Source organism: Streptomyces sp. NPDC048442, assembly GCF_040651475.1.
In the GTDB taxonomy this organism is placed as follows: domain Bacteria; phylum Actinomycetota; class Actinomycetes; order Streptomycetales; family Streptomycetaceae; genus Streptomyces.
Genome location: NZ_JBEZKB010000001.1, coordinates 55,634 through 111,368, shown reverse-complemented (window position 1 = coordinate 111,368; position 55,735 = coordinate 55,634). Strand labels below are relative to the sequence as shown.

The 55,735-nt window shown below is 70.5% G+C and carries 53 protein-coding genes, 1 tRNA gene and 1 pseudogene (2 of these 55 cut by a window edge); 27 read left to right on the top strand and 28 right to left on the bottom strand.

Annotated features, from left to right (window positions below):
* From AB0D18_RS00540 to AB0D18_RS00525, 4 genes are all read right to left on the bottom strand, one after another.
* Window positions 1-1,324 carry the 5' portion of a protein kinase gene (locus AB0D18_RS00540; protein ID WP_362412052.1) on the bottom strand. The gene continues 554 nt to the left of window position 1, outside the view, so the window shows 1,324 of its 1,878 coding nt (coding positions 1-1,324); it begins with the start codon at window positions 1,322-1,324; its stop codon lies beyond the left edge, outside the window.
* A 219-nt stretch (window positions 1,325-1,543) separates the two neighbouring features.
* Window positions 1,544-2,014 (bottom strand): hypothetical protein, encoded by a 471-nt coding sequence (locus AB0D18_RS00535; RefSeq protein WP_362410423.1) that lies wholly within the window; start codon window positions 2,012-2,014, stop codon window positions 1,544-1,546.
* Window positions 2,015-2,075: 61 nt separating this feature from the next.
* Window positions 2,076-3,881, bottom strand: coding sequence for an alpha/beta hydrolase (locus tag AB0D18_RS00530; protein ID WP_362410420.1), 1,806 nt, complete (start codon window positions 3,879-3,881; stop codon window positions 2,076-2,078).
* 365 nt (window positions 3,882-4,246) lie between these two features.
* Entirely contained in the window at window positions 4,247-5,074 is an 828-nt protein-coding gene (locus AB0D18_RS00525; RefSeq protein WP_362410417.1) for a serine hydrolase domain-containing protein, read from the bottom strand.
* Window positions 5,075-5,254: 180 nt separating this feature from the next.
* Here AB0D18_RS00525 and AB0D18_RS00520 point away from each other — a divergent pair, with 180 nt between their 5' ends.
* Entirely contained in the window at window positions 5,255-5,740 is a 486-nt protein-coding gene (locus AB0D18_RS00520; protein ID WP_362410414.1) for a MerR family transcriptional regulator, read from the top strand.
* A gap of 7 nt (window positions 5,741-5,747) precedes the next feature.
* Window positions 5,748-6,767 carry an aldo/keto reductase gene (locus tag AB0D18_RS00515; protein ID WP_362410411.1) on the top strand — a complete coding sequence of 340 codons (1,020 nt, stop codon included), beginning with the start codon at window positions 5,748-5,750 and terminating at the stop codon, window positions 6,765-6,767.
* Window positions 6,768-6,782: 15 nt separating this feature from the next.
* Here the strand turns inward: AB0D18_RS00515 and AB0D18_RS00510 are convergent, their stop codons facing one another.
* The gene (locus AB0D18_RS00510; RefSeq protein WP_362410408.1) at window positions 6,783-7,994 is read right to left on the bottom strand and encodes an acyltransferase; all 1,212 of its coding nucleotides are present in this window, start codon (window positions 7,992-7,994) and stop codon (window positions 6,783-6,785) included.
* Window positions 7,995-8,169: 175 nt separating this feature from the next.
* Complete coding sequence (locus AB0D18_RS00505; RefSeq protein ID WP_362410405.1) at window positions 8,170-9,261, bottom strand: alpha/beta hydrolase; 1,092 nt, start codon at window positions 9,259-9,261, stop codon at window positions 8,170-8,172.
* Window positions 9,262-9,520: 259 nt separating this feature from the next.
* Here AB0D18_RS00505 and AB0D18_RS00500 point away from each other — a divergent pair, with 259 nt between their 5' ends.
* Window positions 9,521-10,543 (top strand): hypothetical protein, encoded by a 1,023-nt coding sequence (locus tag AB0D18_RS00500; protein WP_362410402.1) that lies wholly within the window; start codon window positions 9,521-9,523, stop codon window positions 10,541-10,543.
* Window positions 10,544-10,546: 3 nt separating this feature from the next.
* Here AB0D18_RS00500 and AB0D18_RS00495 read toward each other — a convergent pair whose 3' ends face one another.
* The 5 genes from AB0D18_RS00495 to AB0D18_RS00475 all read right to left on the bottom strand — a co-directional run bounded on the left by AB0D18_RS00495 (window position 10,547) and on the right by AB0D18_RS00475 (window position 15,896).
* Window positions 10,547-11,227, bottom strand: coding sequence for a response regulator transcription factor (locus AB0D18_RS00495; RefSeq protein WP_362410400.1), 681 nt, complete (start codon window positions 11,225-11,227; stop codon window positions 10,547-10,549).
* Window positions 11,224-12,672 (bottom strand): histidine kinase, encoded by a 1,449-nt coding sequence (locus AB0D18_RS00490; protein ID WP_362410397.1) that lies wholly within the window; start codon window positions 12,670-12,672, stop codon window positions 11,224-11,226. Before AB0D18_RS00490 ends, AB0D18_RS00495 begins: the two co-directional genes overlap by 4 nt.
* A 125-nt stretch (window positions 12,673-12,797) precedes the next feature.
* Entirely contained in the window at window positions 12,798-13,718 is a 921-nt protein-coding gene (locus AB0D18_RS00485; RefSeq protein ID WP_362410394.1) for a DUF4429 domain-containing protein, read from the bottom strand.
* A gap of 75 nt (window positions 13,719-13,793) precedes the next feature.
* Entirely contained in the window at window positions 13,794-15,029 is a 1,236-nt protein-coding gene (locus AB0D18_RS00480; protein WP_362410391.1) for an alpha/beta hydrolase, read from the bottom strand.
* Window positions 15,030-15,107: 78 nt separating this feature from the next.
* Complete coding sequence (locus AB0D18_RS00475; protein WP_362410388.1) at window positions 15,108-15,896, bottom strand: TetR family transcriptional regulator; 789 nt, start codon at window positions 15,894-15,896, stop codon at window positions 15,108-15,110.
* A gap of 115 nt (window positions 15,897-16,011) precedes the next feature.
* Between AB0D18_RS00475 and AB0D18_RS00470 the strand changes: the two genes are divergently transcribed.
* Window positions 16,012-17,622: an MFS transporter gene (locus AB0D18_RS00470; protein ID WP_362410385.1), complete on the top strand. Its 1,611-nt coding sequence runs from the start codon at window positions 16,012-16,014 to the stop codon at window positions 17,620-17,622.
* Window positions 17,623-17,845: 223 nt separating this feature from the next.
* Window positions 17,846-18,217, top strand: a complete 372-nt coding sequence (locus AB0D18_RS00465) for a peptidase inhibitor family I36 protein (RefSeq protein ID WP_362412049.1) — start codon at window positions 17,846-17,848, stop codon at window positions 18,215-18,217.
* Here AB0D18_RS00465 and AB0D18_RS00460 read toward each other — a convergent pair.
* Together AB0D18_RS00460 and aceE are read right to left on the bottom strand one after the other, a co-directional pair.
* Window positions 18,198-18,980: a potassium channel family protein gene (locus AB0D18_RS00460; protein ID WP_362410382.1), complete on the bottom strand. Its 783-nt coding sequence runs from the start codon at window positions 18,978-18,980 to the stop codon at window positions 18,198-18,200. The two genes, AB0D18_RS00465 and AB0D18_RS00460, sit on opposite strands and share 20 nt — an antisense overlap.
* Window positions 18,981-19,073: 93 nt before the next feature.
* Window positions 19,074-21,815 (bottom strand): pyruvate dehydrogenase (acetyl-transferring), homodimeric type, encoded by a 2,742-nt coding sequence (gene aceE, locus AB0D18_RS00455; RefSeq protein WP_362410379.1) that lies wholly within the window; start codon window positions 21,813-21,815, stop codon window positions 19,074-19,076.
* A gap of 539 nt (window positions 21,816-22,354) precedes the next feature.
* On the opposite strand from aceE, the gene AB0D18_RS00450 reads away from it, so the two are divergent.
* The 6 genes from AB0D18_RS00450 (at window position 22,355) to AB0D18_RS00425 (ending at window position 26,998) form a co-directional block, all read left to right on the top strand.
* Entirely contained in the window at window positions 22,355-22,795 is a 441-nt protein-coding gene (locus tag AB0D18_RS00450; RefSeq protein ID WP_362410376.1) for a DUF3052 domain-containing protein, read from the top strand.
* Between the two features lie 115 nt (window positions 22,796-22,910).
* Window positions 22,911-23,417: a peroxiredoxin gene (locus AB0D18_RS00445; protein WP_362410373.1), complete on the top strand. Its 507-nt coding sequence runs from the start codon at window positions 22,911-22,913 to the stop codon at window positions 23,415-23,417.
* A 184-nt stretch (window positions 23,418-23,601) separates the two neighbouring features.
* Window positions 23,602-24,177 carry a TerD family protein gene (locus tag AB0D18_RS00440; RefSeq protein ID WP_185026139.1) on the top strand — a complete coding sequence of 192 codons (576 nt, stop codon included), beginning with the start codon at window positions 23,602-23,604 and terminating at the stop codon, window positions 24,175-24,177.
* A 178-nt stretch (window positions 24,178-24,355) separates the two neighbouring features.
* Window positions 24,356-24,931, top strand: a complete 576-nt coding sequence (locus tag AB0D18_RS00435; RefSeq protein WP_362410370.1) for a TerD family protein — start codon at window positions 24,356-24,358, stop codon at window positions 24,929-24,931.
* Window positions 24,932-24,979: 48 nt separating this feature from the next.
* Complete coding sequence (locus tag AB0D18_RS00430) at window positions 24,980-26,125, top strand: DUF475 domain-containing protein (RefSeq protein WP_362410367.1); 1,146 nt, start codon at window positions 24,980-24,982, stop codon at window positions 26,123-26,125.
* A 117-nt stretch (window positions 26,126-26,242) separates the two neighbouring features.
* Window positions 26,243-26,998, top strand: a complete 756-nt coding sequence (locus AB0D18_RS00425) for a Tellurium resistance (protein ID WP_362410364.1) — start codon at window positions 26,243-26,245, stop codon at window positions 26,996-26,998.
* 64 nt (window positions 26,999-27,062) lie between these two features.
* Here AB0D18_RS00425 and AB0D18_RS00420 read toward each other — a convergent pair whose 3' ends face one another.
* Window positions 27,063-27,944 carry a TerD family protein gene (locus AB0D18_RS00420; protein WP_362410362.1) on the bottom strand — a complete coding sequence of 294 codons (882 nt, stop codon included), beginning with the start codon at window positions 27,942-27,944 and terminating at the stop codon, window positions 27,063-27,065.
* Window positions 27,945-28,134: 190 nt separating this feature from the next.
* Between AB0D18_RS00420 and AB0D18_RS00415 the strand changes: the two genes are divergently transcribed.
* The 3 genes from AB0D18_RS00415 to AB0D18_RS00405 all read left to right on the top strand — a co-directional run bounded on the left by AB0D18_RS00415 (window position 28,135) and on the right by AB0D18_RS00405 (window position 33,059).
* Entirely contained in the window at window positions 28,135-29,307 is a 1,173-nt protein-coding gene (locus AB0D18_RS00415) for an HpcH/HpaI aldolase/citrate lyase family protein (protein ID WP_362410360.1), read from the top strand.
* A gap of 363 nt (window positions 29,308-29,670) precedes the next feature.
* Window positions 29,671-32,163: a phosphoribosyltransferase gene (locus AB0D18_RS00410; RefSeq protein WP_362412047.1), complete on the top strand. Its 2,493-nt coding sequence runs from the start codon at window positions 29,671-29,673 to the stop codon at window positions 32,161-32,163.
* A gap of 86 nt (window positions 32,164-32,249) precedes the next feature.
* Entirely contained in the window at window positions 32,250-33,059 is an 810-nt protein-coding gene (locus tag AB0D18_RS00405; RefSeq protein WP_362412044.1) for an HAD family hydrolase, read from the top strand.
* Here the strand turns inward: AB0D18_RS00405 and AB0D18_RS00400 are convergent.
* Entirely contained in the window at window positions 32,974-33,654 is a 681-nt protein-coding gene (locus AB0D18_RS00400; protein WP_362410358.1) for a DedA family protein, read from the bottom strand. The genes AB0D18_RS00405 and AB0D18_RS00400 overlap by 86 nt on opposite strands.
* 131 nt (window positions 33,655-33,785) lie before the next feature.
* Between AB0D18_RS00400 and AB0D18_RS00395 the strand changes: the two genes are divergently transcribed.
* The 3 genes from AB0D18_RS00395 to AB0D18_RS00385 are packed head-to-tail and all read left to right on the top strand — an operon-like array spanning window position 33,786 to window position 36,225.
* Entirely contained in the window at window positions 33,786-34,928 is a 1,143-nt protein-coding gene (locus AB0D18_RS00395; protein ID WP_362410356.1) for a histidine kinase, read from the top strand.
* Complete coding sequence (locus AB0D18_RS00390; protein ID WP_362410353.1) at window positions 34,919-35,569, top strand: response regulator transcription factor; 651 nt, start codon at window positions 34,919-34,921, stop codon at window positions 35,567-35,569. The genes AB0D18_RS00395 and AB0D18_RS00390 overlap by 10 nt, the downstream gene beginning before the upstream one ends.
* Window positions 35,566-36,225, top strand: coding sequence for a class I SAM-dependent methyltransferase (locus tag AB0D18_RS00385; protein ID WP_362410350.1), 660 nt, complete (start codon window positions 35,566-35,568; stop codon window positions 36,223-36,225). The genes AB0D18_RS00390 and AB0D18_RS00385 overlap by 4 nt, the downstream gene beginning before the upstream one ends.
* A 27-nt stretch (window positions 36,226-36,252) precedes the next feature.
* Here AB0D18_RS00385 and AB0D18_RS00380 read toward each other — a convergent pair whose 3' ends face one another.
* The 3 genes from AB0D18_RS00380 to AB0D18_RS00370 form a co-directional block, all read right to left on the bottom strand.
* Complete coding sequence (locus AB0D18_RS00380; protein ID WP_362410347.1) at window positions 36,253-36,471, bottom strand: zinc ribbon domain-containing protein; 219 nt, start codon at window positions 36,469-36,471, stop codon at window positions 36,253-36,255.
* 221 nt (window positions 36,472-36,692) lie between these two features.
* Entirely contained in the window at window positions 36,693-38,195 is a 1,503-nt protein-coding gene (locus AB0D18_RS00375) for a hypothetical protein (protein ID WP_362410344.1), read from the bottom strand.
* Window positions 38,196-38,275: 80 nt separating this feature from the next.
* Window positions 38,276-39,049, bottom strand: a complete 774-nt coding sequence (locus AB0D18_RS00370; protein ID WP_362410341.1) for a DUF4097 family beta strand repeat-containing protein — start codon at window positions 39,047-39,049, stop codon at window positions 38,276-38,278.
* Window positions 39,050-39,296: 247 nt separating this feature from the next.
* On the opposite strand from AB0D18_RS00370, the gene AB0D18_RS00365 reads away from it, so the two are divergent.
* Window positions 39,297-39,371: transfer RNA gene (locus AB0D18_RS00365), tRNA-Val, on the top strand.
* 112 nt (window positions 39,372-39,483) lie between these two features.
* On the opposite strand, the gene AB0D18_RS00360 is transcribed toward AB0D18_RS00365, so the two are convergent.
* A complete protein-coding gene (locus AB0D18_RS00360; protein ID WP_362410338.1) occupies window positions 39,484-39,780 on the bottom strand; it encodes a DUF3303 family protein in 297 nt (98 codons plus the stop codon).
* 242 nt (window positions 39,781-40,022) lie between these two features.
* Between AB0D18_RS00360 and AB0D18_RS00355 the strand changes: the two genes are divergently transcribed.
* A complete protein-coding gene (locus tag AB0D18_RS00355; protein ID WP_362410335.1) occupies window positions 40,023-40,244 on the top strand; it encodes a DUF2277 domain-containing protein in 222 nt (73 codons plus the stop codon).
* Here the strand turns inward: AB0D18_RS00355 and AB0D18_RS00350 are convergent.
* On the bottom strand, window positions 40,166-40,834 hold the full coding sequence (locus AB0D18_RS00350) for a VTT domain-containing protein (protein WP_362410332.1): 669 nt from the start codon (window positions 40,832-40,834) through the stop codon (window positions 40,166-40,168). The two genes, AB0D18_RS00355 and AB0D18_RS00350, sit on opposite strands and share 79 nt — an antisense overlap.
* A 291-nt stretch (window positions 40,835-41,125) precedes the next feature.
* On the opposite strand from AB0D18_RS00350, the gene AB0D18_RS00345 reads away from it, so the two are divergent.
* A complete protein-coding gene (locus AB0D18_RS00345) occupies window positions 41,126-41,770 on the top strand; it encodes a superoxide dismutase family protein (protein ID WP_362410329.1) in 645 nt (214 codons plus the stop codon).
* A 166-nt stretch (window positions 41,771-41,936) separates the two neighbouring features.
* Here the strand turns inward: AB0D18_RS00345 and AB0D18_RS00340 are convergent, their stop codons facing one another.
* The 3 genes from AB0D18_RS00340 to AB0D18_RS00330 all read right to left on the bottom strand — a co-directional run bounded on the left by AB0D18_RS00340 (window position 41,937) and on the right by AB0D18_RS00330 (window position 45,133).
* Window positions 41,937-42,479: a DoxX family protein gene (locus AB0D18_RS00340; protein WP_362410326.1), complete on the bottom strand. Its 543-nt coding sequence runs from the start codon at window positions 42,477-42,479 to the stop codon at window positions 41,937-41,939.
* Between the two features lie 178 nt (window positions 42,480-42,657).
* Window positions 42,658-44,352: an alkaline phosphatase D family protein gene (locus tag AB0D18_RS00335; RefSeq protein ID WP_362410323.1), complete on the bottom strand. Its 1,695-nt coding sequence runs from the start codon at window positions 44,350-44,352 to the stop codon at window positions 42,658-42,660.
* Between the two features lie 112 nt (window positions 44,353-44,464).
* Window positions 44,465-45,133: an HNH endonuclease family protein gene (locus tag AB0D18_RS00330; protein WP_362410320.1), complete on the bottom strand. Its 669-nt coding sequence runs from the start codon at window positions 45,131-45,133 to the stop codon at window positions 44,465-44,467.
* A 341-nt stretch (window positions 45,134-45,474) separates the two neighbouring features.
* Between AB0D18_RS00330 and AB0D18_RS00325 the strand changes: the two are divergent.
* Window positions 45,475-46,099: pseudogene (locus AB0D18_RS00325) on the top strand (ABC transporter permease).
* Between the two features lie 301 nt (window positions 46,100-46,400).
* Window positions 46,401-46,982 (top strand): TMEM165/GDT1 family protein, encoded by a 582-nt coding sequence (locus AB0D18_RS00320; RefSeq protein ID WP_362410317.1) that lies wholly within the window; start codon window positions 46,401-46,403, stop codon window positions 46,980-46,982.
* A gap of 106 nt (window positions 46,983-47,088) precedes the next feature.
* On the opposite strand, the gene AB0D18_RS00315 is transcribed toward AB0D18_RS00320, so the two are convergent.
* Window positions 47,089-47,751, bottom strand: a complete 663-nt coding sequence (locus AB0D18_RS00315) for an HAD-IA family hydrolase (protein WP_362410314.1) — start codon at window positions 47,749-47,751, stop codon at window positions 47,089-47,091.
* A gap of 274 nt (window positions 47,752-48,025) precedes the next feature.
* Complete coding sequence (locus AB0D18_RS00310) at window positions 48,026-48,799, bottom strand: peptidoglycan-binding protein (protein ID WP_362410311.1); 774 nt, start codon at window positions 48,797-48,799, stop codon at window positions 48,026-48,028.
* Window positions 48,800-49,527: 728 nt separating this feature from the next.
* Here AB0D18_RS00310 and AB0D18_RS00305 point away from each other — a divergent pair.
* Window positions 49,528-51,546 carry an MDR family MFS transporter gene (locus AB0D18_RS00305; protein ID WP_362410308.1) on the top strand — a complete coding sequence of 673 codons (2,019 nt, stop codon included), beginning with the start codon at window positions 49,528-49,530 and terminating at the stop codon, window positions 51,544-51,546.
* 66 nt (window positions 51,547-51,612) lie between these two features.
* Here AB0D18_RS00305 and AB0D18_RS00300 read toward each other — a convergent pair whose 3' ends face one another.
* Window positions 51,613-52,098: a GNAT family N-acetyltransferase gene (locus AB0D18_RS00300; RefSeq protein WP_362410305.1), complete on the bottom strand. Its 486-nt coding sequence runs from the start codon at window positions 52,096-52,098 to the stop codon at window positions 51,613-51,615.
* A 113-nt stretch (window positions 52,099-52,211) separates the two neighbouring features.
* On the opposite strand from AB0D18_RS00300, the gene AB0D18_RS00295 reads away from it, so the two are divergent.
* The gene (locus tag AB0D18_RS00295; RefSeq protein WP_362410302.1) at window positions 52,212-52,778 is read left to right on the top strand and encodes a hypothetical protein; all 567 of its coding nucleotides are present in this window, start codon (window positions 52,212-52,214) and stop codon (window positions 52,776-52,778) included.
* A gap of 1 nt (window position 52,779) precedes the next feature.
* Window positions 52,780-53,367, top strand: coding sequence for a hypothetical protein (locus AB0D18_RS00290; RefSeq protein WP_362410299.1), 588 nt, complete (start codon window positions 52,780-52,782; stop codon window positions 53,365-53,367).
* Between the two features lie 50 nt (window positions 53,368-53,417).
* On the opposite strand, the gene AB0D18_RS00285 is transcribed toward AB0D18_RS00290, so the two are convergent.
* Entirely contained in the window at window positions 53,418-53,753 is a 336-nt protein-coding gene (locus AB0D18_RS00285; RefSeq protein WP_362410296.1) for an antibiotic biosynthesis monooxygenase, read from the bottom strand.
* 141 nt (window positions 53,754-53,894) lie between these two features.
* Here AB0D18_RS00285 and AB0D18_RS00280 point away from each other — a divergent pair, with 141 nt between their 5' ends.
* Window positions 53,895-54,989, top strand: coding sequence for a serpin family protein (locus AB0D18_RS00280; RefSeq protein WP_362410293.1), 1,095 nt, complete (start codon window positions 53,895-53,897; stop codon window positions 54,987-54,989).
* A 47-nt stretch (window positions 54,990-55,036) separates the two neighbouring features.
* On the top strand, window positions 55,037-55,297 hold the full coding sequence (locus AB0D18_RS00275; RefSeq protein ID WP_362410290.1) for a DUF2087 domain-containing protein: 261 nt from the start codon (window positions 55,037-55,039) through the stop codon (window positions 55,295-55,297).
* Window positions 55,298-55,426: 129 nt separating this feature from the next.
* Here AB0D18_RS00275 and AB0D18_RS00270 read toward each other — a convergent pair whose 3' ends face one another.
* A protein-coding gene (locus tag AB0D18_RS00270) for a cytochrome P450 (RefSeq protein ID WP_362410287.1) crosses the window boundary here: on the bottom strand, window positions 55,427-55,735 show its end. 939 nt of this gene lie beyond the right edge of the window; the window shows 309 of its 1,248 coding nt (coding positions 940-1,248); its start codon lies off the right edge, out of view; it ends in the stop codon at window positions 55,427-55,429.

Below are 55,735 nucleotides of genomic sequence, written 5' to 3'. Positions count from 1 at the left end.
TGAGCGCGATGGCCCCGCCGCCCATCTTCTTCTTGGGCGGGGGCTGCGGCGCCCAGCCGGGCTGGGGCTGCATCGGGTAGGGCGCGGCGTGCAGGCTGTGCGGCGGGGGCGCGGTGGGGTGCTGGCCGGGGTACGTACCGGGGTAGGTGGGTCCGCCCGGCTGCGGGGCCTGGTTCTGCGCCGGGTACGAGCCGGGGTACGGGGGCGGGGTGTGCGCGGCCGCGGCCGTCGGGTGGTGGGCGAGGCCGGGCGGGGCCGGGGGAGCGGCGGGGGCCGCCGGAGCCGCAGCCGGAGGCGTCGCTTGTGACGCGGCCACAGGGGTACGGAGATCACCGGGGGCGGTCGGCGCGCTCGCCGCGGACGACGGCGACCCGTCGGGGCTCTCGGCCTTCGCCGACATCGACGTCAGCATCTGAGCCGAGGCCCTCGTCCGCATCTCGATGTCCTCTGACATCCGCTCCGGCAGCCAACTCCCGCGCTGACTCAGCGGAGTTGAGGACGCGGCCCGGCACAGCTCGATGATCTCGGCGGGCTCAGGGCGCTGCGCCGGGTCCTTCGCGAGACACCGCGCCAGGAACCCCAATTCCTCCGGCAGCCCGGTCAGATCGGGCTCCTCGTGCACGATCCGGTACAGCACGGCGTGCGAATTGCCCTCCCCGTACGCCGTGTTGCCGAGCGCCGCGTACACACCCACCTGCCCCAGCGCGAAGATGTCCGACGCCGGGCCGACCTCCTTGCCCGCCGCCTGCTCCGGCGACATGAACGCGGGGGTGCCGATCGTGACCCCGGTCCCCGTCAGCGCGGTCGCGTCAGCGGCCCGCGCGATCCCGAAGTCGATGACCCGGGGCCCGTCGGAAGCCAGCAGTACGTTCGCGGGCTTCAGGTCCCGGTGCACGATGCCCGCACTGTGGATGACCTTCAGCGCCTCCGCCATCCCGGCGAGCAGCCGCAGCACCGTCGCCGCCGGGAACTTCCCGTGCTCGGACACGGCCACGGCGAGCGAGGGCCCGGGAACGTACGCCGTAGCCAGCCAGGGCCGGCCGCCCTCGGTGTCGAAGTCGATGACGGGCGCGGTGTACAGCCCCTGCACCCGCTGCGCCGCCTGCACCTCCAGCCGGAACCGCTGGCGGAACCCGGGGTCCTCGCCCAGCTCCGGCCGGATCACCTTGACGGCGATCGGATGGCCGCCGGGCGTGTACGACAGGTACACCTGCCCCATCCCACCGGCCCCGAGCCGTGCCGCGATGCGGTAACTCGCCACCGTGCGGGGGTCGTTGTCCTCCAGCGGGTGGAACTGTCCGCCTGTCGCCGTACCCTCGTGCATCTTCTTTCCCACCCGTTGGACTGTGCGCCGGTTGTCGGGTGGGAGGGTATCCGAATCGTCGGCGGACGACGCCCACGAAGACACCTCGTGAGGTGCGGCCCGGTGACCGGCGCGGCCCGTGCCGTCGCGGACCGGGACCGCGTGGGCGAATCCGTCTGCCACCTCGACGCAGTCGCCGCCCGTGTTTCCGCTGCAACGCTGGGCGGAGGGCCAGGGGTCTCAGGGGGTGGGCGGTGGGGGTGAGTTCGTGGGTTCTGCGCCGTAGCACCGGGAGGCGACGACGACCTGGATCTCCGACCCGTACTCGCCGTCGGGCGGCCTGGTGAACAGGCGCAGGTCTGCGGACACCTGGCCGTCGCCGGAGTCGGCGATGATCTGGGGCGCGTTGGCCTGGCTGCCGTCCCGGCCGTCCTTGACGATTTTCCAGTTGTTTGCCGGTAGCTGCTTGCGCAGCCGGTCCATGGATTCCTTGAGTTGCTCTTCCGGTGCACCCCAGAAGAGCCAAGTGTGTTCCAAACGGAACGCGGGAGCATCGGCCGGATAGTCCGAGCAGGGCAGGCGCATCGGATAGGTCCGTTTCGTCTGGCCTTTCAGGCCGATGAACTTGAAGAGCTCGTTCGACGCGCCGGTGACACGCTTCTCCACGTCGGCTTCCGGGCGTACCGGGGCGGGGGTCTTCTCAGCGCTCACCTTCGAGCATCCTCCCAGAATCAGAGCTGTCGCGAGTGTGGCCGTCGTTGCTTTGAGAGCCCTATTCAACTCTCGTCCTCTCGTACTGCCCCGTGATGACATACGCCTGTTGTTCCAGGGAAAGAGATTTCTCGTCCCAGAACGCACTGTGGTCCTTCGCATCCGAGGTGAGTACGTTCGAGCCGAACGCGGGGTCGGTGGGAATGGTCCAGTTGTCGCCGAGCCCGGCAAACCATCTGCCACCCTCTCGGACGGCAGTGTCGTTGCCCTCCCCGCCCATAGCCCACATGTGGCCTGGTGGGATGCCCAGGTCTCCGGCGCGGTCAGCCTGCATTCCGGGGCTTCCTGCAACCAGTACGTCGTCGACGGGCAGCGGGCCGTCCGGCCAGCCGCCGGACTTGGCGGCGTCGCCGATCACGGTGGTTCCGTAGCTGTGTCCGATGAGCGTGCTGTGACCGGCGTCTCCTGTGGACTCCATGTGTGCGGCCCGATTGCCGTCGAGGAAATCCCTGAGGACGGGGCCGCCATCGGCTGCCCTGTCGTCGAACATGGCTTCCGGAAGAGTGTCGCCCTTCTCGCCCGGAATTGCCGAACGTGGGGCGTCGTAGTCGAACCACGTAATGGTGGAGACGTTGCTGGAGCGGGTCACGCCGTCGCTTTTCACCCAGAGCCTTTCCCCCCGTTCCAGATCACCGGAGATGCCCTCCAGTCTCGTTCCCGTTCCCGGCACGTACACCGCGGTGTGGTCGGCCGTGTCCGGGTTTCCGTTGGCCAGGATGACCCTTCCGTCGCCGCCCTTCCCCTCGGCGTCAAAGCCCAGCAGGTATGCCTCGGGAAGTCCTCTCTCGCCGGTCCGTGAGAAGCGGTCCTGGATCGTGTTCATGCCGTCGATCCGACCCTTGAGGACGTTCCGCTGCTTGTCCCACTCGGTCCACTGGGGAGTCGTCACGAAGGCGCCGGGCACGGTCCGGCCCGTCATCGGGTTGAGGTAGGGGCTGTAGCGGTCGGGCTCCTTGGCCATCCAGGCGTCGAGACGCTGCTGGGTCGCGCCCTGGGCTTGTGCCAGAACCATGCGGTTCGCCTCGTCGCGGGCGTCGGCGGGGAGGCCGTTGAGCGCGCCGATGGCTGCGGGCTGCATGGCGAGGAGGGTGGACTTCTCCTCGGCTGAAAGCTCCTTCCACCATTGGGCGTTGTCATTGGCCGAACCCTCCTTGGGGATCGCGTCGAGGGTCGCGAGGTAGGAGCCGGCGGCGCCGCGTACGCCGTCCGTGTCCGAGGTGACGTCGCGCCAGTCCCGGTCCGAGACGGTCAGGTCGTCGTCGGCCTTCAGCGCGCGGAGCTTCGGGGCCCACTTCTCGTCGGCTGCCGTCGCCTCCTCCAGTGCGGCCACGACCCGGCTGGCGATCGCCTGGGCCGGACCGTAGAGGGGGTTCGGATCGAATCTGGCCGCCTGGTCGAAAATCGCCTGCGCGGACGAGGAGGTGGCGCCGCGCGCGGTACCGCCCTCCACGGTCTTTCCGTCCGTCTTGCCGGGACCCGCGGGGTAGTTGACCGATCCGTCGGGATTGATGGTGAGCTTGTCGGCGCGGGCGTCCGCGACCGCCGCTTCCAGCTTCCGCTTCGCGGACCCGATGTCGTACGCGAAACCCATGAGTGCGGTGTACAGGACACCGCACTCGGTCTGGGTGTAGTGGAAGTCCTTGACCAGTTCGCCGAGTTCACCCCGGGCGGCTTCGAGGGCCTTGCCTTTCAGGTCCCTGTTCATACCCGTGCCGACCACGTTGGTGAGGTGGTCCTTCGCCGCCTGGGCCATCTGTCCCGCTGTCCGGTATCCGTCCGCGGCCTGCTCGAACTCCGTTGGCTTCACTGCCGTGAGCGTGGCGTAGGGAGCCGTACACCTCGCGCTGTGCGGCGGTGAGGCAGCCGGGGTCGGTGGTGAGCCCAGCCTGGCCCTGGCGGAGCTTGGTGAGGGCGGAGCCGATGCTGGCGCGAAGGGAACCGACGCCCTCGCTGGCGGTGAGCCAGGCCTGCTTGCTGGACTTGAGGTCGGCCTGTTGGCCCCCTGACGTCGGACCGTCGGGGCTGCGGCCCGCCGATTCCGATTTGAGTTGTTCCCATTCGTCCCAGGCCATCTGCCCTGCCTCCCGATACAGGTCACACCGGCATGCGCCGCCGATTGGCAATAGCAACGATCTTAGGAGGAGGCATCTCTGGGTTCCTGAGTATGCGTACTCAGACGGAGCGCGCCTCCGTGAGTACCGCGTTGATGTAGGGCGGCCAGGCCTCCGCCGCCCACGGGCCGAAGGCGCGGTCCGTGAGGGCCACGACGGCGAGGCCCGCGTCGGGGTCGACCATTAGGAACGTACCGGACTGGCCGAAGTGGCCGAAGGTGCGTGGGGAGGCCGAACTGCCCGTCCAGTGGGGGGACTTGGAGTCGCGGATCTCGAAGCCGAGGCCCCAGTCGTTGGGGTTCTGGTGGCCGAAGCCGGGGAGGACGCCCTTGGTGCCGGGGTAGTGCACGGTGAGGGTGGCCTCGGCGACCGTACGGGGGTCGAGGAGGCGCGGGGCCTGGAGTTCGGCGGCGAAGCGGGCGAGGTCGTCGACCGTGGAGACGCCGTCCCTGGCGGGGGAGCCGTCCATGGTGGTGGCGGCCATGCCGAGGGGGTCGAGGACCGCCTGGCGGAGGTATTCGCCGAAGGGGATCTCGGTGGCCTTGGCGATGTGGTCGCCGAGCGCGTCGAAACCGGCGTTGGAGTACAGGCGGCGGGTGCCCGGCTCGGAGGTGACGCGGGGCTCGTCGTAGGCGAGGCCGCTGGTGTGGGCGAGCAGGTGGCGGACCGTGGAGCCGGGGGGCCCGGCGGGTTCGTCGAGCTCGATCGCGCCCTCTTCGTACGCCACCAGGGCCGCGTAGGCGCCGAGGGGCTTGGAGACGGAGGCGAGGGGGAAGCGGTGCGCCGTCGCGCCGTGCGAGGCGAGGACGGTGCCGTCCGCCCGTACGACGGCTGTGGCGGCCGTGGGCACCGGCCAGGACTCGATCATCGTCACGCTCTGCATGCCCACGAGCGTAACCGGGCACCCGCCCCCGACACGGGGCGGGCCGGTGGGCCGTCGCGCGGGTGCGTCGTGGCTGCTCGCGCCCACGCGGCGGGGCCGCCTCCGGGTCAGGCGAGTCAGGCCCGGAGGAATTGCTGCCAGGATCCCCTTGCTTCGAGTGCACTCCAAGGTCTTAGCGTGGAGTCCATGACGGTGATCGACAGCAGTCCCGTACGGATACCGGCCGATTCGGACCACCCGCCGCTCTCTTTGCTCACCTGCGGCCCCGGCGGCGGGCATCCCCTGCCCGAGGGCCGTGACCATTACACGATCAGCGAGGTGGCCCAGGTCACCGGGCTCACCGCGCACACCCTGCGCTGGTACGAGCGGATCGGCCTGATGCCGCACGTCGACCGCTCGCACACCGGTCAACGCCGGTTCCGCAACCGCGACCTGGACTGGCTCGCCCTCGTCGGCAAGCTGCGGCTGACCGGGATGCCGGTCGCCGACATGGTGCGGTACGCGGAGCTGGTGCGCGAGGGCGAGCACACCTTCGAGGCCCGGCAGGAGCTGCTGGAGGAGACCCGGCGCGCCGTACGGGCGCGGATCGAGGAGCTCCGGGACACCCTCGCCGTACTCGACTACAAGATCGACGTCTATGCGGATGCCCGCCGGGCGTCGGAGAGGTTCTGAAGACCACATGAGCAACACGGATCGCATTGCCACCACCCGTCTCGGCGCGGACGGCCCCGAGGTCGGCATCCAGGGCCTCGGCTGCATGGGCATGAGCTTCGCGTACGGGCCGACCGACGCCGGCGAGGCGCGGGCCACCCTGGAGCGGGCGCTGGAGCTGGGCGTCACCCTGTACGACACGGCGGACGCCTACGCGGACGGCGAGAACGAGAAGTTCCTCGCACCGTTCGTCGCCGCGCACCGGGACGAGATCACCATCGCCACGAAGTTCGCGCTGGCCATCGACCCGGACGACAACACGAAGCGGTTCATCAGCAACGACCCCGACTACATTCGCACGTGCATCGACGACAGCCTGCGCCGTCTCGGCGTCGACGTCATCGACGTCTACTACATGCACCGGCGCGACCTGAACATCCCGATCGAGGAGACCGTCGGCGTCATGGCCGAGCTGGTCGCGGCGGGCAAGGTCAAGCAGCTCGGGCTGAGCGAGGTGACCGGCAGCGAGCTGCGGGCCGCCCACGCCGTGCACCCGATCGCGGCCGTGCAGTCGGAGTGGTCACTGTTCAGCCGGGACATCGAGGCGGGCGTCGTACCGGCGGTCGCCGAGGTGGGCGCGACCCTCGTCGCGTACTCGCCGCTCGGCCGCGGCTTCCTCACCGGAGCCTTCGCCAGCGCCGAGAAGGACCTCGGCGAGGACGACTTCCGCCGCCACCAGCCCCGCTTCAACGGCGCCAACGCCGAGACGAACGGCGCGCTGCTCGACCCCGTGCGCGAGATCGCCCGCGCCCGCGGCATCACACCGGGCCAGGTCGCACTGGCCTGGGTGCAGCAGCAGGCGCAGGTGCACGGGCTGTCGGTGGTCCCGATCCCGGGGACCCGCAGGCGCACCCGCGTCGAGGAGAACACCTCCGCGACCCGACTGGTCCTCGGCGCCGACGAGCTGGCGCTGCTCGATCCGATCGCCGGGCAGGTCTCGGGCGGGCGGTACGCGGACATGAGGTTCACGTCGGCCGGCCGGGAGTAGGCAGGCTCACGGGGCTCACGCCAGCCCCAGCGCGAAGACGGTGAAGCCCGCCGCGAGCAGTCCCGCGACTGTCCGGCGGGCCTTCGTCGTGTTCAGCCCCTTGCCCGTCGGGTGTTCAAAGACCCGTGCGTGCTTCCCGATCACGACCAGCAGCACCGCGAACAGCGGCAGCCACGCGATCCGCGCCGCGAGCCAGCCCAGCGTGTCGGGGGCGGAGGTCAGGCCGGGGATCGTACCGAGGTACGAGCCGGGGACGGCGGCGGCGAGCATCGCCGTCTGGTGCCAGCACAGGATCGTCATCGCGGAGAGGTTGATGACGACGACGGGCGCCCAGAGCGCCGGGTGCCGCAGGACCCGGGCGATGCGGTCGCGGAGCAGGACCGCCGCACCGCTCTGCGCGGCGGCCAGGGCGAGGACGAGCAGCGACGGCGGGTGCGAGTTGGTGCGGCCCTGACCGGGGACGCCGACCATCGACGCCGGGTAGTGGAAGGCGAGCAGGAGCGCGGCGAAGAGCGCGGTGCCGCCCGCGAGGAGGACGTAAGCGGTCTTCCTGCTCACCCTCTTCTCGCCCCAGGCGACGCCGAGTTGGTACGCGAAGAGCCAGCCGGGCAGCAGGTTGAGGAGGCTCAGCCAGGAGGGCACGGCATCGGCGTACGGGCCGTACCGGAGGAAGTCGACGACGGCGACGGAGCCGATCAGCGGGGCCGCGGACCAGGCGCCCATGCGGCGGGCGACGCGGATGCACAGCGGGGTGAGGGCGGTGATCGCCGCGTACACGCCGACGAACCACAGGGGCTGCACCACCAGTTTCGCGCCGGTGCGCAGGGTGGCTTCGGGCACCCCGAGGCCGTACAGAAAGGGGATCATCAGTGCCCAGACGGCGGTCACCCCGAGAACGGGCCGCCCCAGCCGCACCAGCCGGCTCTTCAGCCACTCGGCGCTCGACCCCTTGCGCTTGTTGTACGAGAGGACGGAGGCGTAGCCGCCGACCAGGAAGAAGATGCCCAGCATCTGGAGGATCCAGCTGGCGGGGGCGAGACCGGTGAAGGAGGAGAGGGGGCTGGCGTTGTGCAGCGACCCGACGTCGGCGTCCACGGTGAACCCACCGAGCAGCCAGTGCCCGGTGGGCACGGCGAGCAGCGCGAGGGCCCGCAGCCCGTCGATGGCACGGTCACGGTGGGCGGGGGTACGGGCGTCGACTTTGGCGGCGAGGGCGGCGAGGCTCATCGGGGTTCCTTCGGTGGGAGGTATTCAGCCCGTCCGGCGTGTGAGGACGCGCGGACGCAGTCCGTGCACAGCCCCGCGGCGAGCGCCACGCGGCGGAGCCGCAAAGTGTCACAGCGGGAAGGGGCGGGGAGGGGCAGGCGCCGCAGGCAACCCGCACCACCCACCGCCCCGCGCCCTACTCACCCGCCCCACCGCCTCCGCCAGGAATCCGCCCCTCCGCTATCGCCGCGAACGCGCGAAGCGAGTCCGTTCCCGGCGCGAAGTACCCGGTGTGCCCCTGCGCCGACGCCGCCGGAATCTGCCGCGCCCCGAACTCTGCCGCCGCCGGATCCGCCCCGTGCCCCACCCCCAGCACCTGCACGTTCGGCACGCTGTCGATCCAGTCGGTGGGGTCCTTCGCCGCCCACACCCGCGCCCCGGTCCGCAGTTCGCCCGCGCTGTCCACCCGCATTCCGGGCGAGGCGAACGCCACGATGTCGGCGGCGTCCAGCCGGGGTGCGGCGATCCCGCAGACCACCGACCCGTAGCTGTGGCAGAACACGGCGGGGTCGTTCGCACCGACCGCGTCGAGCCCGTCGGCGAACCGGGTCAGCCGCTCGGCCCCCGCCTCGGCGAGAGAGCCGGTGGCGGCGTCGATGCCGACGCCGACGGGCGTGGTGTAGCCGACCCAGGCCACAACCGCCGTGTCACCGTCGCCAACCGCCGTGTCACCGTGGCCAACCGCCGTGTCACCGTGGCCTGTTGCCGTACGCAGGCTCCTGGCCATCCCGGCCGGAGTGCCGTACGGATCCTTCGCCCGGTCGTACGTCGCGGCGTCCATGTCCGACCCGGGAACGACCACCGCCACATGCTTCGACCGGGTCAAGTCCCCGTACACCTCGGCTACTTGGCCCCGCCCCCGCGGATCGAAGGCGAGGATCTGCTTCCCGGGGGCGAGCAGCCTGGCGAACCGGCCGTCGGCGGCGATGCCCGCCCGGTTGGCGGCGTACCGCAGCTCGACGGGTGCACCGTCCAGGTTGCCGACCACGAGCGGATGACGGCGTACGAGATCACGCCGCTCCCGCTCACCCAACCCGCGGAAGAACGCGGCCACTTGGTGCGGAGTGGCGGCGACCGGGTCGATCAGCCCCTCGCTCCGCCAGGCGGCGGTGCCCGGCGGCGGCCCGGTGACGGCGGTCTGCGAGTCGGCGGAGACCCACCCGGCGGTGCCCCCGATCATGGCCGTCACGGCGGCGACGGCCGCCAGGGTCCTCCTGAACCGGTGCATGTCCCCGCCCTCTCCATTGCGCTCCGCCGCGCTTCACGGCGTACGTCCTGATGCAGTGGAAGGTAGAAAGAGGACGCCCTCCCGGGCGTCACACCACGGGGCCAACTCCTGCGTGATACCGCAGTACTGGAGGATTTCCGCAGGTGGGAGGGTGGTGCTGGCACCCGTACCGGGAGTACGGGAAGCTCCCCCGAGCGGCGGAGAAGCCCTGGCCGCAGGGCTGACGCGGCGGCGCCGCCCACGGTGCGAACGTGGCGGCATGACCGACATCACACACGGAGTTGTGACCGGCGCCACACCTGGGGCCGGCCCCGGAAGCCGAGAGTCGCTGTTGCTTCGGCGGCTGTTGCTCTGCTGGGCCGCAGTGCACGCGGCGTTCGCCGCCGGATGTTACGCCGCCGGGGCCCCGCTCTTCGGAATCGGACCGCACCCGGCACCCGCGGCGCTGAACTGGCTCGCCGTCGCCGTGGCGGCATGCGCCGCAGGGGCGGCCCTCGCCGCTGCCGGGCCCGTCGCGCGGCGGGTGCTGTGGGTCCTCGCCGCACTGTCCCTGGTGTCCGGCTTCAGCCTGCTGATGGACGTGATCGCCCTGCTGACCGGCGCCCTCCCCGACAGCCTGCCCGCCACCGCGCACCACACCCTCGGACTGCTCGGCGCGCTGATACTGGCCGCCAACGCCCGTACAGCAAAGGGGAGTTCAGTGAAATCGGTGACCGGGCAGGAGCGTCCGTCCCGCCGAGTGCGCCTCGCCGCCCGGGCGGGAGTGATCGCCTTCCTCCCGTACGCGGTCATGAAGACGATCTGGGCCACCGGCGGAACCTTCGCCGGAGTTTCCGGCGCGGAGGTGCTGGCTGCCTCCCGCCGCAACGGGGCCTCCGAGCTGTGGCTCGCCCTGGAGGCCCGGGGCCTCGACCCGACCGCCCTGCTCGCCGCGCTCGGCTGTCTTCTGCTGTTCGCGCTGGTACGGCCGTGGGGCGAGGTCTTCCCCCGCTGGATCCCGTTCCTCGCGGGCCGGCCGGTGCCGCGCCTGCTGCTGCTCACTCCGGCGGTGATCGGTGCCGCGACCCTGCTCCCGTACGGTCTGCTCGGCGGTGGGTATCTGGTCCTGGCCTCGTTCGGCGCGGTGGAGCTCACGGCGGGCGACTTCGGTCCCGGTGCGGACGCCCTGCTGGTCGGCTGGATGGGGCTGGCGGGCTTCACCGTCTACGGCGCCGCCCTCGCCGTCGCCACCCGCTCGTACTGGCGCCGCACCCGCCGCCGTCACCGCGCCGTCGCTCCGTGACCCTCAGCCCGCGTCGCCCGGTGACACCAGCCCCGACTCGTACGCGAAGATCACCGCCTGGGCGCGGTCCCGCAGGTCCAGCTTGGTCAGCACCCGCCCGATATGGGTCTTCACCGTCTGTTCGGCCAGGATCAGATGGCTCGCGATCTCCTGGTTGGACAGCCCGCGCGCGATCAGCTCCAGGACCTCGGTCTCGCGCGGGGTCAGGCCCTTCAGCCGCAGGCCCGGGTTCCGGCGCGGGGTGGGGCGCTGCGCGGCGAAGTCCGCGATCAGGCGGCGCGTCACGGAGGGGGCGAGCAGGGCCTCCCCGGCCGCCACCACCCGTACCGCCGCGATCAGATCGGCCGGCGGGGCGTCCTTCAGCAGGAACCCGGACGCACCCGCGCGCAGCGCCTCGTACACGTAGTCGTCGACGTCGAAGGTGGTCAGCATCAGCACCTTCGGCAGGTGCACCAGCCCCGTCGGCGGGTTGAGGATCTCGCGCGCGGCGGCCAGCCCGTCCATCTCCGGCATCCGCACGTCCATCAGTACGACGTCCGGGTGCGTGGACCGGCTGACCTCCACCCCCTGCCGTCCGTCCGGCGCCTCGCCCACCACGTCGATGTCGGCCTGCGCCGAGAGCAGCGCGGCGAATCCGGCCCGCACCATGGCCTGGTCGTCGACGATGATCACACGAATGGTCATGGGTCGGGGGAGTCCTTCTCTGTGGAGTTCTTGGACGGCATCTGTGCCGCGGCCGGTTCTGTGCCCGGCGTCAGCGGCAGCCGTGCCGCGACCCGGAAGCCGCCGTCCGGCAGCGGCCCGGTGTCGAGCGTGCCGCCGGTCAACCGTACGCGCTCGCGCATTCCGACCAGCCCGTGCCCGCCGGCCCCCTTCGCCTCCACCCTCGAAGTCGGCTCGGGGGCGGGCCCGTTGACGATCAGCACCAGCAGGTCCAGGTCCTCGGCCCGCACCGACACCCGCGTCACCGCCCCCGGTGCGTGCCGCACCACATTGGCCAGGGCCTCCTGCACGATCCGGTACGCCGACAGGTCCACCGCCTGCGCAACCGCCAACGCACCGGGCCCCGTGCCCAGTTCGCGCGCCATCGACAGCTCGGCCGGCACCCCGGCCCGTACGGTCGCCTCCACCAGCTGCTGCACCTTGTCCAGACCGGGCTGCGGCGCCCGCTCGCCCTCGGTGCCCTCGCTGCGCAGCACCACCAGCAGCCGCCGCATCTCCGTCAGCGACTCCCGCGCGCTCGCCGCGATCGAGGCGAACTCCTCCTGAGCCTCCGCAGGGAGCCCGCCGATCCGGTACGGGGCCGAATCGGCCTGCACCGTGATCATCGACATGTGGTGCGCGACCACATCGTGCAACTCCCGTGCGATGCGCGTCCGTTCCTCCAGGAGCGTCCGGTGCGCGCGTTCCGCCTCGCTGATGGTCTCCTGCTCCACCAGCTTGCGCTGCACCTCGCCGCGCTCCTGGAGCACTCTGCCGATGACCAGCACGATCGCGCTCAGCACGATGGTCAGCAGATTGGTGCCGTCGCTGGCCTCCGGGTGGAGCTGCCCGAGGCCGATCCCCGTCAGCGCGACGAACAGCCACACGCCGAGCAGCGTCTGCCGGCGCTCCCGCAGCGCCAGCGCGAACAGCAGGAAGAGGGTGCCGACGATCGTGGGCGCGGGCCAGGGCCAGATGGACCTGACCATATTGTCCGGCTCGACGAAGAGGAAGAGGCTGCTGAGGGCCCCGGAGGGGAGGACGATCCAGCACGCCTGGAGCGGCCGGTGCCCCATCATCAGCAGCGGCAGCACCTGTAGGGAGGCGAGCGCCCCCGCGGTGGGGGGGATCACCAGGTAGTCGTCCGCCAGCACGGTGATCGTGACCGGGAGGAGCACACTCACCACCGCGAGGACCACCGCGTAGGGCAGCAGCCGCTGCCAGCGCTTCGGGGCATCCGCGAGCAGCGGGGTCGGCGGGTGCGAGGGGTGGGTGACGGCGTGCAGCAGCCCGTACAGATGGCGCGCGGCGGCGCTGAACAGGCCGTCGACGACCGGACCGGAGGCGGCCGTGCCCGTGGTGGGCCCGGACGAGGGTCTCGGAGGGACGGTGGGGCGCGGGGGAGGAGACGGAGTCGGTTCTCTCATGGCTCCCTCAGCGTAGGCAGCACACCCGTTTTCCCACGTCATACCGTGGTTCGGAGCTCGCTCTCATACCGTGGTACGACGACCGCGCCTCCCTTGGTACGACGACCGCGCCCACGGTGCGGGCGCTACAGCTCCGCGAGCAGCTCCGCCTTCTTCGCGCGGAACTCGTCGTCCGTGACCAGCCCCGCCTGGTGCAGCTCCCCGAGGTGGCGGATCCGCTCCGCGATGTCCGCCGGGTCGCGCCGCCCCGCGCCCACCGCGGAGGCCGACACCCGGTCCCGGTCGGTGACCGCCGCAGGAACCGCGCTGCGTACCGCCGCCAGCACCGCGGCCGCGAACGGCAGCGACTCGTGCACCGGCCCGTACCCCAGCCCGAACACCACCGCCGCCGGATCCTGGTCCGCGGGCCCCGGTGCCCGCTGCGCCCCGCCGTCGGCCGCCCCGTCGCGCCGCAGCAGCCGCAGATGACCGTCGAAGAAGTCGGGGGAACGCCACTCGACACCGCTCAGCGAGGCCACCGGAAAGCTCTGGTCGCCCACTTTCCACTTCGCCGACGAGGCGCCCGTCCAGAACCACCGGAAGGTCACGTCGGTGCCGTCGAAGCCGGCCTTCCCGTCGTACGCCTTGAACTGCAGCGACCCCTCGGGCGCCGCCACCAGGTACCGCTCCGCCGGTTCGACCGCACCGGCAGCCCCTGACGCCTTGCGCACCTGCTGGCGCAGCTCGTCCCCGTAGTACTCCGCGAGCACCTCGCGCTCCGCGGGCAGCACCAGCCGGTACGGGTCGCAGCCGTCCTTGAGCTGCCCCGCGGCGGCGTCCATCAGCGGATCCGCACCCGGTCTCGGCACCGCGTGCAGCACCACCGTGCCCCGCTTGCCAGGGGTCAGCGTCACGTCGGCCAGCGCCTCGTGCGGAATGCGCCGCTCACCGAGCGCCGAGAGCAGCTTCGGCGTACGTATCCCCCGTTCGAAGCGGATGAGCACGGAGTCGCTGTCGAACTCCCAGGTGGCATGAATTCCGGCCAGCACATCACCCATGCGGCTCATCGTATGCGGCACCCGCCCACACGTCGCCCCTCGACGGACATCCCGATTTCGGTACTTCTACGCGCGTCGGACACCTCAGACATCCCCACTGGCCCCGCCGGAGCCGTCGCCGTCGACCCCGTTGCGGCAGGCGTTCCCGCCGCTCGCGCAGCTCAGCCCCGCGTACGAGCCGACGCCGATCCGGGCGAAATTGCCGACGCTCTCGGTGCCGGGTTCGAAGTATCCGGTGTGCCCGACGGAGTCCGCCGCCGACAGCACCCGTGCCCCGAACTCCGGCGACACCGGGTCGGCGCCGTGGCCGAGCCCGCCGACCTCCAGGTACGGCACGCTCTGGATCCAGTCGTCGGCGTCCCGCATCGCCCACACCCGGGCCCGCGCCCCCAGGTCCGCGGCGGTGTCCGCCCGCATGCCGGGGCTTCCCGCCACCGCTATGTCGGTGACCCGCTCGGGCAGCTTGGAGGCCGCGATCCCGCAGACCACAGAGCCGTAGCTGTGGCAGAACAGCGTCACCGGTACGGACGAGGCGCCGGGCAGCGCCTCGGTCAGCGCGATCAGCCGGCGCGCTCCCGCCTTGGCGGGCACCCCGACCATCGCGTCCATGCCGAGCCCGACCGGAGCGGTGTAGTCCGCCCAGGCGATGACGGCGACCCGGCGGCTCGGGGCGGCCTTGCGCTCCGCCTCGTACAGCGAGGTCGCCATCCCGACGGGCGAGGAGTAGCGGCGGTAGGTCCGCTCGAAGTTCACGATGTTGGTGTCGACGCCCGGTACGACGACCGAGACGCGCTCGGCCCGCTCCAGGTCGCCGAAGACCTCGGCGGCCCGTCCGCCGCCGTCCGGGTCGAAGGACAGGATCTGCCGGTCGTCGCGCAGCAGTGCCGCGAACCGGTGCATCCGCCGGTCGGCGTCCTGCTGTCCGGACTTGGAGAGCCGGACGTCATGCATCCGCTTCTCCTCGACGGTCTTCGCCTCGGTCAGCGACCGCCGGTTGGCGGCGAACCGCAGGGAGACGGGGGCACCGTTCAGGTTGCCCACGACCTGCGGGTACTTCTGGACCAGACGGCTCTGCTGGCCGGCCGAGAGACCGCCGAAGAAGCGGGCCACCTGCTGTGGCGGGCCCAGCGGGTCGGGCAGCGGGCGGCCGTCGAACCGGCCGTGCTGCCAGGCGGCAAAGGCCTCCTTCAGGGACACGTCGTCGTCGCGCTGGTGGTGGAGGGCGGTCCAGCCGGTGATCGCGAGCATCACGAACACCACGGCCAGGGCAAGGAGTGCCCGCCACGCGGTCAAGGTGGGGGAGGAGTCGAAGGAAGTCACTGCGGGACAGCCTAGGAGAACGACAGCGCCCCGTGTCTATTCCGTGACGTGGATCACGTTTCGATAAAGGTGTGGAGGTCAGGCTGTGTATGCGGCTGTCGTACGCCCCGGAGTTCCGGGCGCCGCGGCCCCGGATCGGCCCGAAGCCCCGGGCGCCGCAACACCGGTACGCCCCGAAGTCCCGGGCGCCGGGGGCTGCTCGGGGCCCCGCCAGTTCCCGGCGAGCGCCGGCCCCAGGTGGTCCAGGCAGCGGGCGGTCATCTCCCGGATCGCCTCCAGGCTGGCGTCCTCCCGCTGGCCCCACATCCGGCCGGTGAGCCGCATCACCCCGCCGAACGCGGCCACGATGATCCGCGGCCGGAGGTCCTCGTTCACATCGAGCCCCTCCCGCTCGGCGATGACCGTGGCGATCGCGTCCTCCAGCTCGGTGGAGCGCCGCAGATGGACCGCGAGCAGCGCCGGCGTCGACTCGATCATCTGGTAGGTGCGCATGTGCAGCTCGATCGGCACGACGGCCTCGATCGCCTCGCCCAGGGAGTCCCACGCTCCGGTCACAGCGTTGCGCAGGGCGGTGAGCGGATTCTCGTCGGCGGGCCGGGCGCGGATCGCCTCCAGGAAGCGGGCCTCCACCATCGACACGACGGTGAAGGCGACCTCCTCCTTGGAGGCGAAGTAGCGGAAGAAGGTGCGCTGCGAGACCTCGACGGCGTCCGCGATCTCGTCGACGGTCGTCCGCTCGTACCCCTGCGAGGTGAACAGTTCGAGCGCGACGCGCAGCAGCGAGTCCCGGGTGCGCCGCTTCTTGCGCTCGCGCAGACCGCACACCCGCGACCCGATAGGGCCTGCCGCATCCCGCTGGTCCGCCATCGCCTCGGTCCCGTTTCTCTGATTTGCCCTGCTCAGCTTACCTGTGAGCTACGTGACAGTTACCGGCTTGTGAATTGGTTCGTCAACTGTCAGTGGCTGACACTAATCTGGAATCATGACTGCACAGACCATGCTGGACAAGGTGCCCCCGGGCCCCGACCCCGTACCGCAACAGGCCAAGGGGCTTCGCGGCCACCCCTGGCTGACGCTCTTCTCCGTGGCCATCGGCGTGATGATGGTCGCCCTCGACGGCACGATCGTCGCCATCGCCAACCCCGCCATCCAGCACGACCTCAAGGCGTCGCTCGCCGACGTCCAGTGGATCACCAACGGCTATCTGCTCGCGCTCGCCGTCGCGCTGATCACCGCGGGAAAGCTCGGTGACCGCTTCGGCCACCGGCAGACCTTCCTGATAGGCATCGCGGGCTTCGCCGCCGCGTCCGCCGCCATCGGCTTCTCCAAGGAGATCGGCCTGGTCATCGCGTTCCGCGTGCTCCAGGGCCTGTTCGGCGCACTGCTCATGCCGGCCGCGCTCGGCCTGCTGCGTGCCACCTTCCCGGCCGAGAAGCTGAACATGGCGATCGGCATCTGGGGCATGGTCATCGGCGCCTCCACCGCGGGCGGCCCGATCGTCGGCGGTCTGCTCGTCGAGCACGTCTCCTGGCAGTCCGTCTTCTTCATCAACGTGCCGGTCGGCGTCATCGCGCTGGTCTTCGGCCTGGTCGTGCTGCGCGACCACCGCGCCGAGAACGCCCCGCGCTCCTTCGACATCCCCGGCATCCTGCTGCTCTCGGGCGCGATGGGCGCACTCATCTACGGCCTCATCAAGGCCGGTGAGTCCTGGGGCTGGGGCGGCACCAACACCTGGCTGTGCGTGGGCGGTTCGCTCGTCCTGTTCGCACTCTTCGCCTTCTGGGAGACCAAGGCGAAGGAGCCGCTGATTCCGCTGGCCATGTTCCGCTCCGTACCGCTGTCGGCCGGTGTGGTCCTCATGGTGCTGATGGCGTTCGCGTTCATGGGCGGCCTCTTCTTCGTGACGTTCTACCTCCAGGGCGTGCACGGCCTGAGCCCGGTCGACAGCGGTCTGCACCTGCTGCCGCTGACCGGCATGATGATCGTCGCCTCGCCCGTGGCGGGCCTGCTGATCACCAAGTTCGGGCCGCGGGTGCCGCTGGTCGGCGGCATGGTGTGCACCGCGATCGCGATGTTCGGCATGTCCCAGCTGAGCGTCGGTACGGGCACCCTGACCATGTCGCTCTGGTTCGGCATGCTCGGCATGGGCCTCGCGCCCGTCATGGTCGGCGCCACCGAGGTCATCGTCGGCAACGCCCCGCTGGAGCTCTCCGGTGTGGCGGGCGGCCTCCAGCAGGCCGGCATGCAGGTCGGCGGCGCGCTCGGCACGGCCGTACTCGGCGCCGTGATGTCCTCGCGCGTCAACGCCGAGTTCGCGGGCAACTGGAAGGAAGCGGGCATTCCGACGCCGCCCTCGCCGCAGCTGGAGCAGGCGGCCGAGTTCGGCATCGTCCCGAAGGAACTGGCCGAGGCGCCCGGCATGACGCCGGACATCTTCAAGGTCATCTCGGGCGTCATCCATGACACGTTCGTGTCGGGCATGGGATTCGCCTTCTCCATAGCCGGCGGTGTCGCCGTCGTCGCCGCACTCGTCGCCTTCTTCACCAAGCGCGGTGCGAACGCGGACGCGGCGGGCGGCGGCGTCCACATCTGACGCCCCGGGAGCACGCCGACCGCACGTCAACGGCACGTCAACCGCACGTCAACCGCACGCGCGGACGCGTCAATTCCGCGCCCGTACAGCCCCGCCGGAATGGTTCCGGCGGGGCTGTCGCCTATCCGGGTGATCCGCTCCGAGGCCTCTTCCACGCCATCGTTTCTGCAGGTCAGAGTGCATGCACTTGATCCGCACGAACCGGGGGGACCCCATGAAGCTGATCCGTACGACCGCACTCGCCGCGACTCTGACCGCGACCGCGCTGACCGCCACCGCCCTGCTGCCGCAGGCCGCTCATGCGGGGGTACAGCTCGGCAGCTGCGCCGCCGGTGAGCTCTGCCTCTGGCAGAAGCCCGACTTCAAGGGCAAGCGGTACGCCCACGAGCTGGCCGGCACCGACATCGAGAGCTGTGTCGCGCTGCCGCCGGGCACCGACGCCCAGTCCCTCGCCAACCGCACCGGCCGCCCGGTCACCACGTACCAGTCGGCCGAGTGCGCGGAGACGGGCGAGTTCGACACCTACCCGGGCAAGGGCAGCTGGGTGCCCCAGTCCCCTTACCGGGTACGGGCGTTCAAGGTGTGGGAGAGCTGAGGCCCGCCCCCGGACCCTGCTGCGGAACGGCCGGCGACGCCTCCGGGCCCAGCCGGCCGACCTCCGCCCGCAGCTCCTTGACCTCCCTCGTGAGCGCTTCGAGGAGCGCGGTCTGCCGGCGCTCCTCGACGTCGTCCCGCTCGAACCGGGAGATGAACCAGGCCGCGATGTTCGCCGTCACCACACCGAGCAGCGCGATCCCCGACAGCATCAGCCCGACCGCGAGGACCCGGCCGAGGCCGGTGGTCGGCGAGTGGTCCCCGTACCCCACGGTCGTCATGGTCGTGAAGGACCACCACACCGCGTCGCCCAGCGTCTTGATGTTCCCGCCCGGCGCGTCCCGCTCGACCTCCAGCACTGCCAGCGAGCCGAACATCAGCAGCCCCACCACCGCGCCGCCCACATAGGCGGTCAGCGTGATCTGCGGCGCCATCCGCGCCCGCCGCCCCACGAGCAGCAGCGTCGACACCAGCCGAAGCAGCCTCAGCGGCCTGGCCAGCGGCAGCAGCACGGCCAGGAGGTCCAGCGGATGGCTCCGTACGAACAGCCACTTCGCCGGGGCCAGCGCCAGCCGCACCACGTAGTCCAGCGCGAACGCGCCCCACACCATCCACTCGGTCCACGCGCAGGCCCGGTGCACCCCGCTCGGGGCGTCCGGGGCCACGATCGGCACGGTGTACGCGACGGCGAAGGCGAGCGCCAGGGCCAGCAGCGGATTCTGGGTCCGCCGCTCCCACCGGACCTGGGTGGTCTGTTGCTTCATGCCCGGCATCGTAAGGCGCATCCGCGCCTGCGCGGGACGCACGAAGGCGGCGGGAACCCGGGGGTTCCCGCCGCCTTCACCGAGGGCCGGACGTTACGCGTCGCCGCCCGCGGCACCCGGGTCGGCCGCCGTCACGTCGAGCAGCCGGTAGCGGTCCACCGCCTGCTTCAGCGCGGAACGGTCGATCCTGCCCGCCTTGGCCAGCTCGGAGAGTGTCGCCAGGACGATCGACTGCGCGTCGATGTGGAAGAAGCGACGGGCCGCCCCACGCGTGTCCGCGAAGCCGAAGCCGTCCGCACCGAGCGAGGTGTACGCACCCGGCACCCAGCGCGAAATCTGGTCCGGAACAGAACGCATCCAGTCGGAAACCGCCACGAACGGTCCCTCGGCGCTGTCGAGCTTCTGCGTCACGTACGGCACGCGGATCTCTTCCTCGGGGTGCAGGAGGTTGTGCTCCTCGCACTCCACGGCCTCGCGCCGCAGCTCGTTCCAGGACGTCGCGGACCAGACGTCGGCCTTGACGTTCCACTCGTCGGCGAGGATCTGCTGAGCCTCGACCGCCCACGGCACGGCCACGCCCGACGCCATGATCTGGGCCGGAATGGAGCCTTCCGTACCGGCCTTGTAGCGGTAGATGCCCTTCAGAATGCCGTCGGCGTCGACATTCTCCGGCTCGGCCGGGTGCTGGATCGGCTCGTTGTAGACGGTCAGGTAGTAGAAGATGTCCTCGTTCTCGTCGGGGGTCCCGCCGTACATCCTCTTCAGACCGTCCTGCACGATGTGCGCGATCTCGTACCCGAAGGCCGGGTCGTAACTGACGCAGCCCGGGTTCGTGGACGCGAGCAACTGCGAGTGGCCGTCCGCGTGCTGGAGCCCCTCACCCGTCAGCGTCGTACGGCCGGCGGTCGCACCCAGTACGAAACCGCGCGAAAGCTGATCGGCCATCTGCCAGAACTGGTCGCCGGTGCGCTGGAAACCGAACATCGAGTAGAAGACGTACACCGGGATCAGCGGCTCGCCGTGCGTGGCGTACGCCGAACCCGCGGCGATCAGCGAGGCCGTGCAGCCCGCCTCGGAGATGCCGTCGTGCAGCATCTGACCGGTCGGCGACTCCTTGTACGCGAGGAGCAGATCGCGGTCCACGGCCTCGTACTGCTGGCCGAGCGGGTTGTAGATCTTCGCGCTCGGGAAGAACGCGTCCATGCCGAAGGTGCGGTACTCGTCGGGTGCGATCAGCACGAAGCGCTTGCCGATCTCCTTGTCCCGCATGAGGTCCTTCAGGACACGTACGAACGCCATGGTCGTGGCGATCGACTGCGAGCCGGAACCCTTCTTCGCGGCCGCGTACGTCTTGTCCGCGGGCAGTGCCAGCGGCTTGGCGCGTACGACGCGCGAAGGCACGTAACCGCCCAGGCTCTTGCGGCGGTCGTGCATGTACTGGATCTCTTCCGAGTCGCGGCCCGGGTGGTAGTACGGCGGCGCGCCGTCCTCCAGGTCCTTGTCCGCGATCGGGATGTGCAGCCGGTCGCGGAAACGCTTCAGGTCCTCCGCGGTCAGCTTCTTCATCTGGTGCGTGGCGTTGCGGCCCTCGAAGTTCGGTCCGAGCGTCCAGCCCTTGACCGTCTGCGCGAGGATCACGGTCGGCTGGCCCTTGTGCGCCTTGGCCGCCGCGTACGCCGCGTACACCTTCTTGTGGTCGTGGCCACCGCGCCCCAGGTGCAGGATCTGCTCGTCCGACATGTCCTTGACCATGTCGCGCAGCCGCTGGTCGTCACCGAAGAAGTGGTCGCGGATGTACGCGCCGGTCTCGGTGGCGTACGTCTGGAACTGGCCGTCGGGGGTCGTGTTGAGCTTGTTGACCAGGATGCCGGTGCGGTCCTGCGCGAGCAGCGGGTCCCAGGAACGGTCCCAGACCAGCTTGATGACGTTCCATCCGGCGCCGCGGAACTGCGACTCCAGCTCCTGGATGACCTTGCCGTTGCCGCGCACCGGGCCGTCGAGGCGCTGCAGGTTGCAGTTGACGACGAAGGTCAGGTTGTCGAGGCCCTCGCGGGCGGCGATGGAGAGCTGGCCGAGCGACTCGGGCTCGTCCATCTCGCCGTCGCCGAGGTAGGCCCAGACGTGCGACTTGGAGGTGTCCGCGATGCCGCGCGCCTCCATGTAGCGGTTCATCCGGGCCTGGTAGATCGCACCGAGGGGGCCCAGGCCCATCGAGACGGTCGGGAACTCCCAGAAGTCCGGCATGAGGCGCGGGTGGGGGTACGAGGACAGGCCGTTGGGGAACTTCGACTTCTCCTGGCGGAACGCGTCGAGGTTCTGCTCGGTCAGCCGGTCGAGCAGGTACGCACGGGCGTAGATGCCGGGGGAGGCGTGCCCCTGGAAGAAGATCTGGTCGCCGCCGTCGCCCTCGTCCTTGCCGCGGAAGAAGTGGTTGAAGCCCACGTCGTACAGCGAGGCGGAGGAGGCGAAGGTGGCGATGTGGCCGCCGACGCCGATACCGGGGCGCTGGGCCCGGGAGACCATCACGGCCGCGTTCCAGCGGGTCGCGTTGAGGACCTTGCGCTCGATCTCCTCGTCGCCCGGGAAGAACGGCTCGTCCTTGGTGGCGATCGTGTTGACGTAGTCCGTGGAGCGCATCTCGGGCACGGCCACGCGCTTCTCGCGGGCGCGCTCGATCAGACGGAGCATCAGGTAGCGGGCGCGCTCACGGCCCCGCTCGTCGACGGCCGCATCAAGCGAGTCGAGCCATTCCTGGGTCTCCTCGGGATCGAAATCCGGGACCTGGCTCGGCAGGCCGCCAATGATGATCGGGTTGCGATCGGATCCGGAAGCCACGCTGTTCCTTCACTGGTAGGGAAGTGACCGCACACGTGGTGGGCCGTCACCGAGGTGTCGCCCACCGCGTATGCAGCTGTCTGGAGGTGTCTGGAGCTGTCTTTCAGGGGGGTGTCGCGCCACAGCCATCGTGTACCCAGGGGACGCAAACGTCATCTCTACCGAGCGGTAACCGGGGTGGAACCACCACTGCCGCTCGACCGCCCGGCCGGCGCCGCGGTGCGGCATCGACCAAATCGCAACCTTACGCCCAACCCGATCATGCGTTCCGTAAGGCTGTTCGTTCCCGATTGGCGCACTGAAGCACCAGAACATCGCAAAACCTCCCGAATGGTGTGGGATGAATCACTGTGTGGGCTCCAGGGGGCATCAGGAGTTGCGGCGGGGGCGCCCCATCCGTCACCGTTTCGGCGGTCCGGGCGGCCGGGTACTTGCGCGATCGGTCCCGTCCGTGTGGACTACGGCCAATGCCGCGCACGCGCGCGGCTCAGGCACATTGCTGAAAAAGCACTTCCCGAAAAAAGATCAGGAGGCAAACCGTGAGCGCGACCGCGGACCACGCGGAGGAGCGGACCAACCCTGCCGCGAGGCTGGGTTTCCAGCCCGAGCAGGTGGTCCAGGAGATCGGCTTCGACGACGATGTCGATCAGGAGCTCCGCGAAGCCATCGAGGAGATCATCGGCGGCGAACTCGTCGACGAGGACTACGACGACGTGGCTGACGCCGTCGTCCTGTGGTTCAGGGACGAGGACGGCGACCTGACGGACGCGTTGGTGGACGCCACCACGCTCGTCGAGGACGGTGGCACCGTCTGGCTGATGACTCCCAAGACCGGCCGTGACGGCTATGTCGAACCGAGCGACATCAACGAAGCCTCACAGACCGCCGGTCTCTCGCAGACCAAGAGCATCAACGCGGGCAAGGACTGGACGGGCAGCCGTCTGGTCACCCCGAAGGCGGCGAAGTCCGGCAAGCGCTGACAGCCGGAGTCACCCCATCACGCAGTACGCGAGGACCCCCGCCGACCCAGGTCGGCGGGGGTCCTCTGCGTACGCTGGCACCACCCGAACAGCCCAACGAAGGGAAGCGCATCCCATGGCGACCGACACGGCGACCGGTACGGCGATCGACACCGCGACCGCTGCGGCGATCGAGGCGGGCACCCAGGCCCCGGACTTCGCACTCAAGGACAACCACGGCCGCACCGTGCGCCTGTCCGACTTCCGGGGCGAGAAGAACGTCGTGCTCCTCTTCTATCCCTTCGCCTTCACCGGCGTCTGCACCGGTGAGCTGTGCGCCCTGCGCGACGAGCTCCCGACGTTCCAGAACGACGACGTGCAGCTCCTCGCGGTCTCCAACGACTCCATCCACACCCTGCGCGTCTACGGCGAGCAGGAGGGCCTGGAGTACCCGCTGCTGTCCGATTTCTGGCCGCACGGCAACGTCTCGCGCGCCTACGGCGTCTTCGACGAGGAGAAGGGCTGCGCGGTGCGCGGCACTTTCATCATCGACAAGGAGGGCACGGTCCGCTGGACCGTCGTCAACGGCCTGCCCGACGCTCGTGACCTGAACGATTACGTCAAGGCCCTCGACACGCTCTGATCCGCACGGGAGCCTTGGGTGCCGAAATCGCCGAAGTCCCGGACCCGATCCGGGGAGCTGAGGAATTCGGGACTTAAGTCCTGCCGTGCCGGGAACCGGTCACTAGGATCAAACCGTTGATCCGATGCCAGCTGTACTACGGGGGCAGGGCTTCTCCTGAGCCCCTCGACATTTTGGAGGACTCGTGGGAGTCAGCCTCAGCAAGGGCGGAAACGTCTCGCTGTCCAAGGCCGCCCCGAACCTGACGGCGGTCATCGTCGGTCTGGGCTGGGACGCGCGTACCACCACCGGTGGCGACTTCGACCTCGACGCCAGCGCTCTGCTGACGAACGACGCGGGCAAGGTCGCCAACGACTCGAACTTCGTCTTCTTCAACAACCTCAAGAGCCCCGACGGCTCCGTCGAGCACACCGGTGACAACCTCACCGGTGAGGGCGAGGGCGACGACGAGGTCATCAAGGTGAACCTGGCCGGTGTCCCGGCCGACGTCGCCAAGATCGTCTTCCCGGTCTCGATCTACGAGGCCGAGTCCCGCCAGCAGAGCTTCGGCCAGGTCCGCAACGCGTACATCCGCGTCGTGAACCAGGCGGACGGCAACGAGCTCGCGCGCTACGACCTCAGCGAGGACGCCTCGACGGAGACCGCCATGGTCTTCGGCGAGCTCTACCGCAACGGTGCGGAGTGGAAGTTCCGTGCCATCGGCCAGGGTTACGCCTCGGGCCTGCGCGGCATCGCGCAGGACTTCGGCGTCAACGTCTGACCCGGGCACGCACCGCCTGAAGCCAGGCACGCGCCGTCCGACTCCGGGCACACACCGCCCCGGTCGGGCGCACACCGTCCGACTCCAGGCACGCACCGCATCCCGTCCGGCGCCGCACTCCCAGTGCGGCGCCGGACGCGCCTATACAACGCTTCACCGCGGGGAGGAAGAAAAGATCATGGGCGTCACGCTCGCCAAGGGAGGCAATGTCTCCCTCTCCAAGGCCGCTCCGAACCTCACCCAGGTGCTCGTCGGACTCGGCTGGGACGCACGTTCCACCACCGGGGCCGACTTCGACCTGGATGCCAGCGCACTGCTGTGCAAGGACGGCCGGGTGCTCGGCGACGAGTACTTCATCTTCTACAACAACCTCACCAGCCCCGAGGGTTCCGTGGAGCACACCGGTGACAACCTCACCGGTGAGGGCGAGGGCGACGACGAGTCGCTGCTCATCGACCTCTCCAAGGTCCCGATGACCGTCGACAAGATCGTCTTTCCGGTCTCGATCCATGACGCCGACAACCGCGGTCAGACGTTCGGCCAGGTCAGCAATGCCTTCATTCGCGTCGTCAACCAGGCGGACGGTCAGGAGCTGGCACGCTACGACCTCAGTGAGGACGCCTCCAGCGAGACGGCGATGATCTTTGGCGAGGTCTACCGGTACGGCGGAGAATGGAAGTTCCGTGCCGTTGGGCAGGGGTACGCGTCCGGACTGCGGGGCATCGCTCTAGACTTCGGGGTCAATGTTTCGTAAAGCCCCGCCCACGGCGGGGGAGAGTCGTACTCAACGATGGGGTAGCCAGTGGTTCTGAAAACCTTCGGCTGGTCGTTCGCGGTTACCGCGCTCGGTCTGGTCGCGGCGGTTCTCTACGGGGGGTGGACCGGCTTCGGAATCGTGGCGATCCTGTCCATCCTGGAGATCTCGCTGTCCTTCGACAACGCGGTGGTCAACGCCGGGATCCTGAAGAAGATGAATGCCTTCTGGCAGAAGATCTTCCTCACCGTCGGTGTGCTGATCGCCGTGTTCGGCATGCGCCTCGTCTTCCCCGTCGTCATCGTGGCCATCAGTGCCAAGCTCGGCCCCATCGAGGCCGTCAAGCTGGCGATGACCGACAAGGACATGTACAAGCAGCTGGTGACCGACGCTCACCCGTCGATCGCCGCCTTCGGTGGCATGTTCCTCATCATGATCTTCCTCGACTTCGTCTTCGAGGACCGCGACATCAAGTGGCTCGCCTGGCTGGAGCGTCCCCTCGCCAAGCTCGGCAAGGTCGACATGCTGTCGGTCTGCATCGCCCTGATCATCCTGCTGGTCACCGCGATGACGTTCGCCGTCAACGCCCACCAGCACGGCGGCGCGCATGTGAACAAGGCGGAGACCGTACTGATCTCGGGCATCGCGGGTCTGATCACGTATCTGATCGTGGGCGGACTCTCCGGCCACTTCGAGAACAAACTCGAAGAGGACGAGGAGCGCGAGCACGAGGCCGAGGAGGAGGCCAAGCGCACCGGCCGGAAGAACACCGGAATGCAGATGGCCGGCAAGGCCGCGTTCTTCATGTTCCTCTACCTGGAGGTCCTGGACGCGTCGTTCTCGTTCGACGGTGTCATCGGCGCCTTCGCCATCACCAACGACATCGTCCTGATGGCGCTGGGCCTGGGCATCGGCGCGATGTACGTGCGTTCGCTGACGGTCTACCTGGTCCGCCAGGGAACCCTGGACGACTACGTCTACCTGGAGCACGGCGCGCACTACGCGATCGGCGCCCTCGCCGTGATCCTGCTCGTCACCATCCAGTACGAGATCCACGAGGTCATCACCGGCATGGTCGGCGTCCTCCTGATCGCCGCTTCCTTCTGGTCCTCGGTCCGCCGCAACAAGCGGATCGCGACGGCGGAGGGCGCAGTGGATTCCAAGAAGCAGGACGGAGTCTCCTCCGGGGTGTGACCCGGAGGAGATTGAGGAACGCTCTCAACGGGGCGGCCACACGGCACACTTGCCGCAGTGGCCGCCCCGTTGGGCTGTGACCGGGCGGCGGGGAAGACAGTGGTGGGGGTGGGGGCAATGGCCTTGTGGGACAGGATCCGGGAGACTCTGGACGGCTGGCGGGGCAGTTCTGTGCAGTTCGACTCGGGAAGCGCCGCGACCAACTCCATCGAGCTGACCAAACGCCATCCGGTGGTCTCGCTCAGCAAGCAGGGCGCCGACACCGGCAGCCTGCGGGTGAACCTCTCCTGGCGGATGCGCACCTCCGACATCGGCGGCCGGCAGAAGCACAGCGGCGGCTTCCTGAGCCGCCCCTTCAAGTTCTTCCAGCCGGAGACCGTCCAGGCGCACACCCAGGGCGTCGTCAACGTCGACCTGGACCTCGGCTGCCTCTACGAGCTGGGCAACGGCGACAAGGGCGTCGTACAGCCCCTGGGGGGCTTCTTCGGCGACATGAACGGCCCGCCGTACGTCAAGCTCAGCGGCGACGACCGGTTCGGCGCCCCCTCGGGCGAGACGATATTCATCAACCTCGACCACCGCGAGGAGATCAAGCGGCTGCTGGTCTTCGTCTACATCTACGACCAGACCCCCGCCTTCGACCGCACCCACGCGGTGGTCACGCTCTACCCGAGCAACGGCCCGCGCATCGAGATCGCCCTCGACGAGCGCGCCCCGCAGGCCCGCTCCTGCGCCGTCTTCACCATCGAGAACACCAAGGAGGGCCTGACCGTGCGCCGCGAGGTGAAGTTCGTCTACGGATTCCAGGCCGAACTCGACCGGCTCTACGGCTGGGGGCTCCAGTGGGGCCGGGGCTACAAGACAAAGGCCTGAGCGGCCGCTGCGGGGCGCGTGCCGGGGCTTGTGTCGAGGTGTGTGCTGGGGCGTGTGTCGGGGGTCAGCCGCGGATGAACTGGGGGCCCTGCGGAGGCAGCCGGAAGTTCGGGTCGGGGGCGTGCGCCGCCGCCGCGGCCGGCTGCGGGTAGCCGTACGCCGGCTGGGTTGACGCCGACTGGGGGTAGCCGTAGGCGGGCTGGGCCTGCGGCTGCGGCGGGGCCGGGTGCGGATAGCCGTAAGCGGGCTGGGCCGGGGGCGCGGACGGAGGAGTGGCCGGGGACGCGGTCGGGGGCGTAGCAGGGGGCGCGGCCTGGGTGGCGGATTCCGGCGCTCCCGGCGGCCCCTGGGCGGGCGCTGCGCTCCCGGCGGCCTCGCTCTCGTCCACGGAGATGCCGAACTGGGTGGCCAGACCGATCAGACCGGACGGATAGCCCTGCCCCACCGCCCGGAACTTCCAGCCCTCGCCGCGCCGGTAGACCTCACCGCAAATGATCGCGGTCTCCTCGCCCGTGTCCGGCTTCACGTCGAACACGGCGAGCGGCTCGCCCCCGGCGACGGTCGCGTCGTACAGCAGGATCCGCAGGTCGCGCACGGCCTGGCAGGTGGCGCCCTCGGCGATCGCCTCGTCGTCGAGGGAGGCGGCGATCACGATCCGGTCGACGGACGCGTCGAGCGAGGAGAGGTCCGCCACGACGGTGTCGGTGAGGCCCTCGGGAACCCGCTTCATGGACAGCTTGCGCACCAGCCCCGAAGGGTGCCTGACCTGGTTGTAGAAGACGAAGTCCTCGTCGGAACGCACCAGCCCGTCCGGCCCCACCAGCAGCGCCGACGCGTCCACGTCGGGGATGCCGGGGCCGGGGGTCCACCGGAGCACGGCCCGTACGGCCGTGGCATCGAGGGGTACGTTCGCGCCCTTCAGCATCGCGTGCGTCATGCCGGTCATCCTGCCTCCCCGAGGGCACGGCGGACAACGTGGGGGTCATGTCCCGTACGGTCGGATGGAGGGCCGGTGCAGAGCCCCGGCCTGCGGGTTACCTGGAATTCACGCAGCAGGGGAACTTCAGACACCCGCCCCTACGTACTATTACCGGCCACATGTCCGACGTTCCATGCACCAGCTCGGGGGTACCCAGATGCGTCATTTCGGGCATATCTCTACCGAGATGCGAAGCGATCTGTTCCACCGCGAGCCGGTGGTCTTCGACGCGGACGCCCCGGCCGGGGTGCTCTCGGCCGCACTCGGCGCCACGCTCTACAGCCCGGCAACCCGGCCCCGGCTGGCCGACGACGTGCTCAAGCAGGTCGGGCGCGGAGTGGTCTCCATGGTGCTCTGCCTGGAGGATTCCATCGACGACGCCGAGGTCGAGGGCGCCGAGGAGAACCTGGTCCGCCAGCTCACCGACCTCGCCGGGCGGGGCCGGGACGTCCCGCTCCTGTTCGTCCGGGTGCGCGAGCCGGGCCAGATACCCGACCTGGTGCACCGGCTCGGCGACGCCGTGCGGCTGCTGTCCGGATTCGTACTGCCGAAGTTCACCGAGGAGCGCGGCGTCCCCTTTCTGGAGTCGCTGACGGCCGCCGAGGCGGCGAGCGGGCGACGGCTGTTCGCGATGCCCGTCCTGGAGTCGCCGGAGCTGCTGCACCTGGAGACCCGCGCCGAAACCCTGCGGGGCATCTCCCGCACCGTCGACAAGTACCGCGACCGGGTCCTCGCCCTGCGGCTCGGCGTCACCGACTTCTGCTCGGCGTACGGGCTGCGCCGGGCGCCCGACATGACCGCGTACGACGTCCAGATCGTCGCCGGGGTCATCGGGGACGTGGTGAACGTTCTGGGCCGGTCCGACGGCACCGGCTTCACCATCACGGGCCCGGTGTGGGAGTACTTCCGCGTCCAGGAGCGCATGTTCAAGCCGCAGCTGCGCCGGAGCCCCTTCCTGGAGGGCCGGGCGGAGGAGCTGCGCACCGCGCTCATCGAGCACGACATGGACGGGCTGCTGCGCGAGATCGGCCTCGACCGCGCCAACGGGCTGCTCGGCAAGACCTGCATCCACCCCTCGCACGTGCTGCCCGTACACGCACTGTCGGTGGTGAGTCACGAGGAGTACAGCGACGCCCGGGACATCCTGCGGCCGGAGCGCGGCGGCGGGGGAGTGCTGCGCTCGGCGTACACGAACAAGATGAACGAGGTGAAGCCGCACCGCGCCTGGGCCGAGCGCACACTGCAGCGCGCCGAGGTGTTCGGAGTGGCCCGCGAGGACATCGGCTTCGTGGAACTGCTGACGGCCGGCCTCGCAGGGCCCGTGGACTGAGTGGACTGAACTGTGACGAGGGCGACGGGTGCGGTGAATGCGGCGAGTGCGGCGAGTACGGCGAGTACGGCGAGTACGAGGCAAGGAAGAGAAGTGACGAACCACGTGGTCCGGCCCGGCAGTGACGATCCGGTGTGGTCCGGCAGCTGGGTCGCGGAGCGGCTGGGGGTGCGGCTTGTCGGTGGCGGCGCGGGGGCGTCCGTCGGCGGTGCGGGTTCGGCCGGGGGTGGCGCCGGCTCGGCCGGAGACGGTGTGGGCTCGGCCGGAGACGGTGCGGGTTCGGCCGGGGGTGGCGCCGGCTCGGCCGAGGGCGGTGTGGGCTCGGCCGGAGACGGTGCGGGTTCGGTCGGGGGTGGTACTGGGGTGGTTCGTGGTGAGTCGTTGAGTGATCTGCTTGGGCTTGCGCTGCGGCGCAACCCCAAGCGGGCCCACCTCCTCGTCTCGAACGTGCTCGGCAAGCACGTCCCGCAGAAACCCTCGCTGGTGTACGGCGCAGGCGTCGCCCTCGGACGGGAGGTCCGTGCGCTCCTCGGTGACCGGGATGCCGCGCTTGCGGTGGTGCTCGGCTACGCGGAGACCGCGACAGGGCTCGGGCACTCCGTCGCCGACGGCCTCGCCCTCGCCCCGTACCTCCACTCCACCCGGCGTCCTGTCGCCGGAGTCGCGACGGCGGGCGGCTTCGAGGAGGCCCACTCGCACGCCACCTCCCACCTGCTCCTCCCCGAGGATCCCGAACTCCTCGCGGGGGACGGCCCGTTGGTCCTCGTCGACGACGAGTTCTCCACCGGGAACACGGTCCTCAACACCATCCGTGACCTGCACGCCCGCCACCCGCGCGAGCGGTACGTCGTCGTCGCCCTGGTCGACATGCGCTCGCCCGAGGACCAGGGCCGGCTGGCGGAGTTCGCCGCTGAGATCGGTGCCCGTGTCGACCTGATCGCCCGCGCCAGGGGCACCGTGCACCTGCCGGACGGTGTGCTGGAGAAGGGGCAACTGCTCGTCGCGGAAGAGGAGTCGAAGCAGCGAACGCAGTCGCTGCCCGAGCCGCAGCGCGGTGCGGGCCAGGGTCAGGGCCAGGCCCAGGGCCAGGATCAGGCCCCGGGCTCGGACGCGGCATCGGCGCCGGTGCCGGTGCCGGAAGCCGTGCGGCTGGAACTCGGCTGGCCCCCGGAGATACCCGACGGCGGACGGCACGGGTTCACCCCCGCGCACCGGGTCTCGCTGGAGGCCGCGCTGCCGGACATGGCGGCCCGCATCGCCGACGGACTGGCCGGCCTCGGACACGGCCCCGGTGCCCGCGTACTCGTCCTCGGCTTCGAGGAGCTGATGTACGCGCCGCTGCGGCTCGGCCACGCCCTGGAGGAGTCCGGCGTCGACGTCCGCTACTCCACCACGACCCGCTCGCCCGTCCTCGCCGTCGACGACCCCGGCTACGCGATACGCACCCGGCTCGTCTTCCCCGCACACGACACCCCCGCCGACGGACCCGGCGAGCGCTACGCCTACAACGTCGCGGGCGCCGGATTCGACGCCGTCGTCGTCGTGGTCGACTCGGTCGCCGACACCCCCGAACTGCATGCCCCTGACGGCCTGTTGGCGTCCCTCGGAGCCCACACCGGCCGCGTCCTGCTGGCAGTGGTCCCCTCGTACACACCCCCGCCCCCCTCGTCGGCACAGGAGCAGTACATGCCCCAGCCCCTCCGTGGTCCCGCCTTCTCCTCGTACGCACCCGAGGACGTCGGCTGGCTCCTCCAGGACCTCTCCGACGTGACCCTGGAAGCGCCCACGGAGGAACGCGAGGAAGCGATCCAGGCGGGCGGCGCACACTACGCGGAGTCGCTGCCGGTCGAGTACCAGCCGACGCCCGAGTACCAGCGGCTGTTCCGCACGGCACTCGACGAGTCCGCGACACGGATCGCGCAGGCCGTCGGCACCGTCACCGAGACGGTCCTCGCCGAGCGGTCCCCGCGCCCGGTCCTGGTCTCGCTCGCCCGCGCCGGCACTCCCGTCGGCGTACTGATGCGGCGCTGGGCGCAGTACCGGCACGGCCTCGACCTGCCGCACTACGCGGTGTCCATCGTCCGGGGCCGCGGCATCGATGCCAACGCCCTGCGCTGGCTCGCCGCCCACCACGACCCGGCCGACGTCGTCTTCGTCGACGGCTGGACCGGCAAGGGCGCCATCACCCGCGAACTCGCCGACGCCATCGCCGAGTTCCACACGGCGGAAGGCATCGAGGACACCCTGCACGGCTTCGACTCGGAGATCGCCGTCCTCGCCGACCCGGGCTCCTGTGTCCGCACCTACGGCACCCGCGAGGACTTCCTCATCCCCTCCGCCTGCCTCAACTCCACGGTCTCCGGCCTGATTTCGCGCACGGTGCTGCGCGCCGACCTGGTCGGCCCCGACGACTTCCACGGCGGGAAGTTCTACCGCGAGCTCGCGGACACCGACGTCTCCACGCTCTTCCTCGACACGGTCGCCGCCCGCTTCGACGAGGTCGCCGACAAGGTGACGGAGGAGGTCAAGGCTCTCCAGGGCCAGGACCGGACCCCGACCTGGGAGGGCTGGGCCGCCGTCGAGCGGATCAGCGAGGAGTACGGCATCCACGACGTCAACCTGGTCAAGCCGGGCGTCGGCGAGACCACCCGGGTGCTGCTGCGCCGGGTCCCCTGGAAGATCCTCGCCCGCCGGGGTGCGGGCGCCGACCTCGGCCACGTGCGCCTGCTGGCCGAGCAGCGCGGCGTACCGGTCGAGGAGGTCGACGGACTCCCGTACACCTGTGTCGGTCTGATCCACCCGCGCTTCACCCGGGGCGCGACGGGCGCCGACGGCAAGGCGGTGGACACCAAGTGAGTACGTCACCGGACACCGCCCCCGTCCTGGTCGCCAGCGACCTCGACCGGACCCTCATCTACTCGTCCGCAGCACTCGGCCTGCGGATGCCCGACGCGCAGGCGCCGCGCCTGCTGTGTGTCGAGGTGTACGAGGGCAAGCCGCTCTCGTACGTTACCGAGACCGCGGCCGGGCTGCTGGAAGCGCTTGCTTCGGATGCCCCGCGCACGCTCTTCGTGCCTACCACGACCCGCACCCGCGAGCAGTACCACCGCATCCATCTCCCGGGCCCCGTACCGCAGTTCGCGATCTGCGCCAACGGTGGGCACCTCCTCGTCGACGGCGTGTCCGACCCCGACTGGCAGGACCGGGTCGCCCGCCGGCTCCGCGACGAGTGCGCCCCGCTCTCGGAGGTCCGTGCCCACCTGGCCGATGCCGCCGACCCCGCCTGGCTGCTGAAGGACCGGGTCGCCGAGGACCTCTTCGCCTACCTGGTCGTCGAGCGCACCCTGCTCCCGGACGGCTGGGTCAAGGAACTCGCCGAATGGGCCGGGCCGCTCGGCTGGACCGTCTCCCTCCAGGGCCGCAAGGTCTACGTGGTCCCCGCCCCGCTGACCAAGAGCGCCGCCGTCCGCGAGGTCGCCCGCCGCACCGGCGCCGCGCTCACCCTCGCCGCCGGGGACTCCCTCCTCGACGCGGACCTGCTGCAGGCCGCCGACCGGGGCTGGCGTCCCGGCCACGGCGAGCTCGCCGACGCGGGGTGGGACGCCCCGCACATCACCGCCCTTCCCGAGAGCGGCATCGCGGCCGGGGAGGAGATCCTCCGCCAGTTCATCCGCGCGTCCGCCGCGGGGCCGCATGCTGGGCCTGCTTTCCCTCACCCTTCTCCCTCCCCTTCCTCTTCCCCTTCTTCTTGAGCACCCGCACCCCCACGAAGGCCACGACCGCGAGACCCGCCACGGCCAGCACCACCTTCGAGTACACCGAGACATAAGCCGCCACCTCCTCCCAGTTGTCGCCCAGCAGATAACCGGCAAGCACGAACAGGGTGTTCCACACCGCGCTGCCGAGCGTGGTGAGCCCCAGGAACACGGGTATCGACATCCGCTCGATGCCCGCCGGCACGGATATGAGGCTGCGGAAGATCGGGATCATGCGCCCGAACAGCACTGCCTTCGCCCCGTGCTTGGTGAACCACGCCTCGGTCCGCTCGATGTCCGAGACCTTCACCAGCGGCAGTTTCGTGGCTATCGCCACCGTCCGGTCACGGCCGAGGAGCGCACCCGCCCCGTACAGGGCGAGTGCTCCGACCACCGAGCCCGCCGTCGTCCACAACAGAGCCGACCACAGGCTCATGTGGCCCGTGCCCGCCGCGAACCCGGCCAGCGGCAGGATCACTTCGCTCGGGAGCGGCGGAAAGAGGTTCTCCAGGGCGATGGCCAGGCCCGCGCCGGGTGCCCCCATGGTCTCCATGAGGCTGTTGATCCACTGAGGTGCGCTGCTTTCGATCATGCGTTCCACGCTACGGACCGGGGCCTGAAGGCACACTGAAGAAAACCCTCGGGCCAGTGACGGGACACCGCAGGAAAACACTGCGGTTTTCCGCAGTGTGCGGACGGCCCCGGCCGGGCTAACTTCTGATCATGAAAGCGTTGGTGCGACGCGGAGTGAGGATCGCGGCGGGGCTGGCACTGGGTGCCTGCACGGCGCTCGTCGAGCTGCTCCTCACCCTCGTCTCCGCAGTGGTTCTGCTGCCCGTCCTGGCCTGGCCGCGCGGGCGGTGCGCGGTGCTGCGTCCGGTGTTCGCCGTCGCGGTGCGGATGGCCACGGTGGAGCGCAGGCGCCTTGCGGTCCTGCTCGACATTCACGTCTCCCCGGCGTGCGACGGCGGTCGCGCCCTGCGCTACCTCGCAGTCCGCTGGCTGCCGGGGCTGCTGGGAGCGGTGGTCCTTGCGTACACGGTGGTGGGCGCCGGCTTCGGCACCTTCTTCGCGTACGGCTGGATCATCGAGGACATCGACAACCCGCTCACGGTCGCCTTCTCCAGTGCCGCCGGGCTCCTCCTCTTCTTCCTCTCCGCCCAGGGAGTCTTCGGGCTCGCCCTGCTCGAAAGGAAACTGGCCCAGCACTTCCTCGGCCCCAGTCCCTCCGACGTCCTGGAGAACCGCATCCTCGAACTGGCCGCCAGCCGCGCCGGGGTGGTGGAAGCGGTCCAGGACGAGCGCCGCCGCATCGAGCGCGACCTGCACGACGGCGTCCAGCAGCGGCTGGTCGCCCTCGGCATGCTGATCGGCCGCGCCCGCCGCAGCCAGGACCCCGCGCACGCCCGCCACCTGCTGCTGCAGGCGCACGAGGAGAGCCGGCGGGCCCTGACCGAACTGCGGGAGGTGGCCTGGCGGGTGCACCCGACCGTACTCGACGAGGCGGGCCTCCGCGCCGCGGTGGAGACCGTTGTCGAACGCTGCACGATGCCGGTCATGGTGCACTACGGGGACTTCAACACCGAACCTGCGCGCGCCCCTTCGGCCGTCGCGTACTTCGTGGTCGCCGAGTCCGTCACCAACGCCGTCAAACACTCCGGCGCGAGCCGCCTCTACCTCGAACTCGACTGGCGGGACGGCATTCTGAGCGTCAGTATCGAGGACGACGGCGTGGGCGGCGCCGATCCGGCCGGCGGCGGGCTGACCGGGCTGAGCCGCCGGGTCGCCGCACTCGACGGCAGTCTCCGGGTCGACAGTCCGCCCGGCGGGCCCACCACCATCACCGCGGAGATCCCATGCGCGTAATCCTGGCCGAGGATTCGACCCTGCTGCGGGAGGGGCTGGTGCGTCTGCTCGTGGAGGAGGGGCACGAGGTCCTCGCCGCCGTCGCCGACGCCGAGGCGCTGCTCGCCGCGGTGGAGAAGTCCCCGCCGGACGTGGTCGTCGCGGACGTCCGGATGCCTCCCACCCACACCGACGAGGGGCTGCGCGCCGTACTGGACATCCGCAGCAGGCGGCCCGAGGTCGGGGTGCTGGTCCTCTCCCAGTACGTAGAGAAGCGGTACGCCACCGAACTGCTCACGGACGACTCGGGAGGCGTCGGCTACCTCCTGAAGGACCGGGTGGTCCAAGTCGACGAATTCCTCGACGCGTTGGAGCGGGTCGGGGCCGGTCAGGCGGCCTTCGACCAGGAGGTCGTCCGGCAGTTGCTGCGGCGCTCCAACGGCACCGACCCGCTGTCCCGGCTGACGGACCGGGAGCGCGAGGTGCTCGCCGAAATGGCCCAGGGGCACACCAACCCCTCGGTGGCCAAGCGGCTGCACATCTCGCTGAGCGCCGTCGAGAAACACGCCAACGCGATCTTCGACAAGCTCGGACTCAATGGGAGCAGCGGTTACAGTCGCCGCGTTCTGGCCGTACTCAGATATTTGGGGAGCAGCGCATGAGCAAGGGCAACAGCACGAAGCTGACCGACGAGTTGTACGCCTACGTCCTCGACCACAATCCGCCGGTGGACGCGGTGCAGCGCAAGCTGATCGCGACGACGTGGGACCGCTTCCCGGATGCGGCGGGCATGCAGTCGGCCGAGGAGCAAGGGCCGTTGCTCGCCTTCCTGGTACGGCTGACCGGGGCCCGCCACGTCGTCGAGGTCGGCACCTTCACCGGGTTCTCCGCACTGTCGATGGCGCAGGCGCTGCCCGAGGGCGGCCGGCTGATCGCCTGCGACGTGTCGGAGGAGTGGACGGCGTATGGGCGTGAGGCTTGGGCCGAGGCAGGGGTCGCGGACCGGATCGAGCTGCGGATCGCACCCGCACTGGAAACGCTGCGGGCGATGCCGGCCGAGGAGCACATCGACCTCGCGTACCTGGACGCGGACAAGGGGAACTACATCGCGTACTGGGAGGAGTTGGTGCCGAGGATGCGGCGGGGCGGGGTCATCGTGACCGACAACGTGTTGTTCCACGGGGAGGTCGTGGACCCCGGGGCGACGGGGAGTGCGGCTGCGATCAAGGAGTTCAACGTGCATGTGGCGGGGGACGGGAGGATGGAGAGCGTGATGCTGGCGATTTCGGACGGCATCACGCTTTCTCGTAAGCGCTGAATGGGATGGGGATGGGGATGGGGCTTGTCAGCTGCAGCAGCCGCCGCCGCAGCAGCCTCCGCCTGAGCCTGCGGACTGCGCGGGGGCGGAGGATGCGGCCGTACCGCCGACGGCCACGGCGGAGAGTAGCTTGACCGTGTCTTCGTGGCCTGCCGGGCAGAGGGCGGGGGCGGAGGAGTCGGCCATGGGGCGGGAGAGTTCGAAGGTGGTGGCGCAGGGGCGGCAGCGGTATTCGTAGCGGGGCATGGAGACAGGGTAGTGCGGGGTGGGGCGGAGGGAGGGGCGGTCGCGAGCGTGTGCGGTCGTGAGGGGCGTGCTCCGCGTGGGGCCGGCCCCTTGCCCACCCGTTCCGCCCGGGGGCGCCCCCTTGCCTACCTTTCCCCAAGCTCTCGGCTTCGCTCGAGCAGGGGAGACCCCATTCGCCCCCGGGGGCGGCCCCGCTGCCCAAGAGGGCTCCGGGCTGGGGGCTAGGTCGTGGTGCCTCGTTGGTCGCGGATTTCGGTTACTACTCGGGTGACTGTGTGGCGGACTGCTTCTGTCTCCGTGAGGAAGTGCCAGTAGTCGGGGTGGCGGCCCTCAAGAGCGGTGATGGCGCGGTCCAGGCGGGCCACCGCGTCGTCCAGGGGGCGGGCGTGGCGCGGGTCGGGGGTGTTGCGGCCGGCCATCGCCAGGCGCTGGGCGTCGCGGATGGCGAAGCGGGTGCGCTGGATTTCCTGTTGCGGGTCCTTGGACACCGCGTTCAGGCGCTGGAGACGGTCGGACGCCGCCGAGACGGCTTCGTCGGTGCCGTTGAGGAGGGCTCGTACCGTACTGAGCAAGGACGTTGCGTCCGGCCAGCGCTGTTCGTCGCGGGCCTTCGACGCCTCCTTGAGGCGCTGTTCCGCCAGGCGTACGTTCTCCGCGGCCTCGGCCGGGACCTGCTGGAGGTCCTGCCAGCACGCGGCGGTGAAGCGGCGGCGCAGCTCGCTCAGTACAGGGTCGACCTTGCCGGCGCGGGTGGTGAGGGCTTGCGCCCTGGTGCGCAGCGAGACCAGGCGTTTGTCGATCTCCGCAGCCCGTTCCGGCAGCCGCGCCGCCTCGGCCCGTACGGCTTCGGAGTCGTGCATCACCTTCTCCGCGCGCGCCAGCGTCTCGGGCACGCCGTGCTGTCCGGCGCCCTGGTTGAGTCTGGTCAGCTCGGGGGCGAGAGCGGCGAGGCGTGCCGCGAGGTCGTCCGCGCGCAGGCCCGCGGCCCGTACCGCATCCAGTGCGTTGCTCGCGGCGAGGAGGGACTGCCTGGCCCGCTCGACCGCAGGGGCCAGCCTGGCGAGCTGAGTCTCCGCCTTGTCGAGCAGCGGTCCGAGACTCTGCGAGAACCGGTCCAGCTCACCCTTGACCCGTACCAGCTCGTCCTTGGCCTTGCCCAGGTCGGTCCGCGCCCGTGACGCCTCGCCGGTGTCGAGGTCGTCGCGCTCCAGGTCGTGGGCGTCGACGGCGGTGATGTAGGTGTGCGAGACCTCGTCGATGCGCTGCCCGAGCGTCGCGAACTGCGCCGCTGTGCGCTGGGCGCCCGGCGAGCTGTCCACCGCGGAGATCGTCTCGATCGAGATCCGCAGATCCCGCTGCGCGGTGTCCAGCTCGTAGAACGCGGCCGCTGCCGCGTCCTTCGCCGCCTGCGCGTCGGCCCGCGCGCTCTCGCTGCGTCCGCCGAACCAGCGCCGGGTGCCGCCACCCGCGAAGGAGGCGAGGCAGAGGGGGAGGAGGGCTGCGGGCAGCAGCATCAGAGTCAGTGCGTCGCGGACGCCGCGAGGTTTCGCCTGCGTACCCGGGCCCGGAGCAGACGAGCACGAGGCCGGAACATGCGTACACGGGCCCGGACCGGACGTGTCGGAAGGCGCAGCAGACGGTCCCAGCCCCGGTCCCGGATCAGGATGACGGTGTGCCCGACGGCGTACTCGCTGCGTGTACGGCTGCGCGTCTGTCGCCGTCACATCCCTCTCCCGTGCTGTGTCCGCCTGCCTGGCCCGGCCTGTTCATTGTCCCACCAGGTAATGACGAACACACGGGTCGGTTAGTTCACGCTTTGGAGAGTGATTTCTCCGTTGTTGGTGCGGGCCTTCACCACATGGGTGCTGCTGTCGGCCTTCGGCACGTCCACCGTGATCTTGCCGTTGTCACTCGACGTGTCGACCCGGTACGTCGACTTCGGCAGCCCGAGGTGGATCGCGCCGTTGCTGCTGTTGCCGTCCACCAGGTTCGGTACGGCGCTGAAATTCAGCTTGACCTGCCCGTTGTCGGTCTTGGCGTGCACGGACTTCGCGGAGATTCCCTCGCCCTCGATCTCCCCGTTGTCGCTCTCCAGGTCGAGCTTGCTGCCGCTCATGTCCTTGAGGTGGACCTCGCCGTTGTCCGTCTTCACCCTCAGGTCGGTGTCGAAGCCGGTCGCCTGCACGCGCCCGTTGTCGTTGTCCACCGTGAGCGCGATGTCGCGCGGTACCTTCACCGAGTGCCGGGCCTCGCAGTTCGCGGCGATGCCCGAGCAGTTCACCTTCAGCGTCAGGGTGTCCCCGTCGATCTTCCACACGGGGTCGGGGCCGTTTCCGAGGAACACCCACCCGTCCACCTGCCGCTCGACCTGGATCTCCTTGACGTCGGCCGGAACCAGTTCGAGGGCGGAGTTGTCGGACTTGATGGTCAGGGCCTTGCCGCTGAACGCGAAGTTCTTCTTTTCCACCGGCGCGTCCGAGGTGTCTGTGCTGCCGCAACCGGTGGCGGCCAGCGCGACGAGAACGGCCCCGCCCACGGCGAGAAGCGTGCGGGTCCTGCGTACGGTCCGGACTGCCATGGTGATTGTTCCCCCTGTTGCGTGCGGTCGGTGTGCCCCCACGATAGAAACCGGGGATCGCCCCGCACGATCCGGCCGTCCACCGCATCAGGGGTGGGGATAACCCCCGCTCCGGCTCCGCTCCGACCCCGCTCCGACCCCCGGGTCGCCTCCCCGCTTGAGCCCGGATCCTCTCCTGACCAGCACACGCCCCTGATCTGGATTGCGGAGGTGCCCCCCTGGCCATGTACGCTGTTGCCTCATGCCCGGGCGCGTAGCTCAGGGGTAGAGCGCCGCCCTTACAAGGCGGATGTCGGCGGTTCGAAACCGTCCGCGCCCACCAGCCCAGGACATGACAAAGGCCCAGGTCAACCGGTGTGAATCCGGATGCCTGGGCCTTGATCTTTTGGCGGCGGCTTCTCGGCGCCGCGCCACTGGCCCGACCGTCGACGAGGTCAGCCCTGCCGCAGCGCGGCAATGCCCTTCTGCAGGTCTTCGCTGTTCATCACCGGCTGGATCTCGATCTTCGCGCCGAGTCCGTCCAGGAGCGGCTCCGCGATGGCGGGTAGCTGTGAACTGTCCTGCATGTCGAAGACGAAGGTGCAGGTCCGCCCGCCCTCGCTGGGGCCGAAGTAGGCTGCCTCGGGCTTGAGCCGTTCGGCCATCGACTGCATGATTTGCGGCAGTGTGCCGTTCTTGACTGCCTCGTTCGAGATTGGGGTGTCCAGATGGGCTCTCAGCATGACCCTCATCGCACCTGCTCCTTACGTTCACCACGACCGGCGCGGTCCGGTCCGCGCTCAATGAGGCCCGGTGACGCTCCGCTCAGCCTCTCCTCGGGTGATCAGGGCAGCAACATCTCCGCCTCCGTCCGTGCCTCCGTGGATGCCCGAGCCGAATCCAACGACGTCTCGCCGCAGTCGGGACGCGTTGCTGAGCCGGGGACTCCCCGTACGGGCGGGCCGTTGTCAGTGGCGGTGGCTACCGTTGTCGTATGTGCCGCAGTATCAAGACGCTTCGACCGCCCGCGATCCCGGAAGAGGCCACGGAGGAGGAGATCGCCGCCGCCGCGTTGCAGTACGTGCGGAAGGTCTCCGGGTTCCGGGCCCCGGCCGCGCACAACAAGGAGGTTTTCGATCAGGCAGTGGGGGAGGTGGCCGAGGCAACGGCCAGGTTGCTGGCCGGACTTGAAGTGCGCGGGCGGCGTACGACGTAGGCCGCGAGGACTCCCGCGACGGTCAGTGCCAGCACCGAGATTCCGGTGCTGATCCACCCCGCGCCCAGCCACTGGCCGCCGAAGTAGCCCAGGCTCACGCTGTAGAGCGCCCAGGCCACGCCCGCCAGCGCCGACCAGGGGACGAATTCCTTCGCCCTGCGGTGGGCCGCGCCCGCGCCCAGCGACACCACCGAGCGGCCGGCCGGGGCGAAGCGCGCGACGACGACCAGGATGCCGCCGCCCTTGGTGAGTGCGGTGCCGAGACGTTCCTGCGCTGCCGACAGGCGGCGCGAGCGGGAGATTGCCCGGTCCAGCCGGGCGCCGCCGCGCCAGGCCAGCCGGTACGCCACCAGGTCGCCGAGCAGCGAGGCGGTCGCCGCACACAGGGCCAGCAGGAGCAGCTCGGGCATGTCCTGGGCGAACGAGTCCGGGACGGTGGCGTTGGTCGCGCCCGCCGCTGCGGCGGTGGCCGCGGTGATCACCAGAACACCGCTCGGCAGGATCGGGACGAATACGTCCAACACGATCGAGACGCCCACGACGGCGTATATCCACGGACCGGCGGTCAGTGACCCCAGACTCTCCAGCACTGCGAACTCCCCGGCTATGGAAAACAACGCCGCGACGTCGCATAGGGGAGCGGCAGGGGCGGCTTCACAGCGATCCACCTTACGCCTGGTGGGAGTGGTGTTAACGCCCGATAAGCCTGATGTCGGGGAGATCACGTCGGCGCTATGACCGCGGTCACGTTTCACCCGATTGCCGCATTCGGTGCGACGGTGCCCCGGGGTGCGCGGAGTGTGGGTGGCGAGGGCGAGGGCGAGGACGGGGGCGGGTGACGGGGCCGGGGGACACCCAGGGGGCAAGACGGAGGAGTCATCATGACCGGTCGGATTCGGGTGCGGAAGCGGATTCGGGTGCGCAGGCGCGTGCGGGCCGTGGGAGCGGTGGCGGCAGCCGCACTGCTCGCCGGAACGGTCGGGACGGCTTCGGCCGCGTACGCAGAGGGTGGCGGCAGCAGCAGTGGCGGCAGCAGCAGAGGTGGCAGCAGAGGTGGCGACGGCCAGGGCCTCACGGTCGACGGACGCTTCGCCCCGGCCTCGGCCTTTGTGCCGTCGGCGGCCGTCACGTACGACCAGGCGCTGGTGCCGGCCGGGGGCTGGATACAGGTCCAGCAGAAGGCCGACCGGCACGGGACGACGGTGACCGTCAAGGTGAAGGGGCTCGGGCCGCACCACGCGTTCGGAATGCATGTGCACGAGAAGGCGTGCGGCGTCGATCCCAAGGCGGCCGGGATGCACTACCAGCACGTCAAGGACCCCAAGCTGGTCAACCCGGACAACGAGGTGTGGCTCGACCTCACCACCGACGGGTCCGGCAGCGCGAAGGCGACCGCGCACCACACCTGGGGGCTCCCCGAGGGCAAGGCCAACTCCGTGGTCCTGCACCGCGAGCAGGGCGGCGCGGGCGAGCGGGTCGGCTGCTTCACGGTGCCGTTCGGCAACTTCCGTACCGGCGTGAAGTGAGCCGAGCGGCAAGGGGAGTTCGGGAAGAGGGAATTCAGAGCCGAGCGGCAAGGGGAGTGCGGAAAGAGGGAATTCAGAAAGGGGGTGTTCGGGCCGCCGAGCGGAGCGGTCCGAACACCCCCTTTCCTACGGGAGTTTCGTACGGGAATGCCGTACAGAAGCAGCCTCAGGCGGACGCCGCCACCCGCTGCTTCCCCTGCGTCGCGCCCGGCTGCTGCCCGCGCCGCGCCGCCAGCAGTCCGTCGACCGCCGCCGCGCCGGGCCCGGTGAAGACCAGCAGCAGGAACGTCCAGCAGAACATCGCCGACGCCTCGCCGCCGTTCTGCATCGGCCACAGCGCCTCCGGCTGGTGCACCACGAAGTACGCGTACGCCATCGAGCCCGAGGAGACCAGTGCCGACGTCCTGGTGAACAGGCCGAGCGCCACCAGGGCTCCACCGACCAGCTGGATCACCGCCGCGTACCAGCTCGGCCAGGCGCCCGCGGTGGCGGTCGCGCCGGTGCCGCCTGCGCCGCCCAGTACGCCGAAGAGCGAGGCGGCGCCGTGGCAGGCGAAGAGCAGACCGGTGACGATGCGGAACAGGGCGAGGGCGTACGGCCTGGAATCCGTCAGCCGCGCGGAGAGGGCGGCGAGCGGCGACTGCCCGGAGGCGGAGGACTGCGCGGGGGCGGCGGAGGATGCCGATGGCTGTGCGGAGGGAGCGGTCATGAGTGGGGGACTCCTTCGGTGGAGGCCTGGGGAGGGCCTGATGGGGACGCAGCCCGAAGAGACCTGCGATTCTCAGGAGGTTAGGTAAGCCTCACTGTACTTGCAAGTTCAACATTCCAGTCATGGCCGAAATTGGTCCCCAAGTGGCGCCTTTCTTGCGGTAGTTGCCCTAGTTGTGTCATTCATGTGTCAGATTTGTGGTCATGGCCGTCACCAGTCGGGCCTTCCCGTCTCCCTGCCGGCCACCGCGCGGCCGTTGTGCCTGGTCCAGCCGCAGCTGGGCCGCGCGCCCGCGAAGGGTCAGCGTCATCAGCTGGTTCCCGAACCAGGGCCCGCCCGTCCGCCGCCACTTCATCAGCGGCTCCGCCAGCCGTCCGTGCCGCGCCAGTCGGCGCCCCAGCCGCTGCCCGGTCGCGCTCCAGCCGAAGCGGAACCCGAGCTTGATCGACGACGGGATGCCGTTGTGCACCGGCGAGCAGGTCAGCTGGTACACCCGGGCCGCGCCGGGGTGTACCTCGTCCGGCCACCGGGTCGGCTCCGCGACGTACGCGTGGTGCACGTCGCCCGACAGCACGCAGATCGTCGCCGGGGCGCCGGGACCGCTGCCGACCTCCGCGATCAGCCGCGCCAGCCGGTCGAAGGACGCGGGGAACGCCGCCCAGTGCTCCAGGTCCGAGCGCCTGCGCAGGTCCTCCGCGAACCGCGCCCACCTGTCGCCCCGGGCCCCTGCTGCCAGCGCCGCGTTCCACCCCTCCGCGTCGTGGATCAGCGGCGGCAGCAGCCACGGCAGCGAGGTCCCGATCAGCAGGTGGTCGAACGGGCGGGAATCGTCCAGCGCCTGGTCGGCGAGCCAGCGTGCCTCGTCCTCGTCGAGCATCGCCCGCGCGCCCTCCTTCAGGACCCGCGCCGCCCGGGTGTCCACCATCAGCAGTCGTACGGAACCGAAGTCGCGCCGGTAGCTCCAGCGCACGCAGGCCGGGTCCTGGTCCGCGCGGGCGGCGAACTGCCGCAGGGTGTCCGTGCCGTCCGGGGCGGCGCGCACCGCCGCGTACAGCTCGTCGGCGGCCAGCTCGGCGGGGGAGAGGTTGCCCAGGTGCTGGTAGACCCAGTACGACATCAGGCCGCTGAGGATGCGCTCCTGCCACCACGGGGTGGCGCGCATGTCGGCGACCCAGGAGGCGCTGGTGTTCCAATCGTCGATCACATCGTGATCATCGAAGATCATGCACGTGGGGACGGTGGAGAGGAGCCAGCGCACCTCGGGGTCGAGCCAGGACTCGTAGTAGAGGCGGGTGTACTCCTCGTAGTCCGCGACCTCCACGCCGGGCGGCTCGCGCAGATCGCGGCGGGCGGCCAGCCAGCGGCGGGTGGCCTTGGAGATCTCGTCCGCGTACACCTGGTCGCCGAGCAGCAGCAGCACATCGGGGCGCGCGGTGTCCGTACCCTCCGTACCCTCCGGGCTCTTGGCGAGCCGGGCGGCGAGGGTGTCCAGCGCGTCGGGGCCCGCCGGGTCCTTCTCGCCCTCCGCGGGCGCCGCCCACCGGCACGAACCGAAGGTGATCCGGGCCGAATCGGACTGCGGCAGCCGGGTGTTGATGGTGCTCGGAGGGAAAGCGGAGTCCGGCAGCGGCCACACCTGCGTGCCGCCGAGCCGCACCTCGTACCGCGTGGAGCTGCCCGGCCGCAGTCCGGTCACCTGGATCAGCGCATAGTGGTGCCCGGCTATCTGGAACGTCTCCGCGGTCCCGCCGCCGCCTTCCTCGCACACCACCTCCGCCGTGCAGGGGCGGTCCGTCTCCACCCAGACGGTCGCGGCGTCGCCGGCCTCCCAGTCGACGTACCTCAGTACTGGTCCCAGGCGCAGCCCGGTCATGTGCCCTCCTCCGTCGTCCCCCGTGCGGGGCCAGCCCGTACGGTACGGAACGACGGAGGGGAGCGGGGAAGTTCCTCAGGTCAACTTGACGTTGACGCTCTCCGAACCGGGGTCAGCAGGTCTTGAGCACGCCCTCCAGGGCCGACTTCTCCGCCTGGTCGACGGTCAGCTTCCAGTAGTGCTTCACGTGCACCCACATCTGCGCGTACGTGCACTGGTAGGCGGTCCGCGACGGCAGCCACTCGGCCGGGTCCTTGTCGCTCTTGGCCTGGTTCACGTTGTCGGTGACCGCGATGAGCTGCGGGCGGGTGAGGTCGTTGGCGAAGGCCTGCCGGTTGGCGGTCGTCCAGTTCTTGGCGCCCGAGCGCCACGCCTCGGCGAGCGGCACCATGTGGTCGATGTCCAGGTCGGAGGCGGCCGTCCAGGTGGCCCCGTCGTACTCCGAGTACCAACTGCCCTTCACAGCGGCACAGCTGCTGTCCTGCTCGACGTTCTTGCCGTCCCGCTTCAGGACGACCTCGCGGGTGTTGCAGGTGCCGGACTGGGTGGACCAGTGCGGGAACTTGTCCCGGCTGTAGCCGTCCGAACTGCCTTCGGCCCCGACGGTCAGCGCGGCCAGGTAGGTGCGCGCGGTGGCCGCGTCGACCGGCGGGGGCGGCGAGGCAAGCGCGCCCGGGGCAGTGGCGAGCAGGCCGGTGACGGCGAGCGCGGCGGCGCCCATCGCGACGGTGGTGCGACGCGCGTAGAACTTTGCGGACGGTGCTGCGGCGTGGCGTGACATGCGAACTCCCGAGCTGTGGGGGAAGTTGAGCCGCGCGTCCCGTCAACTCCCGCGCAGCCAGATCATCGTGGCGACACCGGGTTTCCGGGAGGCGTGCGCCAGGTAACAGGGTGGCGACATGGGCACGTCATATCAAGGAGTTCGAAGGCATTCACCGAACCCGACGATCCGACACCGCACGCACACGCACGGGTATTTAGGGTTGCCCGGTGACTGCCGCCCAGTCCGCCCTCGGCCAGTCCACGCCCGTGCAGCCCGCTCTCGCACAGTCCGCTGCCGCCCAGTCCACGCCCGTGCAGTCCGCTGCCGCCCAGTCCGCTGCCGCTCAGTCCGCCCCCGCGCTGCTTCCCGTCAACGCCACCCTCGGCGCCGTCCTCGCCGTACTCCTCGTCCTCGCGGTCACCGTCGTCGCGTACGCCCGGCTGTCCGGCGACGGCTCCCGCAGGCAGGGCCGGGACGTCGCGGTCGCCGGGGTGCGGCTTCCTGGTGCTGATGTACGGGGTCGCCGTGGCGCCAGTGGTCGCGGCCCTGCTGCTCACCGGGCTCGTCCCGCCGAGCGGCACCACGCTGATCCCTGTCACCGGGATCCTCATCGGCGGTGCGCTGACCGCGACGGTGCTGGGCGGGCGGCGTGCGCTGGACGAGCTGACGGTGCGGCGCGGCGAGGTGGAGGCGGGGCTCGCGCTCGGACTGCTCGACCGGGAGGCGCGGCTGGAGGTGGCCAGGCCCGCCGCGTCGGACGCACTGCTGCCGGGGCTCGACCAGACCAGGACCGTGGGTCTGGTCACCCTGCCGGGGGCGTTCGTCGGGATGCTGCTCGGCGGGGCGTCACCGGTCATGGCCGGGGCGGTGCAGCTGTTCGTACTGGTGGCGCTGCTGGCGCTGCTGGCGCTGCTGGCGGTGCAGGCGGTGGCGGTGGCCGGGACGCTGGAGCTGGTGGCGCGCGGGCAGCTGCACAGGGACTGACGGCCGCACCCGCACCGGCTCCCGCGCCCGTGCTGAGCTGGGCTTGCGATGCCGGTGGGGTCGTCCCGTACCCTGTTCGGAGCAGAAGGGGAGTAGCTCTTCGCCGGACCGTCGACATACTGCTGAGCACGCTCAGCCGGCGCCCGGAGGCAGAGGGGAACGAATCGTTCCCGTCGGCCAGCGAGACCTTCGGCCGCAGTTGTTCTCGTATGTTTTCGATGACGCTGTCGTGCCGAAGCGACCCCGAAAACATTCAGGTCTCTCGGTTCGGGCAGCCCGACCGATTGAGGAAACCCCTTCCATGATCAGCCTCACCGTCATGGCCATCACCTTCGGGACCGTGTTCCTGGCCGAACTCCCCGACAAGACGGCTCTCGCCGGGCTGATGCTCGGCACCCGCTACCGCGCGAGCTACGTCTTCGCGGGCGTCGCCGCCGCCTTCCTCGTCCACGTCTGCCTCGCCATCGCGGCGGGCAGCGTGCTCACCCTGCTGCCGCACTGGCTGGTGCAGTCGGTGGTGGGTGTGCTGTTCCTGGCGGGAGCGCTGGTGCTCCTGTTCAAGAAGGACGATGACGACGAGGAGATCAAGCCGCCGCAGAACCAGTCCTTCTGGAAGGTCTCCGGCGCGGGCTTCATGCTCATCCTGGTCGCCGAGTTCGGCGACATCACGCAGATCATGACGGCGACGCTGGCCGCCCGCTACGACAATCCGGTGTCGGTCGGCATCGGTGCGGTCCTCGCGCTGTGGGCCGTCGCGGGCCTCGGCATCGTCGGCGGCCAGGCGCTGATGAAGCGGGTGCCGCTGCGGCTGATCACCAAGGTGGCGGCGTGTCTGATGCTGGCGCTGGCGGCGTTCAGCCTGTACGAGGCGATCGCGGGCTGAGGTCGGGCGAGGGTACGGCGAAGGGGCGGGCCGCAGTGAGGACTGCGGCCCGCCCCTTCGACGTACGGAAGCGGTGGTTCAGGCGGTGATGTGCAGGGTTCAGGGTTCAGGCGGTGATGTGCAGGGCCGTCGTGCCGTCCGGGGCGGTCTCGATGCGTACCTGCGTCAGGTCCGCCACCAGGGCCGTCGGGTCGTGCGCGCCCGCGCGCGGGCCGATGCCCAGCACACGCATTCCGGCGGCCTTGCCCGCCGCGATGCCCGCGCCGGAGTCCTCGAAGACGATGCAGTCGGCCGCGTCGAAGCCCAGCTCGGCCGCGCCCTTGAGGAAGCCCTCCGGGTCCGGCTTGCTCGCGCCGACCAGCTCGGCGGTCACGCGGGTCGTCGGCATCGGCAGCGCGGCGGCCGTCATCCGGGCCTGCGCCAGCTTCTCGTCGGCGGAGGTGACCAGGGCGTGCGGCAGGTTCGCCAGTGCGGCCATGAAGGCGGGGGCGCCGGGGACCGGGACGACACCGTCGGTGTCGGCGGTCTCCTTGGCAAGCATCACCTTGTTGTCGGCGTGGTTGAGCTCCATCGGGCGGTCCGGGAGGAGGACCGCCATCGTGGCGTAGCCCTGCCGGCCGTGGACGACCTTGAGCGCCTCGACCGGGTCCAGGCCGTGCTCGACCGCCCACTGCCGCCAGCAGCGCTCGACCACGGCGTCGGAGTTGACGAGCGTGCCGTCCATGTCCAGGAGGAGGGCCTTGAAGGGCAGGACGGTGGTGCTGGGCATGTCGGACTCCAGGGCGCTGGGGGCGCGGGCTTGCGGAAAGAAACAAGCGGTTCCGTCCACCGGTCAGGGTACGCGGACGGAACCACTTTGTTCTTGCACGATACAAAACAGGAGGGGCTCGCGCCACCCCGTCCGCGTGGTGCGGGAGGAGAGGTGGGTCACGGAGTGGGGCGCGGGCGGGTCGTGCGGCCAGTCACGGAGCGGGGCACGGGTCGGCCGCCGAGCCGGCCCGGAGCAGGGCGCCGGGCCGGCCCGGAGCAGGCCGCCGGGCTGGTCACGGCTCTTCGGTGAAGTCCTCCAGGGAGGCGCGGGTCGCCGGGCCGTAGACGCCCTGCGGATCGTCGTCGATGTCCATGCGCGACTGATACGAGGCGACGGCGGAGGTGACGCGGGAGGTGTAGCGCCCGTCCAGCGCGCCGTGGTACAGCCAGACCTGCGACAGCCGGTCCTGCAGCTCCCGTACGTCCGGGCCGGTGGACCCCTGCGCGAGGGAGCCGGGCGGCAGCGTACTGGCCGGGGGCGCGGGCGGCGGCGGGGCGACCGGCGAGGACGCGGGGGCCGTCGGAGTCTTCGACGGGGGAGGTGTCGCCTTGTGCGTGGGGGGCGCCGAGCGGGTCGTGCGCGTCGGCGTCGGGCGTGCGCTGCGGGACGCGGTCGCGGTCGGCGAGGCCGGTGCGGAGGCGGTGCGCGACGGGGTGCTCTCGGCGCTCGACTCGGTGACCAGCGTGGGCGCAGCGGTCGGGGTGCCGCCGGCGGGGAGTGCGCGGGTGCCGCCGGTGTCGCTGTCGAAGGCGCCGACGGCGAAGGCGGCGCCGGTGAGGATCGCGGCGGCGGCCGTGGCGGCGAGGAGGACGATGCCGCGACCTCGGCGGCGACGGGGCGGTTCGTCGGAGTACGGGGCCGGCTCGCCGGCGTACGAGGTCGTTTCGGTGGTGTACCGGGCCGGCTCATCGGTGTACGGGGCCGGTTCGCCGGCGTGCGGGACAGGTCCGCCTGCGTGCGGGACAGGTCCGTCGGAGTACGGGGCCGGGACCGCGCGCAGCGGCATGGTGTGGCCGGAAGGCGGGGTGGCAGCCGGGGGCGGGGCCGGGGCGGGGCCCGGGTGTGCGGCGTCCGGGGCGGGGTGGGCGGTGCTTGGGCTCGGGTGTGCGGTGCCTGGGTTCGGGGGCGTGGTGCCTGGGCTCGGGTGCGTGCCAGGGGCCCGGTGTGCCGTCCCCGGTGTTCTGCTCCCGGCTCCTCGCTCCTCAAATGCCGGGCGCTCCTCGGATCCCGGGCGCTCCTCGGATCCCGGGCGCTCCTCGGATCCCGGACGCTCCTCGAATGCCGGAAGGGTCGAGGTGTCCGGTGGGGTGTCCTCCTCCGGGCGGCCCAGGTTCACGTACGGGCGGATGCGGAGGGGGTTGAAGTCCTCCGCGTCGGCTATCGCCGCCGTACGTTCCGCGTGGTGTGCGTCCGCGGCCCGTTGGGCGCAGTCGCAGGTCGGGGCGCCCGGACCGGGTCTGTTTCCGTCCGGTGCCGCCCGTTCCGTACCGCATTCAGGACATAGGTGTCCGTTTTCCATGGGGTCCCCTCCCTCGAACTGCCAGCGATTATGCAGACCCCGGCGCCGGGGCCCAATGGTCAGGTCCGGGGCGAGGGTCCGCTCGGCAGGCCGTATCCGTACAAAACGACCAGGATGGGGGTATGGCTCAGGAGGATCGGCAGGCGCATCAGCCTCAGCAATCGCAGCAGCCCCCGGGACGGCAGGGTCAGGGGGCGTCGCAGGCCCATGCTCCCGTGCCCGGCGTAGGGCAGCCGAAGCGTGCGGTGCTCGTCTCCATCGGCGCGCTGCTGCTCGGCATGCTGCTGGCGGCCCTCGACCAGACCATCGTGTCGACCGCGCTGCCGACGATCGTCAGTGATCTCGGGGGCATGAACCACCTCTCGTGGGTGGTGACCGCGTACATGCTGGCCGCGACCGCCGCGACCCCGCTGTGGGGCAAGCTCGGCGACCAGTACGGGCGCAAGAAGCTCTTCCAGACGGCCATCGTCATCTTCCTCGTCGGCTCCGTGCTCTGCGGCATCGCGCAGAACATGCCGCAGCTCATCGCCTTCCGGGCGCTGCAGGGACTCGGCGGCGGCGGGCTGATGGTGCTCGCCATGGCGATCGTCGGCGACATCGTCGCTCCCCGCGAGCGCGGCAAGTACCAAGGGCTCTTCGGGGCCGTCTTCGGCACCACCAGCGTGCTCGGACCGCTCCTCGGCGGGCTGTTCACCGAGCACCTCAGCTGGCGCTGGGTCTTCTACATCAACCTGCCCGTCGCCGTCGTCGCCCTCGTCGTCATCTCCGCCGCCCTGCACATCCCCGTCCGTTCCACCAAGCACCGCATCGACTACCTCGGCACCTTCCTCATCGCCTCCCTCGCCACCTGCCTCGTCCTCATCGCCTCCCTCGGCGGCACCACCTGGGAGTGGTCGTCGCCGCAGATCGTCGGGCTCGGGGTGCTGGCCGTGGTGGTGCTCGCCGCCTTCGTGCACGTGGAGAGGCGGGCGGCGGAGCCGGTGCTTCCGCCCAGGCTGTTCACAGTGCGCACCTTCGTGCTCAGCTCGGTCATCAGCTTCGTGGTGGGCTTCGCGATGTTCGGGGCGATGACGTACCTCCCGACGTTCCTGCAGGTCGTGCACGGCGTCAGCCCGACCATGTCCGGTGTGCACATGCTGCCGATGGTGCTCGGCATGCTGATCTCCACCACGGGGTCCGGGCAGATCGTCAGCAGGACCGGCCGCTGGAAGGTCTTTCCCGTCGTCGGTACGGCCGTCACGACCGTCGGCCTGTACCTCCTGCACCAGCTGACCGCGACCAGCAGCACCCTGCACATGAGCCTGGCCTTCTTCGTCTTCGGCGCGGGGCTCGGCCTCGTCATGCAGGTCCTGGTGCTGATCGTGCAGAACGCGGTGCCGTACGAGGACCTGGGCGTGGCCACGTCCGGAGCGACCTTCTTCCGGTCGATCGGCGCCTCGTTCGGCGTCGCCATCTTCGGCACGATCTTCACGGGGCGGCTCGACGGCAAACTGTCCGCGGCCCTGGCGGGGCAGCAGCTGCCGCCAGGTCTCGACGCCGCCCGCCTGGAGTCCGACCCGCGCGCGATCGCCGAGCTCCCGGCCGTGCTGAGGCCCGAGGTCCTCGACGCGTACGCCTCCTCGATCACCGACGTGTTCCTGTACGCGGCCCCGGTCGGCCTCGTCGCCTTCGTCCTCGCATGGTTCCTCAAGGAGGACAGGCTGCGCGGCTCCGTCACCGCCCCCGATACGACGCAGACCCTCGCCTCCAACCCGGTCGAGCGCTCCTCGCACGACGAGGTGGAGCGGGCGCTGTCCGTACTGGGCACCCGCGACGGACGCCGGGCCGCGTACGAGAAGATCACCGCGCGGGCCGGGTACGACCACCTCCCCGCCACGAGCTGGCTGCTGCTGCGGATGCGGCGGGGCGGGCTCGTCCAGCCGGCGCTGCTGGCCGGAGGCACCACCGTGCCCCCGGAAGTGATCCGGGAGGCGGCGCGGCAGACCGAGGAACGCGGACTGGCCAGGCGCGAGGGGCTCGCCCTGCTGCTGACGGACCGGGGCGCGATGGTCGCCGACCGGCTGGCGGTGGCCCGCGAGGAGTCCCTCGCGGAGCTGCTCGGCGACTGGTGGGTGCCCGAGCGGTACGACGAACTCTCCGAGATCGTCGAGCAGCTGAGCGGCGAGATGTGCGGGTCGGACGCGGAACGGCCGACCGGGGCGGCGGAGCTGCGGAGAACGCCGCTCGGTCGCTGAGGCGCCGGGCGCGGGCGGAGGGCGGGGGACGGAGGGCGGAAGGCGGAGAGCGGAGGGCGGGCGGCGTCAGGCTTCCGTCAGGTCCTTCACGAACCAGTGCTCCGCGTACTGCTTCGCGTTGAGCGCCTCGACCTCCCGGTAGCCGTGCTTGGTGTACAGGCCGCGCGCCTCCACCAGGTCGTTGCGGGTGTCGAGCTGGATACGCTTGGCGCCGTACGTGCGCGCGGTCTCCTCGACCGCCTTCAGCAACTGCCCGCCGCCCCCCGTGCCGCGCACCTCGGGACGTACGAAAACCCTTGTCAGCTCGGCCAGTTCGGCGTCGAGCAGCACCATCCCGGCACACGCCGACGGCTTGCCCTCGTAGCGCCCGACGACGAACGTGCCGGTCGGCTCCACCAGCAGATCCGTGCCGTCGTCGGTCAGCCCCTCGTCGATCTCCTGCTCCGTGGCGGGGCGCTCCCAGTAGCGGCTCGCGACCTCGTCGTAGTAGTCGCGGCGAAGTGTGGTCGCGTCCGCGGTGCGGGGGTCTTCGGTGGTGATGATCCAGGTCATCGCCCCTCTGTACCCGAAGCAGCGGCCGTTTGACCACCGGATTACGGGCTACCCGGTGGACGAGGGGCCGTAACTCTGCGGGCCCCGAGCCCCAAGTACCGGAAAGGCAGAGCATGTCCACAGTCCTGATCATTGTGCTGATCGTGGTGGTCGTGATCGCCGCCGCGGCGGCTGTCGTCCTCCTCGGTCCCGGACGGGGCCGGGCGGGCGGCGGGAGCCTGAAGCGGCGGTTCGGCCCCGAGTACGAAAGGGTGCTGGCCCGGCACGACGGCGACTCCGGGGCCGCCGAGCGCGAGCTGGGCGAGCGGGTGAAGCGGTACGGCGACTTCCGCCCGCGCCCGCTGCCGCAGGAGCGGCACGAGAGTTACGTGGCCCTGTGGGCCGGGGTGCAGGAGCAGTTCGTCGACTCCCCGCAGAAGGCGGTCGCCGAGGCGGACCGGCTGCTGTCGGCGGTCGCCGTCGAACGGGGCTACCCGGACGGCGAGTCCGAGCAGATCGAGGCACTGTCCGTGCACCACGGCCCGGTCGTCGACGGATTCCGCCGGGTACGGCGCGCGGCACGCGGCGAGGGCGGTACGGAGGAGATGCGAGAGGCCGTGGTCGAGGCCCGCGCCCTGTTCGAGGCGCTGGTGGCGGACCCCCGCGCACAGACCCTGCACGCCAAGAGGAGTGGAGTCTGACATGACGTACGAAGCCGGAAACGAGAGGCCCGCGAACAGTGGGCAGGGGCTCGGTCAGGGACACGGTCAGGGACAGGGGCACGGTCAGGGCAGGGACGCCGGGGCGCACCGGGTGCCGGCCCCCTCCGAGCGCGGCGCGGAAGCAGTGCCGGACGCGCTGCACGACCCGGTGCAGGCCGATCAACGGGGCCGCAGCGCACGGGACATCGGGGTGACAGGGGCGGGCGGATCGAACGAGGTCGGTCCGCTGCACCGGCCGCCGGAGGGGCAGGCGGCGACCCCGGGGCACCGGCAGGACCAGGAGCGCGGCGCGCAGCCCACTTCGCTCCTTCCGCACGGTGAGCGCGACAAGCTGGGGCTGCGCCTCCAGCAGGCCCTCAACCACTTCGTCGACGAACCGCGGCACGCGGTCGAGGAGGCCGACCGCGTACTGGAGGAGGCCGCCCGTCACGTCACGGAGACCCTCGCCGAGCACCGCCGTTCGCTCCGTGGCGCCTGGGAGCCCGAGGGCCGGGCGACGGAGACGGAGGAACTGCGGGTCGCCCTGCGCAAGTACCGCGAGGTGACGGAGCGGCTGCTCCAGCTGTAGACCGGACGCCCTCAGGTCCAGAGACCGGTCCCGGACACTGCCGGACGGCCTCAGGCGGTCTTCGGACCCGCCTGCTGGACCACCTCGAACGACCACACAGTGGAGCCGGAGGCGGCGGGCTTGGGGTGCTCGCCGCCTCCTCCGCTGCCCGCACCGCGCTGGTGGGCCTCCTTCATCGGCCCCTCCATCCACGCCTTGAATGACTCCTCGTCGCGCCACCGCGTGTACACGAGGTACTGGTCGGTGCCCTCGACGGGCCGCAGCAGCTCGAACCACTCGAATCCGTCGGAGTTCTCCACGGACCCGGCGCGCGACGAGAACCGCTTCTCCAGGACCTCCCGCTGCTCGGCAGGCACGGTCAGTGCGTTGATCTTCACGATGCTCATGCGTTCCATCCTGCCGTACGGGACTGACATCGGGCGGGGCGGGCGGAGTGGGCGGATCGGGCAGATCGGGCGGACAGGCCCGTTGTCAGTGGTCGTCGGTAGTGTCGTTGGTCCGGGAAGCCTGGGGCGGGAGCTGGAGAGGTGAGGGGGGCGGTCGTGCGGGACGGGGCGGGGATCACGCGGTTTGCCGAGCGGTGGTTGGGGCTTGCCGGAGGCGGGGACGAGGGCGGGGGCTTCGTGTGGTCGCCGGCCGGGCTGTGGCTGGCGCTGGGTGTGGTGGCGGCCGGGGCGAAGGGCGAGACCGCCGACGAGCTGCGGCAGCTGCTGGGGGTTGCTGGGGACGACGCGGCGAAGGCCGTGGGTGAGGTGGGGCGTGCGCTGGCGGGCACCGACGCGCTCGGGGTGGCCACCTGTGTGTGGAGCAGGGTGCCGGTGCACCGGGACTTTCAGGACGCGCTGCCCGGGGTCGCCGTGGGGCGGCTCGATCCCGCGGAGATCGACGGCTGGGTGCGGGCCGTGACGGGGGGCCTGGTCGAGCGGCTGCCGGTGCGGGTGGGGGACGACGTCCTGGTCGCCGTTGTCAACGCCCTTGCGCTGAAGGCCCGTTGGGAGTTCCCCTTCGAGTCATCGGCGACCCGGGAGCGGGACTTTACGGCTGCCGCGGGGATACGGCACCGGGTGCCGACCATGCACAAGGGGGTCCCGCTCGCGGACGCCTGGACGGTCGGCCCGACCAGGGTGGTGGAGCTGCGCTGCCGCGTGGAGCAGGGTGGTGCCCCGGCCAGGGTGCGGTTCCTGTTGGGGGCGGAGGGGGCCGGGCCCCGGGACGTACTGCCTGCCGGGTGGGCCGGGCCCGGTGACCGGGCGCCGCTGGACACCGACCTCGTGGCAATCGCGCTGCCGCGGCTCTCGCTCCGTACGACCGTCGAAGTGACCGACCAGCTGGCCGCCTTGGGTATCCACCGGGCGACCACGGAGTCCGCCGACTTCTCCGGAATGTCCCCGGAGCGCCTCGCCGTCTCACGGGTGGTGCAGGAAGCCGTCCTCAAGGTCGCCGAGGAGGGGGTGGAGGCCGCCGCCGTGAGCGCGGTGCTGATGGCGCCCGGCGGTGCGCCGCCGCCTCCGCGGCGGACTGAGACGATCCGCTTCGAGCGGCCCTTCGGGATCGTCGTGCTCGACGCGAGCGGGGAGGTCCCGTTGTTTATTGCCTGGCAGGAGGGGGTCCCCAACGGCTAGAACGGAGCGTCGTGTTCATCGTTGTCGCAGAGGCTGGGAGTCACCCCGTGGCGGGTCAAGGTGTCGAGGCGTTCTTCTCCGGCGGGCGGCTCACGTCCGTACCGCGCAAACCTGCCCGCCGCGAGCAGCTGCTCGCGCATCTGACCGAGACCCTTTTCGTCTCCGGCCGCGACTACACCGAGCGCGAGGTCAACGACACGATCAGGGCCGTGCACGAGGACTGTTCGGCGCTGCGCCGCTATCTCGTCGAGGGCGGCTTCCTGTCCCGTACGAAGGACGGCAGCAGCTACCGCCGCGTCAGCGCCTAGGCGTACGAGCGCATGGGTGCGTAGCCGTACGAGCGCATGGGCGCGTGGCCGTACGTGCGCATGGGTGCGTGGCCGTACGCGCGCATGGACGCGTAGCCGTACGAGTCATACCCGTACGTACGAGGTTCTTCAGGCGGCCCTGACCCGAAGCTCCTTGATCCCGTTCAGCCAGGCCGAGCGGAGCCGTCGCGGGTCGCCCGCCAGGTGCAGGTCCGGGAGGGCGTCCGCGAGGGCGTTGAAGATCAGGTTGATCTCCAGGACCGCGAGGGACTTGCCGAGGCAGAAGTGCGGACCGCCGCCGCCGAAGCCCAGGTGCGGGTTCGGGTCGCGGGTGATGTCGAACTTCTCCGGCTCGTCGAAGACCTCAGGGTCTTGGTTGGCCGAGGAGTAGAACATCCCGACCCGGTCGCCCTTCTTGATCCGCTGTCCGCCCAGTTC

Coding starts and splice junctions, on each gene's coding strand:
- AB0D18_RS00520 (WP_362410414.1), top strand. CDS start 5,255: ATGACGGTGATCGACAGCAGTCCCGTACGGATACCGGCCGATTCGGAC.
- AB0D18_RS00515 (WP_362410411.1), top strand. CDS start 5,748: ATGAGCAACACGGATCGCATTGCCACCACCCGTCTCGGCGCGGACGGC.
- AB0D18_RS00510 (WP_362410408.1), bottom strand. CDS start 7,994: ATGAGCCTCGCCGCCCTCGCCGCCAAAGTCGACGCCCGTACCCCCGCC.
- AB0D18_RS00505 (WP_362410405.1), bottom strand. CDS start 9,261: ATGCACCGGTTCAGGAGGACCCTGGCGGCCGTCGCCGCCGTGACGGCC.
- AB0D18_RS00500 (WP_362410402.1), top strand. CDS start 9,521: ATGACCGACATCACACACGGAGTTGTGACCGGCGCCACACCTGGGGCC.
- AB0D18_RS00495 (WP_362410400.1), bottom strand. CDS start 11,227: ATGACCATTCGTGTGATCATCGTCGACGACCAGGCCATGGTGCGGGCC.
- AB0D18_RS00490 (WP_362410397.1), bottom strand. CDS start 12,672: ATGAGAGAACCGACTCCGTCTCCTCCCCCGCGCCCCACCGTCCCTCCG.
- AB0D18_RS00485 (WP_362410394.1), bottom strand. CDS start 13,718: ATGAGCCGCATGGGTGATGTGCTGGCCGGAATTCATGCCACCTGGGAG.
- AB0D18_RS00475 (WP_362410388.1), bottom strand. CDS start 15,896: ATGGCGGACCAGCGGGATGCGGCAGGCCCTATCGGGTCGCGGGTGTGC.
- AB0D18_RS00470 (WP_362410385.1), top strand. CDS start 16,012: ATGACTGCACAGACCATGCTGGACAAGGTGCCCCCGGGCCCCGACCCC.
- AB0D18_RS00460 (WP_362410382.1), bottom strand. CDS start 18,980: ATGAAGCAACAGACCACCCAGGTCCGGTGGGAGCGGCGGACCCAGAAT.
- AB0D18_RS00445 (WP_362410373.1), top strand. CDS start 22,911: ATGGCGACCGACACGGCGACCGGTACGGCGATCGACACCGCGACCGCT.
- AB0D18_RS00435 (WP_362410370.1), top strand. CDS start 24,356: ATGGGCGTCACGCTCGCCAAGGGAGGCAATGTCTCCCTCTCCAAGGCC.
- AB0D18_RS00425 (WP_362410364.1), top strand. CDS start 26,243: ATGGCCTTGTGGGACAGGATCCGGGAGACTCTGGACGGCTGGCGGGGC.
- AB0D18_RS00420 (WP_362410362.1), bottom strand. CDS start 27,944: ATGACCGGCATGACGCACGCGATGCTGAAGGGCGCGAACGTACCCCTC.
- AB0D18_RS00415 (WP_362410360.1), top strand. CDS start 28,135: ATGCGTCATTTCGGGCATATCTCTACCGAGATGCGAAGCGATCTGTTC.
- AB0D18_RS00405 (WP_362412044.1), top strand. CDS start 32,250: ATGCCCGACGCGCAGGCGCCGCGCCTGCTGTGTGTCGAGGTGTACGAG.
- AB0D18_RS00400 (WP_362410358.1), bottom strand. CDS start 33,654: ATGATCGAAAGCAGCGCACCTCAGTGGATCAACAGCCTCATGGAGACC.
- AB0D18_RS00395 (WP_362410356.1), top strand. CDS start 33,786: ATGAAAGCGTTGGTGCGACGCGGAGTGAGGATCGCGGCGGGGCTGGCA.
- AB0D18_RS00390 (WP_362410353.1), top strand. CDS start 34,919: ATGCGCGTAATCCTGGCCGAGGATTCGACCCTGCTGCGGGAGGGGCTG.
- AB0D18_RS00385 (WP_362410350.1), top strand. CDS start 35,566: ATGAGCAAGGGCAACAGCACGAAGCTGACCGACGAGTTGTACGCCTAC.
- AB0D18_RS00380 (WP_362410347.1), bottom strand. CDS start 36,471: ATGCCCCGCTACGAATACCGCTGCCGCCCCTGCGCCACCACCTTCGAA.
- AB0D18_RS00370 (WP_362410341.1), bottom strand. CDS start 39,049: ATGGCAGTCCGGACCGTACGCAGGACCCGCACGCTTCTCGCCGTGGGC.
- AB0D18_RS00360 (WP_362410338.1), bottom strand. CDS start 39,780: ATGAGGGTCATGCTGAGAGCCCATCTGGACACCCCAATCTCGAACGAG.
- AB0D18_RS00355 (WP_362410335.1), top strand. CDS start 40,023: ATGTGCCGCAGTATCAAGACGCTTCGACCGCCCGCGATCCCGGAAGAG.
- AB0D18_RS00345 (WP_362410329.1), top strand. CDS start 41,126: ATGACCGGTCGGATTCGGGTGCGGAAGCGGATTCGGGTGCGCAGGCGC.
- AB0D18_RS00340 (WP_362410326.1), bottom strand. CDS start 42,479: ATGACCGCTCCCTCCGCACAGCCATCGGCATCCTCCGCCGCCCCCGCG.
- AB0D18_RS00335 (WP_362410323.1), bottom strand. CDS start 44,352: ATGACCGGGCTGCGCCTGGGACCAGTACTGAGGTACGTCGACTGGGAG.
- AB0D18_RS00330 (WP_362410320.1), bottom strand. CDS start 45,133: ATGTCACGCCACGCCGCAGCACCGTCCGCAAAGTTCTACGCGCGTCGC.
- AB0D18_RS00320 (WP_362410317.1), top strand. CDS start 46,401: ATGATCAGCCTCACCGTCATGGCCATCACCTTCGGGACCGTGTTCCTG.
- AB0D18_RS00315 (WP_362410314.1), bottom strand. CDS start 47,751: ATGCCCAGCACCACCGTCCTGCCCTTCAAGGCCCTCCTCCTGGACATG.
- AB0D18_RS00310 (WP_362410311.1), bottom strand. CDS start 48,799: ATGCCGCTGCGCGCGGTCCCGGCCCCGTACTCCGACGGACCTGTCCCG.
- AB0D18_RS00300 (WP_362410305.1), bottom strand. CDS start 52,098: ATGACCTGGATCATCACCACCGAAGACCCCCGCACCGCGGACGCGACC.
- AB0D18_RS00295 (WP_362410302.1), top strand. CDS start 52,212: ATGTCCACAGTCCTGATCATTGTGCTGATCGTGGTGGTCGTGATCGCC.
- AB0D18_RS00290 (WP_362410299.1), top strand. CDS start 52,780: ATGACGTACGAAGCCGGAAACGAGAGGCCCGCGAACAGTGGGCAGGGG.
- AB0D18_RS00285 (WP_362410296.1), bottom strand. CDS start 53,753: ATGAGCATCGTGAAGATCAACGCACTGACCGTGCCTGCCGAGCAGCGG.